General features: G+C 64.0%; 54 protein-coding genes and 1 pseudogene (2 of these 55 running past the window's edge). 29 read left to right on the top strand and 26 right to left on the bottom strand.

Annotated features, from left to right (window positions below; all coding sequences use genetic code 11):
• Positions 1-605 carry the 3' portion of a tRNA (guanosine(46)-N7)-methyltransferase TrmB gene (gene trmB / locus IB234_RS04510; RefSeq protein ID WP_225580416.1) on the top strand. The gene continues 67 nt to the left of window position 1, outside the view, so only the last 605 of its 672 coding nucleotides appear in the window; its start codon lies off the left edge, out of view; the stop codon is at positions 603-605.
• Positions 606-780: 175 nt separating this feature from the next.
• Positions 781-2,097, top strand: coding sequence for a DUF1329 domain-containing protein (locus IB234_RS04515; protein ID WP_192314503.1), 1,317 nt, complete (start codon positions 781-783; stop codon positions 2,095-2,097).
• A gap of 62 nt (positions 2,098-2,159) precedes the next feature.
• On the opposite strand, the gene yrfG is transcribed toward IB234_RS04515, so the two are convergent.
• A complete protein-coding gene (gene yrfG, locus IB234_RS04520) occupies positions 2,160-2,834 on the bottom strand; it encodes a GMP/IMP nucleotidase (protein WP_192314507.1) in 675 nt (224 codons plus the stop codon).
• A 92-nt stretch (positions 2,835-2,926) separates the two neighbouring features.
• On the opposite strand from yrfG, the gene nudE reads away from it, so the two are divergent.
• The 3 genes from nudE (at position 2,927) to IB234_RS04535 (ending at position 5,472) form a co-directional block, all read left to right on the top strand.
• Positions 2,927-3,493, top strand: a complete 567-nt coding sequence (gene nudE, locus IB234_RS04525; RefSeq protein ID WP_192314510.1) for an ADP compounds hydrolase NudE — start codon at positions 2,927-2,929, stop codon at positions 3,491-3,493.
• Positions 3,490-4,311 carry a 3'(2'),5'-bisphosphate nucleotidase CysQ gene (gene cysQ, locus IB234_RS04530; protein ID WP_192314513.1) on the top strand — a complete coding sequence of 274 codons (822 nt, stop codon included), beginning with the start codon at positions 3,490-3,492 and terminating at the stop codon, positions 4,309-4,311. Before nudE ends, cysQ begins: the two co-directional genes overlap by 4 nt.
• Positions 4,312-4,758: 447 nt before the next feature.
• Entirely contained in the window at positions 4,759-5,472 is a 714-nt protein-coding gene (locus IB234_RS04535; RefSeq protein ID WP_192314516.1) for a class I SAM-dependent methyltransferase, read from the top strand.
• Here the strand turns inward: IB234_RS04535 and IB234_RS04540 are convergent.
• From IB234_RS04540 to IB234_RS04630, 19 genes are all read right to left on the bottom strand, one after another.
• Entirely contained in the window at positions 5,469-7,355 is a 1,887-nt protein-coding gene (locus IB234_RS04540) for a beta-ketoacyl synthase (protein ID WP_192314519.1), read from the bottom strand. The genes IB234_RS04535 and IB234_RS04540 overlap by 4 nt on opposite strands.
• Positions 7,356-7,556: 201 nt before the next feature.
• A complete protein-coding gene (arcC, locus tag IB234_RS04545) occupies positions 7,557-8,483 on the bottom strand; it encodes a carbamate kinase (protein WP_192314522.1) in 927 nt (308 codons plus the stop codon).
• Between the two features lie 63 nt (positions 8,484-8,546).
• Positions 8,547-9,557 (bottom strand): ornithine carbamoyltransferase, encoded by a 1,011-nt coding sequence (locus tag IB234_RS04550; RefSeq protein ID WP_192314526.1) that lies wholly within the window; start codon positions 9,555-9,557, stop codon positions 8,547-8,549.
• 63 nt (positions 9,558-9,620) lie between these two features.
• Positions 9,621-10,871, bottom strand: a complete 1,251-nt coding sequence (gene arcA / locus IB234_RS04555; RefSeq protein ID WP_192314529.1) for an arginine deiminase — start codon at positions 10,869-10,871, stop codon at positions 9,621-9,623.
• A gap of 15 nt (positions 10,872-10,886) precedes the next feature.
• Positions 10,887-12,314: an arginine-ornithine antiporter gene (gene arcD / locus IB234_RS04560; protein WP_192314532.1), complete on the bottom strand. Its 1,428-nt coding sequence runs from the start codon at positions 12,312-12,314 to the stop codon at positions 10,887-10,889.
• A 369-nt stretch (positions 12,315-12,683) separates the two neighbouring features.
• Positions 12,684-13,085: a hypothetical protein gene (locus tag IB234_RS04565; RefSeq protein WP_192314536.1), complete on the bottom strand. Its 402-nt coding sequence runs from the start codon at positions 13,083-13,085 to the stop codon at positions 12,684-12,686.
• Between the two features lie 123 nt (positions 13,086-13,208).
• Positions 13,209-13,463, bottom strand: a complete 255-nt coding sequence (locus IB234_RS04570) for a hypothetical protein (protein ID WP_076427372.1) — start codon at positions 13,461-13,463, stop codon at positions 13,209-13,211.
• Positions 13,464-13,494: 31 nt separating this feature from the next.
• Positions 13,495-13,818: a DUF3392 domain-containing protein gene (locus tag IB234_RS04575; RefSeq protein ID WP_192314539.1), complete on the bottom strand. Its 324-nt coding sequence runs from the start codon at positions 13,816-13,818 to the stop codon at positions 13,495-13,497.
• 28 nt (positions 13,819-13,846) lie between these two features.
• Positions 13,847-15,001 (bottom strand): GGDEF domain-containing protein, encoded by a 1,155-nt coding sequence (locus tag IB234_RS04580; RefSeq protein WP_192314542.1) that lies wholly within the window; start codon positions 14,999-15,001, stop codon positions 13,847-13,849.
• Positions 15,002-15,061: 60 nt separating this feature from the next.
• On the bottom strand, positions 15,062-16,222 hold the full coding sequence (gene hemW, locus IB234_RS04585) for a radical SAM family heme chaperone HemW (protein WP_192314545.1): 1,161 nt from the start codon (positions 16,220-16,222) through the stop codon (positions 15,062-15,064).
• The gene (gene rdgB, locus IB234_RS04590; protein ID WP_192314549.1) at positions 16,219-16,812 is read right to left on the bottom strand and encodes an RdgB/HAM1 family non-canonical purine NTP pyrophosphatase; all 594 of its coding nucleotides are present in this window, start codon (positions 16,810-16,812) and stop codon (positions 16,219-16,221) included. The genes hemW and rdgB overlap by 4 nt, the downstream gene beginning before the upstream one ends.
• A gap of 2 nt (positions 16,813-16,814) precedes the next feature.
• A complete protein-coding gene (locus tag IB234_RS04595; RefSeq protein WP_192314552.1) occupies positions 16,815-17,234 on the bottom strand; it encodes a DUF4426 domain-containing protein in 420 nt (139 codons plus the stop codon).
• A 26-nt stretch (positions 17,235-17,260) separates the two neighbouring features.
• Entirely contained in the window at positions 17,261-17,881 is a 621-nt protein-coding gene (metW, locus tag IB234_RS04600; protein WP_192314555.1) for a methionine biosynthesis protein MetW, read from the bottom strand.
• A gap of 1 nt (position 17,882) precedes the next feature.
• Positions 17,883-19,022: a homoserine O-succinyltransferase MetX gene (metX, locus tag IB234_RS04605; protein ID WP_192314558.1), complete on the bottom strand. Its 1,140-nt coding sequence runs from the start codon at positions 19,020-19,022 to the stop codon at positions 17,883-17,885.
• A gap of 98 nt (positions 19,023-19,120) precedes the next feature.
• On the bottom strand, positions 19,121-21,109 hold the full coding sequence (locus tag IB234_RS04610; RefSeq protein ID WP_192314561.1) for a dynamin-like GTPase family protein: 1,989 nt from the start codon (positions 21,107-21,109) through the stop codon (positions 19,121-19,123).
• Between the two features lie 139 nt (positions 21,110-21,248).
• Entirely contained in the window at positions 21,249-21,545 is a 297-nt protein-coding gene (locus IB234_RS04615) for a DUF167 domain-containing protein (protein ID WP_192314565.1), read from the bottom strand.
• A 1-nt stretch (position 21,546) separates the two neighbouring features.
• Positions 21,547-22,140, bottom strand: a complete 594-nt coding sequence (locus IB234_RS04620) for a YggT family protein (protein WP_192314568.1) — start codon at positions 22,138-22,140, stop codon at positions 21,547-21,549.
• Between the two features lie 9 nt (positions 22,141-22,149).
• Positions 22,150-22,968 (bottom strand): pyrroline-5-carboxylate reductase, encoded by an 819-nt coding sequence (proC, locus tag IB234_RS04625; RefSeq protein ID WP_192314571.1) that lies wholly within the window; start codon positions 22,966-22,968, stop codon positions 22,150-22,152.
• Between the two features lie 16 nt (positions 22,969-22,984).
• Complete coding sequence (locus IB234_RS04630; protein ID WP_192314574.1) at positions 22,985-23,689, bottom strand: YggS family pyridoxal phosphate-dependent enzyme; 705 nt, start codon at positions 23,687-23,689, stop codon at positions 22,985-22,987.
• A gap of 72 nt (positions 23,690-23,761) precedes the next feature.
• Here IB234_RS04630 and pilT point away from each other — a divergent pair, with 72 nt between their 5' ends.
• Entirely contained in the window at positions 23,762-24,796 is a 1,035-nt protein-coding gene (gene pilT, locus IB234_RS04635) for a type IV pilus twitching motility protein PilT (RefSeq protein WP_192314577.1), read from the top strand.
• A 57-nt stretch (positions 24,797-24,853) separates the two neighbouring features.
• A complete protein-coding gene (locus IB234_RS04640) occupies positions 24,854-25,999 on the top strand; it encodes a PilT/PilU family type 4a pilus ATPase (RefSeq protein WP_192314580.1) in 1,146 nt (381 codons plus the stop codon).
• 4 nt (positions 26,000-26,003) lie between these two features.
• Here the strand turns inward: IB234_RS04640 and IB234_RS04645 are convergent, their stop codons facing one another.
• The gene (locus IB234_RS04645; protein WP_192314582.1) at positions 26,004-27,443 is read right to left on the bottom strand and encodes a TIGR03915 family putative DNA repair protein; all 1,440 of its coding nucleotides are present in this window, start codon (positions 27,441-27,443) and stop codon (positions 26,004-26,006) included.
• Entirely contained in the window at positions 27,443-28,654 is a 1,212-nt protein-coding gene (locus IB234_RS04650; protein ID WP_192314585.1) for a putative DNA modification/repair radical SAM protein, read from the bottom strand. The genes IB234_RS04645 and IB234_RS04650 overlap by 1 nt, the downstream gene beginning before the upstream one ends.
• Positions 28,655-28,766: 112 nt before the next feature.
• Between IB234_RS04650 and IB234_RS04655 the strand changes: the two genes are divergently transcribed.
• Entirely contained in the window at positions 28,767-29,165 is a 399-nt protein-coding gene (locus IB234_RS04655; protein WP_192314587.1) for an NINE protein, read from the top strand.
• Between the two features lie 16 nt (positions 29,166-29,181).
• Here IB234_RS04655 and IB234_RS04660 read toward each other — a convergent pair whose 3' ends face one another.
• A complete protein-coding gene (locus tag IB234_RS04660) occupies positions 29,182-30,156 on the bottom strand; it encodes a serine/threonine protein kinase (RefSeq protein ID WP_192314597.1) in 975 nt (324 codons plus the stop codon).
• 58 nt (positions 30,157-30,214) lie between these two features.
• The gene (locus IB234_RS04665) at positions 30,215-30,949 is read right to left on the bottom strand and encodes a ComF family protein (protein WP_192314600.1); all 735 of its coding nucleotides are present in this window, start codon (positions 30,947-30,949) and stop codon (positions 30,215-30,217) included.
• Between the two features lie 62 nt (positions 30,950-31,011).
• Here IB234_RS04665 and bioB point away from each other — a divergent pair, with 62 nt between their 5' ends.
• The 17 genes and pseudogenes from bioB (at position 31,012) to IB234_RS04750 (ending at position 51,793) form a co-directional block, all read left to right on the top strand.
• Complete coding sequence (gene bioB / locus IB234_RS04670) at positions 31,012-32,070, top strand: biotin synthase BioB (RefSeq protein WP_192314602.1); 1,059 nt, start codon at positions 31,012-31,014, stop codon at positions 32,068-32,070.
• A gap of 99 nt (positions 32,071-32,169) precedes the next feature.
• Positions 32,170-33,339 carry an 8-amino-7-oxononanoate synthase gene (gene bioF / locus IB234_RS04675; protein WP_192314604.1) on the top strand — a complete coding sequence of 390 codons (1,170 nt, stop codon included), beginning with the start codon at positions 32,170-32,172 and terminating at the stop codon, positions 33,337-33,339.
• Positions 33,332-34,063, top strand: coding sequence for an alpha/beta fold hydrolase (locus tag IB234_RS04680; RefSeq protein WP_192314606.1), 732 nt, complete (start codon positions 33,332-33,334; stop codon positions 34,061-34,063). Before bioF ends, IB234_RS04680 begins: the two co-directional genes overlap by 8 nt.
• Positions 34,056-34,853, top strand: coding sequence for a malonyl-ACP O-methyltransferase BioC (gene bioC / locus IB234_RS04685; protein WP_192314608.1), 798 nt, complete (start codon positions 34,056-34,058; stop codon positions 34,851-34,853). Before IB234_RS04680 ends, bioC begins: the two co-directional genes overlap by 8 nt.
• 1 nt (position 34,854) lies before the next feature.
• Entirely contained in the window at positions 34,855-35,544 is a 690-nt protein-coding gene (gene bioD, locus IB234_RS04690) for a dethiobiotin synthase (protein WP_192314610.1), read from the top strand.
• Between the two features lie 96 nt (positions 35,545-35,640).
• Complete coding sequence (locus IB234_RS04695; RefSeq protein WP_192314612.1) at positions 35,641-35,937, top strand: hypothetical protein; 297 nt, start codon at positions 35,641-35,643, stop codon at positions 35,935-35,937.
• A gap of 60 nt (positions 35,938-35,997) precedes the next feature.
• Positions 35,998-36,741, top strand: a complete 744-nt coding sequence (locus tag IB234_RS04700; protein WP_192314615.1) for a putative metalloprotease CJM1_0395 family protein — start codon at positions 35,998-36,000, stop codon at positions 36,739-36,741.
• Between the two features lie 167 nt (positions 36,742-36,908).
• Positions 36,909-38,714: a phenylacyl-CoA dehydrogenase gene (locus tag IB234_RS04705; protein WP_192314618.1), complete on the top strand. Its 1,806-nt coding sequence runs from the start codon at positions 36,909-36,911 to the stop codon at positions 38,712-38,714.
• A gap of 128 nt (positions 38,715-38,842) precedes the next feature.
• Positions 38,843-39,835: pseudogene (locus IB234_RS04710) on the top strand (diguanylate cyclase); the annotation flags it as partial.
• 350 nt (positions 39,836-40,185) lie between these two features.
• Positions 40,186-41,964 carry an acyl-CoA dehydrogenase C-terminal domain-containing protein gene (locus tag IB234_RS04715; RefSeq protein WP_192314621.1) on the top strand — a complete coding sequence of 593 codons (1,779 nt, stop codon included), beginning with the start codon at positions 40,186-40,188 and terminating at the stop codon, positions 41,962-41,964.
• A 196-nt stretch (positions 41,965-42,160) separates the two neighbouring features.
• Positions 42,161-45,766, top strand: coding sequence for a DUF2339 domain-containing protein (locus IB234_RS04720; RefSeq protein ID WP_192314624.1), 3,606 nt, complete (start codon positions 42,161-42,163; stop codon positions 45,764-45,766).
• Entirely contained in the window at positions 45,763-47,106 is a 1,344-nt protein-coding gene (locus IB234_RS04725) for a DUF3999 domain-containing protein (RefSeq protein ID WP_192314627.1), read from the top strand. The genes IB234_RS04720 and IB234_RS04725 overlap by 4 nt, the downstream gene beginning before the upstream one ends.
• Before the next feature lie 93 nt (positions 47,107-47,199).
• Positions 47,200-49,047: an autotransporter domain-containing SGNH/GDSL hydrolase family protein gene (locus IB234_RS04730; RefSeq protein ID WP_192314644.1), complete on the top strand. Its 1,848-nt coding sequence runs from the start codon at positions 47,200-47,202 to the stop codon at positions 49,045-49,047.
• 148 nt (positions 49,048-49,195) lie between these two features.
• Positions 49,196-50,206: a class 1 fructose-bisphosphatase gene (locus IB234_RS04735; RefSeq protein WP_192314647.1), complete on the top strand. Its 1,011-nt coding sequence runs from the start codon at positions 49,196-49,198 to the stop codon at positions 50,204-50,206.
• 3 nt (positions 50,207-50,209) lie between these two features.
• Positions 50,210-50,812: a DUF924 family protein gene (locus IB234_RS04740; protein ID WP_192314650.1), complete on the top strand. Its 603-nt coding sequence runs from the start codon at positions 50,210-50,212 to the stop codon at positions 50,810-50,812.
• 111 nt (positions 50,813-50,923) lie between these two features.
• Positions 50,924-51,178, top strand: coding sequence for an outer membrane protein assembly factor BamE (gene bamE, locus IB234_RS04745; RefSeq protein WP_192314652.1), 255 nt, complete (start codon positions 50,924-50,926; stop codon positions 51,176-51,178).
• A gap of 75 nt (positions 51,179-51,253) precedes the next feature.
• Positions 51,254-51,793 carry a lipocalin family protein gene (locus IB234_RS04750; RefSeq protein WP_192314655.1) on the top strand — a complete coding sequence of 180 codons (540 nt, stop codon included), beginning with the start codon at positions 51,254-51,256 and terminating at the stop codon, positions 51,791-51,793.
• On the opposite strand, the gene IB234_RS04755 is transcribed toward IB234_RS04750, so the two are convergent.
• Complete coding sequence (locus IB234_RS04755; protein WP_225580234.1) at positions 51,790-52,173, bottom strand: DUF2141 domain-containing protein; 384 nt, start codon at positions 52,171-52,173, stop codon at positions 51,790-51,792. The genes IB234_RS04750 and IB234_RS04755 overlap by 4 nt on opposite strands.
• 80 nt (positions 52,174-52,253) lie before the next feature.
• Between IB234_RS04755 and IB234_RS04760 the strand changes: the two genes are divergently transcribed.
• Genes IB234_RS04760 through IB234_RS04775 form a run of 4 tightly spaced genes read left to right on the top strand, consistent with a single transcriptional unit; the run spans position 52,254 to position 55,755 of the window.
• Positions 52,254-53,171, top strand: a complete 918-nt coding sequence (locus tag IB234_RS04760; protein ID WP_192314661.1) for a dialkylrecorsinol condensing enzyme — start codon at positions 52,254-52,256, stop codon at positions 53,169-53,171.
• Between the two features lie 19 nt (positions 53,172-53,190).
• Positions 53,191-54,348 carry a beta-ketoacyl-ACP synthase III gene (locus tag IB234_RS04765; protein ID WP_192314664.1) on the top strand — a complete coding sequence of 386 codons (1,158 nt, stop codon included), beginning with the start codon at positions 53,191-53,193 and terminating at the stop codon, positions 54,346-54,348.
• A complete protein-coding gene (locus tag IB234_RS04770; RefSeq protein ID WP_192314667.1) occupies positions 54,338-54,745 on the top strand; it encodes a hypothetical protein in 408 nt (135 codons plus the stop codon). The genes IB234_RS04765 and IB234_RS04770 overlap by 11 nt, the downstream gene beginning before the upstream one ends.
• Entirely contained in the window at positions 54,742-55,755 is a 1,014-nt protein-coding gene (locus IB234_RS04775; protein ID WP_192314670.1) for a BtrH N-terminal domain-containing protein, read from the top strand. The genes IB234_RS04770 and IB234_RS04775 overlap by 4 nt, the downstream gene beginning before the upstream one ends.
• A 98-nt stretch (positions 55,756-55,853) precedes the next feature.
• Here IB234_RS04775 and IB234_RS04780 read toward each other — a convergent pair whose 3' ends face one another.
• Positions 55,854-56,070 carry the 3' end of an amidase gene (locus tag IB234_RS04780; RefSeq protein ID WP_192314682.1) on the bottom strand. Its footprint extends 1,493 nt past the window's final position, so 217 of the gene's 1,710 nt are visible here — the last part of the coding sequence; its start codon lies beyond the right edge, outside the window; it ends in the stop codon at positions 55,854-55,856.

The raw sequence follows: 56,070 nt of genomic DNA on the forward strand, positions 1-56,070 counted from the left end.
ATCAAGGCTGGCCGCAGTTCGGCCTGGATCTGGCCGATGGTCTGCGGGACTTCGACCAGGTATTCGGCCGCAGCGCGCCGCGCACCTTCGAGATTGGCTTCGGCATGGGCCACGCCACCCTGGAGATGGCCGCTGCCGCGCCGGACCAAGACTTCATCGGCGTGGAAGTGCACAAGCCGGGCGTAGGAGCCCTGCTCAACGGCATGCTCACGCAGAACCTCAGCAACATCCGCGTGTACAGCTGCGATGCACTGGAAGTGCTGCGCGACTGCGTGGCCGACGCCAGCCTCGACCGCGTCCTGCTGTTCTTCCCCGATCCGTGGCACAAAGCCCGCCACCACAAGCGCCGCATCGTCCAGCTGAGCTTCGCCGAACTGGTGCGCAGCAAGCTCAAGGTCGGCGGCGTGCTGCACATGGCTACCGATTGGCAGCCATACGCGGAACATATGTTGGAGGTAATGTCGCTGGCACCGGGCTACCATAATGTGGCGGGAGCCGCCGGTTATGTGGAGCGCCCCAGCGAAAGGCCGGTGACCAAGTTCGAGAAGCGTGGCGAGCGCCTCGGCCACGGAGTCTGGGACCTCAAGTTCCAGCGCTGCGAATAAGCATGCAATGCCCTGCGGGACGCGGGGCCATACGACCGGGATCACCCGGCGCCAGGAAGGCTGACCTCACAACGGCAATCTGTAAGCGTGACCTTTCGGTCTTGTTAATAGGAAAAGCGGCGTCCGAGTGCGCCGCGAGGAGAACGCTGTGCTGAGAACTTTTGCAGTCCTGTCTATGGCCGTCGCTTTCGCGCTGCCGGCCCATGCGCGTGTGGATGCTGCCCAGGCCTCTCGTATCGGGCAGGACCTGACCCCGTTGGGCGGAGAGCGCGCTGGCAACGCTGCCGGTACCATTCCGTCATGGGAGGGAGGTGTTACCCCACCAGCCAGCTACCAGCCCGGCATGCATCATCCTGACCCCTTTGCCGCGGATGCCGAGCTGTATCGCGTCGACAAGAACAACATCGCCCAGTACAAGGCGCTGCTGACGCCTGGGTACCAGAAGCTTCTTGAACTCAGTCCGGACTACTACCTGCGTGTGTTCCCGACTCGCCGCAGCGCCGCGTCGCCGCAGCGTATCTACGATGCCACGCGCTACAACGCAACCAACGCATCGCTGATCGCCGGTGGCAACGGTATCGAAGGAGCTGCTGCCGGTATTCCGTTTCCAATTCCGCAGAGTGGGTTGGAAGTGATATGGAACCATATTACCCGCTACCGCGGTGAGCAGACCCGTATGATCACCAACCATGCGGCAGTACTCGCGGGTGGTGACTACACGCTGGTCAAACGTGAGCGCGACATTCTGTTCGTCTACGGCCGTGATGGTGTGACTCCTGCCGACCTGGACAACACTCTGTTCTTCTACAAGTACGTGGTCACTGCGCCGAGCAAACTGGCCGGCTCGGCGCTTGTGGTGCAGGAAACTCTGGATCAAGTGCTTGCGATCCGTAAGGCATGGCGTTTCAGTCGTGGTGAGCGTCGCGTGCGCCGCCTGCCGATGCTGGCCTATGAGGCCATGCAGCCGGATACCAGTGGCATGGCCACTTCCGATGTGGTCGACGCCTACAACGGTGCTCCTGACCGCTACGAGTGGACGCTGGAAGGCAAGCGGGAGATGCTGGTGCCGTACAACAGCTACGCCGTGCATCAGAAGGGCATTGCCTACGAGAAGATTCTGCAGAAGAAACACGTCAATCCCGAACTATTGCGCCACGAGCTGCACCGCGTATGGGTCGTGGACGCCAAACTACGCAAGGGGCATAGCCACCCTTATGCCGAACGTCGTTTCTACATCGACGAGGACAGCTGGCAGATTCTCGCCGTTGATCTGTATGGCAAGGACGGTAACCTCATTGGTCTGCAGGAGGCGCACCCGATCAACTACTACGACGTGCCCATGTTCGCCAGTACCCTGGAAACCATCTACGACTTCAAGGGCAGCCGCTACTTTGTCGATGGGCTGGATAACAACGAGCCGATGTACAACTTCGGCGTGCAACTTAAGAAGAACGACTTCAGCGCCGCAGCGCTGCGCCGCGAAGGTATCTGATACTCGCTGCGTCTTCGGAAGCACAGCAAGGCCCGCCTCGGCGGGCCTTGTCGTTTTCCACCTCAGGCTGGCAGCGAGAGCTGGGCGCTGAGCTGGCGGTAGTCCTCGACGGCAGCGAACTCCTCGGTGTCCTTGGCCTGGCCACGGCTGTCCGGCTGGCGGACAGCCAGCAAGTGGGCGACGCCGTAGCGCCCGGCGCTGCGCAGGATCGGCAGGCTGTCGTCGATGAACAGGCTACGGTCTGGCTCGAAGGGGAAGTCCTGTTGCAGGGCGAACCAGAATTGCTGGTCCTCCTTGGGGAAACCATAGTCGTGGGAGCTGATCAGCCGGTCGAAGTAGGGCGCCAGTTCAACTCTCTCGAGCTTCAGCGACAGCGAATCACGATGCGCGTTGGTGATCAGCACCACGCGCTTGCCGGCGGTGCGCAAGGTGGCGAGGAAGGTATCGGCATCCGGACGCAGGGCGATCAGGTCGGCAACCTCGCGTTTGAGATCGCGAACCGAGAGATTCAGTTCGCGGCTCCAGAAGTCGGTGCAGTACCAAGGCAGCGTACCGGCATGATTGCGGAACAGCGGCAGCAACTCGGCATTGGCGGCTTCGCGGCTGATGCCGTGAAGCTCTGCGTAACGCTTCGGTAGATGCTCCAGCCAGAAGTGATTGTCGAAATGCAGGTCGAGCAGGGTGCCGTCCATGTCGAGCAGGACGGTATCGATGGCGGCCCAGGGCAAATGGGGCATGGCAAAGTCCGGAAACAGACGGAGGATGAATATCCGGCGCGGATATTTCGAGGTGGCGGGGTATGATACCCGTTCGAATCAAGGAGCGAATGATGCGTGAGAAACCCCAGGTGCTGGCCCGCGAGATAGTCGCCAGCAGCCGCCTGTTCCGCGTCGAAGAGTTGCAGCTGCGCTTCGCCAATGGCGTTGAGCGCACCTACGAGCGCCTGGTGGGCAAGGGCTCGGGCTACGGTGCGGTGATGGTAGTGGCCATGCTCGATGCCGAGCATGCCGTGCTGGTAGAGGAGTATTGTGCTGGTACCGACGACTATCAGCTGTCGTTGACCAAGGGGCTGATCGAGCCCGGCGAGGACGTGCTGGTAGCCGCCAACCGCGAACTCAAGGAAGAGGCCGGCTTCGGCGCCGAGCGCCTGGAACTGATCGCCGAGCTGAGCTTGTCGCCCGGCTACATGAGCCAGAAGATCCAGGTGGTATTGGCCCGCGATCTCTACGAAGAGAGCCTGCCGGGCGATGAGCCCGAGCCGTTGCGCGTCGATAAGGTCAGCCTGCGCGAGCTCAGTGTCCTGGCCCAACACCCCCAGTTTACCGAGGGCCGTGCCCTGGCCGCCCTGTACCTGGTCCGCGATCTGCTGACCCAACGTGGAGAGTTCAAGCCGTGAGCCATCCCTACCTGCCAGCCGTGATCGCTCTGGTTCAGCGCGCCGGTCAGGCCATTCTGCCGCACTGGCGCAACGATGTGGCCGTCACCGAAAAAGCTGACGCCTCGCCTGTCACCGCTGCCGACCTGGCTGCTCACGAGATTCTCGCCGCTGGACTGCGCGAGCTAGCGCCAAGCGTGCCGGTGCTGTCCGAAGAAGACGCCATCATCCCCTTTGCCGAGCGTGCCGAATGGCAGCGCTGGTGGCTGGTCGATCCGCTGGATGGCACCAAGGAGTTTATTTCCGGCAGCGAGGAGTTCACCGTCAACGTCGCGCTGATTGAGCATGGCCGCGTGGTGTTCGGCGTGGTCGGCGTACCGGCCAACGGCCGCTGCTACTTTGGTGGCGCCGGCCTGGGCGCCTGGCGTCAGGAGCCGGGCGGGGAGCCCGCTAGCATCGCCGTGCGCCTGGCGCCGGCCGAGGTCTTCACTCTTGTGGCCAGCAAGCGCCATTCAAGTCCGGCTCAGGAGAGTCTGCTGGCCGGGCTGTCCGAACGCTTCGGCGACCTGCAGTTGGCCAATATCGGTAGCTCGCTGAAGTTCTGCCTGCTGGCCGAAGGCAATGCCGACTGTTATCCGCGCCTGGCCCCTACTTCGCAGTGGGACACCGCCGCGGCGCAAGGCGTGCTGGAAGGCGCCGGTGGTGAGGTGCTTGATCTCAGAGGCGAGGTGCTGACCTATGAAGCCCGTGAGAGCTACCTCAACCCGTCCTTCCTCGGCCTGCCGCAGGCGGCCGAATGGCGCGCCGAACTGATTCAGCTGGCACGTGCCCTCGACTAGGGGGCGGATTTATAGAGCTGCTGGGGGCTCGGCTATGATTCGTGTCTATTGGGGCGACGGAGCTGAGAGTGAGTGTGATCACCGGTGAGGCCAGCGTCATCAGAAATCCAGCACACTGACGGCAGATGTCAGTGGTGAGCTGGTGCTGATGGGTGTGTCCAAATGGCCATTGTTTTTGGTTCAATCCAGTTGCTAGCAATATCCGGAAGCGCCTCTCGTTAGAAGTATTGCGCCCGCCGCCGGCGGGCGATTGCGACGCTGATATCAATGTAGTTCGCCAGGGTGTCATGAAGCCGCTTGAGATAAGTTTGTGAGCCGGGAGCTTTCCCAATGGTGGTTTAGGTTGAGGAAGCTCGTGCTCCATGTGGACAAGGTCATGGGTCTGATGCCGGCCTCTAGAGGGACGTTTCCGTTCCGCAGGCTCTCGGGGAAAGCAGGGTGAGCGGGATGTCCCGATTACGAACGCTGCTGGAATGGACGCGTTCCGTGGTGCACGTCCTGTGCGGCGGTGATCGGCGGCGCACCGTTCTGTTGATGTGGCGACGCCCACGAGGCTTGTTTCAGCCCTACGGTACAACGCAGGAGAATCGTTACCCCGGGCTGTTCCGCTTGCTTCGGCAAGGGCTCGACGATGTGCCGCAAACACGCGTTCTGTCTTTCGGCTGCTCCACGGGGGAGGAGGTCTTCAGTCTGGCCCGCTATTTCCAGCTGGCCAGGATTCACGGGGTCGATGTCGATGCCAACCGCATTGGCGCATGTATGAGACGTTGGCGACGAGAGGGGCATGATCCTCGTCTCAGTTTTGCATGTGCCGGCGACGTATCGCAGGAGGTTGCCGGAAGCTACGATCTAGTGGTGGCGATGTCGGTTTTCCGTCATGGCGCGTTGAGCCGAACGCCCATTAACTGTTCGACCTGGATTCGCTTTGCCGATTTTGATCGCGCGATTGACGACCTGGCCAGGGTGCTCAAGCCAGGTGGACTGCTGGTGATCCTTCACTCGAACTTCCGTTTTGGTGATACCGGTACTGCTAGCCAGTTTGATTGCGTGCGCCTCAGGTCCGTGCAGATATCCCCCATCTACGGATGCGACGATCGATTGATACCCGGTATGCCAGGCGACGATGGGGTCTACCGCAAGCGGCAGGCTCCCACCGCCTAGTCGAGCATGTCGCTGTAACGCTCGTCCTTGCGAAATGTCAGTGGCTGCTGGAAGCCTGGAACCACTACCCCATTTGTTGTGATGCTGAGGGCTTGATCATCGATCAGGCCATGGCCAAAGTTGTAGATGATATCCAGTTGGCCGCGCAGCGCGCGCTGGTCATATTGCGCCGCAGCGGCGCGAGTGGTTTCGCGCCTGATCTGCCAGTTGGCCATGGCGGGGTCTCCGTGGCGTTTGCGCAACATGCGCTCGACCACCTGCGGAGCCAGCACCACGCCGGTGGCGTTGTTGCCGCCGAAGCCCTTGGAATTGATGAAGCACACTTCCATATCTCTGGCCTGGCGATCGTATGTTTCCAGGCTCAGATGCTGGCGGTGCACGTCGTCGGCCACCTTGTCGATGGTCTTCAGGCCAGGCAGCAGGCCATGGCGGAAGGTCCCGAGGGCGGCGATCACCTGGTCGCCGCTGGCGGTGGCCAGCGAGTGACCGAGGAAGGCCTTCACTGCCGTGATCGGCCAGCTTTCGATACCGAAGGCTGCGGCGACCCGATCGAGCAGTTGGGACTCGGTGGTGCGGTTGGCCGGGGTGCTGGAACCGTGGGCGTGGACGAAGCTTCGCTGGCGAACGCCGTCCTCGCCGACCAGCTGCATGGCACTGGCCACGGCCTTGGCCAGAGTCAGGTAGTTGCCTGGGCCGGGGGCGGAGATGGATTTTTTGAAGCCGTCGGCGTTGATGAATACGTCCGGCACTGCGCCGTGAATATCGGCGCCCAGCTCCAGGGCCAGTTCGTCGTCCATCAACACTAGGAATTGGCAGGACTCGGACAGGGTAAAGCCGCAGTTGTCGCCGAACGGGCGGCTGGCACGCTGGAAGTCGACCGCGTCCTTGCCTTCGATCTTACGCAGACCTTCTTCGGTGGCCAGGGCGCCCATGGCGCCATAGCCATCGATGATCTCGGTAGTGATCGGCGCCTCGGCATTGCCGACCAGGGCGACGCGGGCCTTGCCGCTGGCGATCTGCTCGATGGCTTTCTGCAGGTTGTAGAGGAAAGTGGCGCAGGCGCCGGTGACGCTACCGGTGGTGCCGACACTGCCTAGTACATAGGCATTGATGAAGTCGGCAGGCATGGAATTGAGGCCCAGTGGGCATTGCTTGGCAGTGACGCGGCCGCCCTTGAGTCGTGACTGCAGCATGCCGCCGAAACCGTATTCGTCGAGTTGGCTCATGATGCTGCCAGCGAACACTGCTACTTCGTCCGGCTGCACATGGTCCTGGATGGTGCGCCAGTCCAGGCCGGTGGAGCGCAGCGCGTCGGTGGCGCCGGTCACTGCCAGTTGCAGGCCGCGTGGGTGGAAGTGCGAGTGGTACAACTCGCCGGGTTCGAAGCCGGTGGGCAACTGACCGGCGGACTTCACCGGCAGGGCGCGATAGCTGTCGACCTTGAACTCGCCACAGTCGGATAAGGTGACTCGGACCTGCTGTTCATCCACATCCTCCACCTGCCAACTGGCCGGTAGTGGCTCGGGCAGATGCTTGCGCAGAGTGGTGAACTGGGCGGCGCTGACGGCAAGGTTCTTCTGCCAGTGGGCAGCGTCGACATCCAGATGGCGCTTGTCGATGCGCCGTACCAGGGTACCTGCGAGGATTTCCGCGCCATGCTGCGCCTCGATCTCGGCCGGGCTCAGGGGCTGGCCATCGAGGCTGTGGAGCTGGCCATCGACCACCTGTACCAGCTTCATCATCACGGCCAGACCGGCCAGGGTTTCCTGGCGAGTAGTAGCGTCCAGAGACTCCTGCACGATACGGCGGAAGCTGTGGTGGAACGAGCTTCTACCCGCGGCGTTGTAGCCGCCGAAGCCGACGATGACGGGAAGACGAGACATCACGCAGAACTCCTGAGGGTCGCTTCGGGCCGAGCATGGATGGCCGGCTGGCAATACAGCGGCAACGGTGATCCAGCCAGGGGGCAGTACCGGATGGCGACTCAAAATGAATCGGAATGACTGAATGACGCGATCCGTGACCAAGAGGTCACGTTCGCGCTGTTATCTCGAGGGGAAGAAGGGCATCCATGCCCAGAAGCTTCAGCGGTAGCTGAGGCCGGGTTCGGCGGTGCTGATGCGGGTACCGGAAGTGCCCTGGACGATGGCCTCGATGTTGGCCAGGGAGCCGATCACCGCGACCTTGCCCGTGTTGCGGGCGAACTCGCAGGCCGCTTGGACCTTCGGCCCCATGGAGCCTGCGGCGAAGCCGAGGCGCTCCAGTTCGTCCGGGTGAGCCTGGGCTATGGACTTCTGGGTCGGTTTGCCCCAGTCGATGTAGGTGGCGTCCACGTCGGTAGCGATCACCAGCAGGTCGCTGGCCAACTGTTCGGCCAGCAGTGCCGAGCAGAGGTCCTTGTCGATCACCGCTTCCACGCCATGCAGCCTGCCGTTCTCATACATGGTCGGGATTCCGCCGCCGCCGGCACAGATCACCACACTGCCTTTTTCCAGCAGCCATTTCACCGGACGGATCTCGAAGATACGCTGTGGTCGTGGGCTGGCCACCACGCGGCGGAACTTGTCGCCGTCCGGAGCGATGCTCCAGCCTTTTTCGGCGGCCAGGCGCTCGGCGTCTTCCTTGCTGTAGACCGGGCCGATCGGCTTGGTCGGTGTTCTGAACGCCGGGTCGCCGCTGTCTACCTCGACCTGGGTAAGGATGGTTGCAAAGGGCACTTCGAATGGCAGCAGGTTGCCCAGCTCCTGTTCGATCATGTAGCCGATCATGCCTTCGGTTTCGGCACCGAGGACGTCAAGCGGGTAGGGGTTGGCCGCATCGTAGGCGTTGCCCTGCAGGGCCAGCAGGCCGACCTGAGGGCCGTTGCCGTGGGCGATCACCAGTTCGTTGCCGGGCGCTACCTTGGCGATCTGTTCGCAGGCGATGCGCACATTGACGCGCTGGTTCTCCGCGGTCATTGCCTCGCCACGCCGCAGCAGGGCGTTGCCGCCCAGGGCGATGACTAGTCGCATGGTTGTTCTCCTTATTCGTTCTCCCCTCTCCCGGAGGGAGAGGGGACTGTCCGTGCTGCCTGGTTAGACATCGGCCAGGGTCGAGACCAGGATTGCCTTGATGGTGTGCATGCGGTTTTCCGCCTGCTCGAAGGCGATGCACCAGGGCGACTCGAACACGTCGTCGGCCACTTCGATGCCGTTCTTCAGGTGCGGATACTGCTCGGCGATCTGCTTGCCGACCTTGGTCTCGCTGTTGTGGAAGGCCGGCAGGCAGTGCATGAACTTCACGCGCGGATTGCCGACGGCCTTCATCAGCTCGACGTTGACCTGATAAGGCATCAGTTCCTTGATGCGTTCGCCCCAGGCCTCCACCGGCTCGCCCATGGATACCCAGACATCGGTGTGGACGAAGTCGACGCCCTTGACCGCTGCCTTGGCGTCTTCGGTAAGGGTGATGCGTGCACCGCTCTCTTCCGCGAATTTCTGGCACGCGGCAACGTGCTCGTCGCTTGGCCAGAGGGCCTTGGGGGCGGCGATGCGCACGTCCATGCCGAGCTTGGCGCCGATCAGCAGCAGCGAGTTACCCATGTTGTTGCGGGCGTCGCCCAGGTAGGCGTAGCTGATCTCGTGCAGCGGCTTGTCGCTGTGTTCGCGCATGGTCAGCACGTCGGCGAGCATCTGGGTCGGGTGGTATTCGTCGGTCAGGCCGTTGAACACCGGGACGCCGGCGTACTGGGCCAGGTCCTCGACGATCTCCTGCTTGAAGCCGCGGTATTCGATGGCGTCGTACATACGGCCGAGCACGCGGGCGGTGTCTTTCATGCTCTCCTTGTGGCCGATCTGCGAGGAGCCCGGGTCGATGTAAGTAACGTTGGCACCCTGGTCATAGGCGGCCACTTCGAAGGCGCAGCGGGTGCGGGTGGAGGTTTTTTCGAAGATCAGCGCGATGTTCTTGCGCAGCAGGTGCGGCTGTTCGGTGCCGGTGTACTTGGCGCGTTTCAGGTCGCGCGACAGGTCCAGCAGGTAGCGCAGCTCGCGAGTGCTGTGGTGCATCAGGCTGAGCAGGTTGCGGTTGTGCATGTTGAAAGCCATGGTTCTTCTCCTTGTGGGTATGGAAACCGCGTCCGGCGGCGGATAGCCGCCGGGGTGGCTTTATCAGTAGTCGATCGGGTCGCGGATGATCGGGCAGGTCATGCAGTGGCCGCCGCCGCGGCCGCGGCCCAGTTCGCTGGCGCTGATGGTGATGACCTCGACGCCGGCCTTGCGCAGCAGGGTGTTGGTGTAGGTGTTGCGGTCATAGCCGACCACTACGCCGGGCTCCAGGCAGACCACGTTGTTGCCGTCGTCCCACTGTTCGCGCTCGGCTTCGAAGCTGTCGCCGCCGGTCTCCACTACACGCAGTTTTTTCAGATTGAGGGACTCGGCGACCACGTCGAGGAATGACTTGTCCTCGCGGCGCACATCGATGCCGCCTGGCTTGCTTTCGTCCGGGCGCAGTACGAACGGTACGATCTGATGGGCAACTTCCGGGAAGATGGTCACCAGGTCGCGGTCGCAGAAGCTGAACACGGTGTCCAGATGCATCGCTGCGCGAGACTTGCCGAGGCCTGCAACCACAACGCGTTCGGCGGCGCCGGCCTTGAACAGGGCCTGGGCGACCTGGCCGATAGCCTGGTGCGAGGAGCGCTCGCCCATGCCGATCAGCACGGTTCCGTTGCCGATCGGCATCACGTCACCACCTTCAAGGGTAGCGGCACCGTGGTCAATGTCCGGGTCGCCGTACCAGACCTGGAAGTCGGCGTTGGCGAAGTCCGGGTGGAACTTGTAGATGGCGCTGGCCAGCAGGGTTTCCTGGCGTCGGGCCGGCCAGTACATCGGGTTGAGGGTGACGCCGCCATAGATCCAGCAGGTGGTATCGCGGGTGAACTGGGTGTTGGGCAGCGGCGGGAAGACGAAGCTGGATTCGCCCAGATAGGCGTTGAACATCTTCGCAACGTCGGAATTCTTGTGCTTGGCCAGGTCGGCACCGGACACACCGCCGATCAGGAACTCGGCGATGCGCCGAGGCTCCAGGCCCTCGATGAAGGAACGCACCTCGTTCTGCAGGCCGAGGCCAACGCTGTTGGGGGTGATCTTGCGGTCGAGGATCCAGGCCAGTGCGGCCTTGTCGTGTACGGTCTCCTCCAGCAGGTTGTGCATCTCCACGACGTCGATGCCGCGTTCGCGCATCTTGGTCATGAAATCGAAGTGGTCGCGCTTGGCCTGGCTGACCCAGATCACATCGTCGAACAGCAGTTCGTCGCAGTTGTTCGGGGTAAGGCGCAAGTGGGCGAGGCCGGGTGAACAGACCATTACCTTGTGCAGTTTGCCGGCTTCGGAATGAACGCCTAAGGCTTTCTTGGACATGTCGAACTCCTTCTCTTACAGACTCAGGAAGCCGTCATACAGCCCGTAGGCGGCGATGGCGGCACCGATCAGCACGACGCCGAAGATCAGCTTCTCGACGCCGGTGAAAATGGGTTGATTGAGCTCGTGCTTGGCCTTGGCGAACAGGATGACGCCGGGCGCATAGAGCAGGGCAGAGAGCAGCAGGTACTGGATGCCGGCCGCGTATATCAACCAGATGGCATACAGGCTCGATACCGCTGCGATGAACAGGTCCTTGTTGCGCTCGTTGCTGGCGTTCTCGTAAGTCTCGCCGCGGACTGCCAGCAGCAGCGCGTAGGCGCTGGACCAGAAGTAAGGCACCAGGATCATCGAGGTGGCCAGGTACAGCAGGCTCAGGTAGGTGGAGCTGTTGAACAGGGTGATGATCAGGAACAGCTGGATCAGCCCGTTGGACAGCCACAGGGCGTTGGCCGGGACGTGGTTGGCGTTCTCCTTGCGCAGGAACTCCGGCATGGTGTGGTCACTGGCGCTGGCGAAGAGAATCTCGGCGCAGAGCAGGGTCCAGGACAACAGAGCTCCGGCCAGAGAGACGATCAGGCCGATGGAGATCAACTGGGCGCCCCAGGGGCCTACCACGTGTTCCAGTACGCCCGCCATCGAGGGGTTCTTCAGCCCGGCCAGTTCAGCCTGGGCCATGATGCCCTGGGACAGCACGTTGACCAGAACCAGCAGCAGGAGCACGCCGACGAAACCGATGACAGTGGCCTTGCCGACATCACTGCGTTTCTCTGCACGGGCGGAGAAGATGCTGGCGCCCTCGATGCCGATGAACACCCAGACGGTGACCAGCATCATGTTGCGCACCTGGTCCATCACGCTGCCCAGTTCGGTGTTGCCGCTGCCCCAGAAGTCCGAGGTGAATACGTCCATCTTGAAGGCGATGGCGGCGATCACGATGAACAGCGCCAGCGGTAGCATCTTGGCGATGGTGGTGATGGTGTTGATAAAGGCCGCTTCCTTGATGCCGCGCAGCACCAGGAAGTGCAGCAGCCAGAGCAGCACAGAGGCACAGATAACAGCGGGAAGGGTGTTGCCCTCGCCGAACACCGGGAAGAAGTAACCGAGAGTTGAGAACAGCAGCACCATGTAGCTGACGTTGCCGATCCAGGCGCTGATCCAGTAGCCCCAGGCCGAGGAAAAGCCCATGTAGTCACCGAACCCGGCCTTGGCGTAGGCGTAGACCCCGCCGTCGAGGTTGGGTTTGCGATTGGCCAGCGTCTGGAACACGAAAGCCAGGGTCAGCATGCCCACGCCGGTGATCAACCAACCGATCAGAGTGGCACCGGCGCCAGCACTGTTAGCGATGTTTTGCGGCAGTGAGAAAATCCCCCCGCCGACCATCGAGCCTACTACCAGGGCAACGAGTGCCCCCAATCGAAGTTTTTGCGCTGAAGAGGACATCGCACACCTCCAATCGTGGAGAGAAGTTATGTCTTATTGGGCGCGCCATTGAGGGGGGTAGTATTGACCTCGATCAATAGCGAGCTATCCATTTTCCTAGGCTTTCCCTGCAAGCTCCTAACTGATCGACCATCTGGCATTTGGCCAGCAGAACTGGCCCTGAACATCGCCTCTAAGCGAGGCGTGGGACTTAAGTTAGTTGAGGTTCGGCTATGCGCAAGTTTCGCGATGGGTGTGAGGCTAAGTATTGTGCTAGAGGGGCTGCGGGATTATTAATTGACCAGTCGATCAGTAAATTTCCTGCTTTGCGCCGGGATAATAGAAAAGCCGCCCGAGGGCGGCTTTTCATATGTCTGTCCGCCTGGCGGCTCAGGCATAGGTTGCAGCGTAGGGTTCCGGCCTGGCCGGATCGGTCTCGGGCCGCTCAGGGCGGCTGGCAATATCTGCGATGTTCTGTGCCCGGTCGTTGCGTTCCTGTGCATCGCGTAGCTCCACGGCGGTCTCCAACGGGCTTGGCGGGCTCTCGACTTCGCCTTCGCTGGCGACTGCCAGATAGGTTTCGATCTGCCTCTGCTGAGTGTTGGCGCTGTAGATCTGCGTGGTTGCACCGCGCTTGGATGCCTGGTCCAGTTCGCGGCTCTCCTGGCGCTCATTGACCCGGTCGGAAGCAGCGTCCACAGCCTTGTTCACCTGTTCGGGATTGGCTGGGCCGTACTTGTTGATGACCTGGGTCGAGGGCGGCAGATTACCGCTGTAGCCGTTGATCTGCATAAGGAGTCCATCTCCCTGTAGTTGCCTGGTTTCACTCTAATCCTCCAAAGGGGGAAGGGATTAGATTGATTGGCGATAGCCGTACCGCTTCAAAGCAGGCGGCCACGGGGCGGGAGGTTCGGCTCAGTCGATCACCTCCGCCCCCTGGATGGTCAATTCGGGCAGGGCGGCTGGCATCGGGCAGATCTGCAGGTACTTGATGCTCTCGCGTGGGATCATCAGTAGGTCGCCGTCCACTTCGATGCTCAGAAAGGGCGACTCCAGCTGCTTGCGCAGAGCACGCGCGACGGCCGCCGGATCCTCGCTCTGGCGCGGGAAACGCAGAGCCAGACGCTGACCGTCCTGGAAGTACAGATATAGATGCTTGAGTGGCTTCATGGGGCTCCCTCCGGGCGCCCCGCGGGCGACCCTAGCTGCGATCAGCCAATACGCCGATCAGGAAGAAGACTAGTAGCAGTACTGGCGACAGCGTGAAGTTGTTGAAGTAGCCCAGACCCTTGGCCAGCCAGGGGGTGAGGAAAACGATGGCCAGGCCATAACCGATGGCGCAGACCAGCACGAAGATCAGGGTGCGCAGGACGAAATTGAGGCCACCGATGGACTTCTGTACCCAGGCGTTGATGCCCGGTCCGAACAGGACGAAGAGGGTGGCCATGATCGCCAGCGAGATGTCGTACAGGTTGCCGCGACACCAGCGTGAGAGGGTGGCGATCATGTCGAGTAGCAGGTCCATCTGAAGTCCTTGTGTCGGTCGGAAAGGGTCAGCCCTGTTGTACCTGGTTGCGCCCGGCGCGTTTGGCCCGATACAGCGCGGCATCTGCGCGGTGTAGCAGTTGCTCCAGATTTTCGTCGGGCGTGGCGGTAGCGCAGCCGATGCTCAGGGTGATGGTGCGTGCCTCACCGTTGGGGTTGAACACCGTATCGGCCACTCGCTGGCGCAGGCGCTCCGCCACCAGCATCGCCTGCTCGGGGTTGGCATCACGCAATAGCAGGAGAAATTCCTCACCGCCATAGCGGCCTAGCGGCTCGTCCGGGCGCAGTGTGGCGCCCAGCGTGACCACCACGTGCTGCAGCACCGCATCGCCGACCTGGTGACCGAGGGTGTCGTTGACGCTCTTGAAGTGGTCGATATCCAGTAGCAGCAGCGAGACAGGGCGGCGGCCACTGGCCAGGGCGCGTTTGGCCATGTCGATGACGATGTTGCGGGTGTAGGCGTTGGTCAGCGCGTCGTGGCTCAACTGGTGTTCGAGCATGGCGTGCAGGCGTTCGTTGAGCATCAGGATGAAGCCGACGGAGATGCAGATTGCCAACAGGCTGTGGGTGGAGAAATACAGCACATTCATCGGCGTCGGGGCGAAGAAGTTCTCGCTGCCGGCCGTAGGCGAGAGCACCGCATTGATAATGCGCAGGAAGGACGCCAGCACATCGACGAACACGGTGACCGAGGTGAATAGGTAGGGGAAGCGCGCACTGCCATGATGACGGGGGCGGCGACGTGAAACGTCCAGGCCGTAGAGGAGCAGCAGTCCGCCGGACACCAGGGAGAAAACGATGACCCGTACCGAGAACAGGTCCTGTACATAGGTGCAGGCAATCATTACCAGGCAGGCAACGATGACCGTGAAGGCCAGCAGACCGTTGCGTGGTGTGAGACCGAAGAAGGCGCGACCGCCGGCGTAGATCATCGCTACCGAGGTCAGACTGGCGGCATTGGCCACCGTCACCGAGAGCAGGTCCGGGACGATGTCGCGCAGGCCGTAGAGCACCGAGGCACCCGCCAGTACCAGCATGGACAGGCTCCAGTGGCGTGCGCCACCGAGGCGCTGGCGGATCGACGCCGGCATCGCGAACAACACCACCGCCATCAGTAGGCTGAGTGCTGCCAGGATGAAGATGATGCTGCGTGGATCAAGCACTCGGAGCGAGCCTGCGGTGATGGATTGGCCGCATAGCCTAACGGATCGGGGTTGGCTCTGTCAGGGCAGGAAGTGCTGCAGCAGGTCGTTGAGAAACAGCTGGCCTTCGCGTGTGGCAACCAGGCGTGCTGGATCGGTCTGCAACAGCTGACGCGTCTCGGCCTCGCGCCGTGCCGCATCCAGGCTGGCCAATGGCTGGCCGGTGCGTTGCTCGAACAGTACGGCTGGCGCGCCCTCGGTCAGTCGCAGCACGTTCATCAGGAACTCGAAGGGCAGTTCATCGGCGTCCAGCAAGCGCTCGCCTGCCTGGAAGGTCTTGGTTGCGTCCAGGTAGTCCTTGGGTAGGCGGGTCTTCCAGGTGCGCACGATGCGTCCGTCCGGCGCGCTCAGCTTGGCGTGGGCGCCGGCGCCGATGCCGAGAAAGTCGCCGAAGGTCCAGTAGTTGAGGTTGTGCCGCGCCGCGCGCCCGGCCTGGGCATAGGCGGAAACCTCGTACTGCGCGTAGCCCTCGGCGGCCAGCAGGGCCTGGCCGGCTTCCTGGATGTCCCACAGCAGATCATCTTCGGGCAGCTCGGGCGGCTGGCTCCAGAACACCGTGTTGGGTTCCATGGTCAGCTGGTACCAGGACAGGTGCGTCGGGCCCTGGGCGATGGCGGTGCGCAGGTCGAACAGGGCGTCCTCGATGCTCTGCTCGGGCAGGCCGTGCATCAGGTCCAGGTTGAAGTTGTCGAAGCCGGCAGCGCGCGCCATGTCGGCGGCGCGGATCGCCTCGCCACCATCGTGGATACGGCCCAGAGCCTTGAGCTTGGCCTCCTGGAAGCTCTGCACGCCGATCGACAGGCGATTGATGCCGAGGCTGCGGTAGTCGCGGAACTTGGCCTGTTCGAAGGTGCCCGGATTGGCCTCCAGGGTGATCTCGATATCGCTGGCGAACGGCACGCGGTGCTGCACGCCTTCCAGCAGGCGGCCCAGGGCCTTGGCCGAGAACAGGCTGGGCGTACCGCCGCCGAAGAAGATCGAAGTCAGCTCACGGCCGTGGGCGTGTGCCTGGTCGGCATCGAGGTCGGCGAGCAGGGCGTCGACGTACTCCTCTTCCGGCAGGCTCGGACCGGCGGCATGGGAGTTGAAGTCGCAGTAGGGGCATTTGCGTACGCACCACGGGATGTGGATGTACAGCGCGAGTGGCGGCAGCTGGAAGCCACCGCCGGGCGAGGTGTTCATTGCAGGCCCAGGCGCTGCTTGAGCAGGGCCATGGCGCGGGCGCGATGGCTGATGCGGTTCTTCTCGTCGCTGGCCAGTTCGGCGCTGGAGCATTCGCGCTCCGGCACCCAGAACAGCGGGTCGTAGCCAAAGCCCTCGGCGCCACGGGCTTCGCGCAGGATGCTGCCGTGCCACAGGCCTTCGCAGAGGATCGGCAGCGGGTCGTCGGCATGCCGCACCAGGGCCAGGGCGCAGACGAACTGGGCGCCGCGCTCGGCGTCCGCCACGTCCTTCAGCGCATCGAGCAGCTTGGCGTTGTTGGCCGCGTCACCCTGGCCATCGGCATAGCGCGCCGAATAGATGCCCGGGGCGCCGCCGAGGAAGTCCACGGCCAGACCGGAGTCGTCGGCCAGTGCCGGCAGACCGGACACGCGTGCGGCGTTGCGCGCCTTGAGGATGGCGTTCTCGACGAAGGACAGGCCGGTCTCTTCCGGCTCGATGCTGGAGAATTCGCCGACCGAACGCACCCGCACATGCTCGCCGAGCATGGCCTGGAGTTCCTTGAGCTTGCCGGCATTATGGCTGGCCAGTACCAGTTCTTTTAAGGGCATGGTCATTCGTCCGGGAACACTTCCTGGTTGAAGGTAAGGGTGTGCGGCGCGCCTTCGCCGATCTGCACGTTAATGCTGAAGGTCAGCATCTCGCGCTCACGCAGCGGGAACTCGGCCAGGTAGTACACGGCGCCGCTCTCCAACACTTGCTTGAACTGCAGTTCGACGGTTTGCCCGAGCAGGTTCTTCAGGCTGCCACCGACCTTGGCCGGTTGGCCCTTGCCACCTTTGAGCGCGGCGATGTTGAGCACGCCGACGGTCTTGCTGCGGGTCAGGCTGGCGGCAGCGGCAATGTCTGGCTGCAGGAAGCTGGAGTTGAACACGCTGTAGTGCACGTCCAGTTCGCCGAAGGTCTGCTTGCGTTCGGCGGTGGCCGGCAGGGCAAGTAGCAGGCAGATAATGAGGGATGCTAAGCGGCGCATAAGAAGTTCTCCGGAGCGTCGAGGGGTTAGACGGCTACGCGGTGATCGGCCAGGCCGGACCCGCTGACGCGATAGATGCCGATCTCACCCAACAGGTTAGGCCAAAGCCGGCTACCCAGGTTGTGGCGATGTTCGTGGTCGACGGCCAGGCGTTCTTCCACCTTCGCACCCTGGGCATGGCACAGGCGTTCGAAGTCCTCGAAGGTGCAGAAGTGGATGTTCGGCGTGTTGTACCAGGTGTACGGCAGGAAGTCCGACACCGGCATGCGGCCCTTGGTGGTCAGGTACCAGCGGCAGCGCCAGTGGCCGAAGTTGGGGAAGGTGATGATGCAGGTCTTGCCGACCCGCAGCATTTCCGCCAGGACCTTGTCCGGGTACTTCAGGGCTTGCAGTGATTGGGTCATGACCACCACGTCGAAGCTGTTGTCGGCGAAGTTGCCCAAGCCTTCGTCGAGGTTCTGTTCGATGACGTTGACTCCGCGCTCGATGCACTTGGCGATCTTCTCGGGGTCGATCTCCAGGCCGTAGCCGCCGACCTGCTTGTGGTCGCGCAGGTGGGCCAGCAGTTCGCCGTCGCCACAGCCGAGGTCGAGCACGCGGCTGCCCGCGGCGATCCATTCCTGGATGATTTCCAGATCCGCTCGCATATCAGACCTCAATCCGGTTCATGTAGGCGCTGAAGCCCTGCAGGTAGCGCGGGATCGGCATGAGGAAGGCGTCGTGGCCCTGCGGTGCGTCGATCTCCAGGTAACAGACGTTCTTCTTCGCCGCCAGCAGGGCATCGACGATCTCCCGCGAGCGCGCCGGCGAGAAGCGCCAGTCGGTGGTGAAGGACATCAGGCAGAAGTCGGCCTTGGCCACGCTCAGAGTCCTGGCCAGATCGCCGTCATGGGCGGCGGCCGGGTCGAAGTAGTCCAGTGCCTTGGTCATCAGCAGGTAGGTGTTGGCGTCGAAGCGCCCGGAGAACTCCTCGCCCTGGTAGCGCAGGTAGCTCTCGACCTGGAATTCCACGCTGTGGAAGTCGTAGTTGAGCTTGTCGGTCTTCAGCTCGCGGCCGAATTTCTCGCCCATGGCGTCGTCCGACAGGTAGGTGATGTGGCCGACCATGCGCGCCAGCATCAGGCCGCGCTTGGGGATCACCCCCTGTTCCTGGAAATGGCCTCCGTGGAACTCCGGGTCGGTGAGGATGGCCTGGCGCGCGACTTCGTTGAAGGCGATGTTCTGCGCCGACAGCTTGGGCGCCGAGGCGATGCACAGGCAGTGGCGCACGCGCTCGGGGTAGCTGATGGTCCACTGCAGGGCCTGCATGCCACCGAGGCTGCCGCCGATGGTCGCGGCCCACTGGTGGATGCCCAACTGGTCGGCCAGGCGCGCCTGGCTGTTGACCCAGTCTTCCACCGTCATCACCGGGAAGTCGGCGCCGTAGGGCTTGCCGTTGGCCGGGTTGAGGCTGGAGGGTCCGGTCGAACCGTTGCAGCCGCCGAGGTTGTTCAGGCTGACGACGAAGAACTTGTTGGTGTCGATCGGCTTGCCGGGGCCGATGCAGCTGTCCCACCAGCCGGGCTTGCGCTCGTCGGCGCTGTGGAAGCCGGCGGCGTGGTGATGGCCGGAGAGTGCGTGGCAGATCAGCACGGCGTTGCTGGCCGCGGCATTGAGTGTGCCGTAGGTCTCGTAGACCAGCTGGTAGTCGGCCAGGCTGCGACCGCAGACCAGCGCCAGCGGCTCGCTGAAATGGGCGGTCTGGGGGGTGACCAGGCCGACGGAGTCTGCGGGGAAAACGGTCGGCATCGCGCCAGCTCTCGCTCCAGGAAAGTGCAGCAGTCTAAAGAGCACGGCCCCCGGCAGCAAGCGCGGGGGCCGTGGCTAAGCCGCTGATTTGACGGGGCTTAGGCAGGGTCGGCAGCGCTTTGTTGGCGGATCGCCGAGGGCAGCGTGACGACTTTTCCTTGTCGCTGGATCGGTGCCGGGCGGCGCAATGCACGGAGCATCTCGTTGGCCTGAGCCAGTTGGCCTTCCAGCTGGGTGCAATATCCCGCCAGCTGCTGGCCACGCTGGCGCGCCTGCTGGGTTTCCTGGGCTAGGGCCTTGAGGCGCAGCATGTGGGTTTCCAGCATCTGCTTGTGCTCGAGGGTGTGCTGCATCAGTGGCATCAGCGCGTCGTTGGCCCACTGTTCGGCCTCGTGGCGCAGTCGCCGATGCAGGCCGATCACCTCCTGCACCAGTGTGGCGAAGAAGCGGCGGCTGAGGCTGCGCTGCTCTGTCATCAGCGTCTTAAGATGCAGGCGGAACTGATCTGCCTTGGCTCGTAGCTGCTGCAGTTCGCGCTGGTGGGTCCGGCTGTTGAACTGTGGCGCATCGACGCCATGCAGGGGATTCTCGTCGTTGTGCCGGCGATAGATGGCGGCGACCATCTTGTTGGCCATTTCAGCCTCGTGCAGCAGATTGCCCAGATCGTGCTCCACGCTCTTGAAGAACTGGACAATGGCCTGGTTAATGCCGACGGTGGTCCAGCTGCCGTTCAGTCCTTGACGGACCTGCGTCAGGTGTTCCTCCAGCCGCTCCGGGCGCACCGCGGCACGAAGCAGATCACCCTGGCGTTTGAGCAGGCGCTGATTGGTCTTGAGGCCGAGCAGGCGCTTGTGGTGTTGGCTGTGATCGTCCTTGGTCTTGGCTGTCAGTTCGAATAGCAGCTGGCCGTTGTCGTTCTGGTGCGTCTGTAGCAGCGCCTGTTGCTCCCGCACCTTCTCGAGGCGTAACCCGAGTACGTGCTGGCTATTGTTGAGCAGGGCCAGTACCTGATTGACCACCCGATCCTCGAGCAGGCGCTCCTTCTGGGCGACGATGCGTTCACAGAGCAGGTTTTCCAGATCTGCCAGTTGGCTGCGTTCGAGCAGTTCCTTGTCCTGGCGTACCTTGGCGATCAGCGCTTGTTTGGCCGAGAGCGGCAGCACGCTGGCAGTCGAGATCCCCAGTTGCCTGGCGGTTGCGTCCTGCATGGTGCCGATCGCCTTGGCGACATGCTCGTCACCGGCGAGGTCGTCCCACAGCACGTCGATCTTGTTGAGGACGGCGAACAGGCTGGCCTGGCTGTCTCCGTCCAGCTGGCGGATATGCTCGTTCCAGATCGCCATGTCACTCGAGGTGACGCCCGTGTCGGCAGCCAGCAGGAACAGGATCGCCTGCGCGCTCGGTAACATCGACAGAGTCAGCTCGGGTTCGCTGCCCAGCGCGTTGAGACCGGGAGTGTCGAGGATGCGCAGGCCCTGGCGTAGCAGCGGGTGGTCGAAGTTGACCATGGCGTGGCGCCAGGCAGGTACCAGCACCTGGTCGGGTCGGCCAGTGGTCTCGAGCATGTCCGGGAGGAAACCAAGCTGAATGGCCTGCTCGACCGGCATCGGCTTGGTCTTCGCCACCTGGGCGAACGCCAGAGCCATGTTGTCGGGATCGCTCGGGTCGAGCGGAATGTTGACCCAGTGCCGAGGGATGCGCTTGAACTGCGCCACGCTGGCATCGGCCATGCGGGTTTCGATCGGCAGCAGGCGAATGTAGGGACGTTCGGAGCGGGGGTCGAAGAACAGCTCGGTGGGGCACATGGTGGTGCGCCCTGCATGCGACGGCAGCATGCGCTGGCCGTATTCAGAGAAGAAAAGGCTGTTGATCAGCTCGGTCTTGCCGCGGGAAAACTCGCCGACGAAGGCCAGGGTGATGTGGTCGGTGCGCAGCAGCTTGAGCGCGCGCTCCAGACGGGCATCCATCGCTTCCGAGCCGAGACGGTGCTCCGCCAGCCAGCTGCGATAGCGGGTGATCTCGCGCATCAGTTCGCGCTTCCACGCGACATAGGCGTCCACTTGCTGGCTGAGACGTTCCATGCTCATCCGGACACTCCTGGTTCGACGGTCGATTGGCTGGCACGCAGCCACGGAATAACTGCGGCTTTGCCGGAGATGGCCGCATTATGCGTGGGTGCGAACGCGCGTCAATCGGCCCGCTTCACAACTTCGGCTCGAAGGTCGCTCAGGGCGACCCGGCGGTCATGCCTGGCAAGTCCGGCAACTGACGCGGGGAGCGGACGCGGACGCGTTTCTGTCGGTTGAGTTCGCCACTTTCCAGGATGACCTGGCTCTTGGCGACGCCGAAGGCGGCCGCGAGGAAGGCCATCAGATGGGCATTGGCCTTGCCCTCCACCGGCGGGGCGGTGAGGCGGATCTTCAGGCGTTCGCCATGCAGCCCGGCGAACTCGTCGCGGCTCGCCTTGGGCTGCAGATGGCAGTCGAGGATCAGGTCGTCACCGTCCCAGCGATACCAGCTCACGTCAGATGAATGGGCTGAGCATCGCCGGCATTCCGCTCATGGCGGCCAAGTTGCCGATCACGAAGCGATCCAGCAGGTTCAGTGCGATGAAGGCGAAAATCGGCGAGATGTCCAGGCCGCCGAGATTCGGCAGCAGCTTGCGGAAGGGCGCCAGTAGCGGCTCGCAGATCTGATTGACCAACTGAGCGCCGGGGTTGTAGCTGCCGGGGGCGACCCAGGAGAGGATCACGCTGATGATCATGGCGAAGAAGAATATCTTCAGGAACAGCGAGGTCACCGCGATGATCGCCCAGACCAGTAGCTGCAGGCCGACGGCGACGGGGTTGTAACCAGCGATCAGGACGACGATGACCATCAACAACAGCTGTACCAAGACGGCCAGCACTAGCGAGGCCAGGTCGACGCCGCCAAAGCCGGGGATGATCCGACGCAGTGGCTTGAGCAGCGGCTGGGTGGCTTTCACGGTGAACTGGCTGAGAGGGTTATAGAAGTCGGCGCGCACCAGTTGCAGGATGAAACGCAGCAGGACGATCAGCAGATACAGGCTGCCGAGCGTCTGGATGATATAGATGAGGGCTTCTGCGAATCCGGACATGTACGTTCCTTATTGACCCAGTTGTTCGGCGAGTTCGGCGGAGCGCCTGGCGGCGGCGTCCAGTGCCTGTTGCACCAGTGCCTCGAAGCCGCCGGCCTGGAAGGTCTTGATCGCCGCCTCGGTAGTGCCGTTGGGTGAAGTGACGCGGCGGCGCAGCTCGGCTGCCTCGACGTCGCTCTCGGTGGCCATGCGCGCGGCGCCGAGGGCGGTGTGCAGGGTAAGTTGAGCGGCAGTGTCGCGCGGCAGGCCAAGCTTCTCGCCGGCGGCGGTCATCGCCTCGATCAGCAGGAAGAAATAGGCTGGCCCGCTGCCGGACACGGCGGTGACGGCATCGATCTGCTGTTCCTCTTCCAGCCACAGCGCCAGGCCGACGGCGGATAACAGTTGCTCGGCCAGCTGGCGTTGCATCGAGTTCACCCGTGCGTTGGCATACAGGCCGCTGACCCCTTGGCGCAGCAGTGCCGGAGTATTGGGCATGCAGCGTACCAGAGCCACATCGCCGAGCCAGGCACTCAGGCTGGCGCAGGTGATGCCGGCAGCGATGGAGACGATCAGCTGGCTTGACTGCAGGCTGGGCGCGAGAGTCTGGCACACGCCCTTGAGCACCTGAGGCTTGGTCGCCAGGACCACCACATCGGCATTGATGACCGCTTCGGCGTTGCTCTCGAACAGTTCGATGCCGTACTCGTGGGCAACCTTGGCGCGCTGTTCGGCTCCCGGATCGCTGGCACGGATGTGGGTAGCCGGGACGCCTTGGGCGAGCAGGCCGCCGATCAGGCTGGTCGCCATGTTGCCGGCGCCGATGAAGGCGATGCGGGGGTGGCTCATGTACGTGCTTCCTTAATTAGTGTGGCGAACCATCGTTGGGCGAGCCGTAGTTGCGGGCGCCGAACAGGGCGGTGCCGATACGCACCCAGGTGGCACCTTCGGCGACAGCTGCTTCCAGATCCTGACTCATGCCCATGGACAGGGTGTCGAGGCCAGGGTTCAGCGTGTCGCGTAGCTGGCGCAGGCGAGCCAGAGGCTCGCGCTGAGTCTGAGGATCGTCGCTTGGTTCGGGGATTGTCATCAACCCCCGAAGGCGTAGTCGCGGCAGTTGTGTAACCGCCTGTGCCAGCTCGGCAAGCTCTTCGGGCGTGCAGCCCGACTTGCTGACCTCGCCGCTGACGTTGACCTGCAGGCAGACATTCAGTGGCGGCAAGTGGGTGGGGCGTTGTTCGGACAGGCGCTGAGCGATCTTCAGGCGGTCCACCGAGTGCACCCAGTGAAAGTGCTCGGCGATGGCCTTGGTCTTGTTCGACTGTATGGGGCCGATGAAATGCCAGATCAGAGCGAGGTCTGCCAGCTCGGTCTGCTTGTTCAACGCTTCCTGCAGGTAGTTCTCGCCAAAGTCGATCTGGCCTGCCTGATGCGCTTCCCGTATGGCCTGGGCCGGTTTGGTCTTGCTCACGGCGAGCAGGCCGACTGTCTCTGGCTCACGCTGCGAGGCTTGCGCCGCCTCACGGATACGCTCGCGAACCTTTGCAATATTCTCTGCTATCGTGGACATTACTCGCGCTCTATAGCCCGCCCGTCAGGGGTCTGCGGCATTCTACCTGCTTGCATGTGATTGGGGAGTCCCATGGATATTACCGAGCTGCTCGCCTTCAGCGCCAAGCAAGGCGCGTCGGACCTGCACCTCTCGGCGGGTCTGCCGCCGATGATTCGTGTCGATGGCGATGTACGGCGGATCAACCTGCCGCCGATGGACCACAAACAGGTCCACGCGCTGATCTACGACATCATGAACGACAAGCAGCGCAAGGATTACGAGGAGTTCCTCGAGACCGACTTCTCCTTCGAAGTGCCTGGTGTCGCACGTTTCCGGGTCAACGCCTTCAACCAGAACCGCGGCGCGGGCGCCGTGTTCCGGACCATTCCCTCCAAGGTCCTGAGCATGGAAGACTTGGGCATGGGCGAGGTGTTCAAGAAGATCACCGACGTACCGCGCGGCCTCGTGCTGGTCACCGGCCCGACCGGTTCGGGCAAGTCGACCACCCTGGCGGCCATGCTCGACTACCTGAACAACAACAAGTACCACCACATCCTCACCATCGAGGACCCGATCGAATTCGTTCACGAGTCGAAGAAGTGCCTGGTCAACCAGCGTGAAGTACACCGCGATACCCACGGCTTCTCCGAAGCTCTGCGCTCCGCACTGCGGGAAGACCCGGACATCATCCTCGTCGGTGAGATGCGTGACCTGGAGACCATCCGTCTGGCGCTGACCGCCGCGGAAACCGGTCACCTGGTGTTCGGCACCCTGCACACCACCTCCGCGGCCAAGACCATCGACCGCGTGGTCGACGTGTTTCCGGCCGAGGAGAAATCCATGGTTCGCTCCATGCTCTCCGAATCCCTGCAGGCGGTAATCTCGCAGACCCTGCTGAAGAAGATCGGCGGCGGCCGGGTGGCGGCCCACGAGATCATGATCGGTACGCCGGCCATCCGTAACCTGATTCGCGAGGACAAGGTGGCGCAGATGTACTCGGCGATCCAGACCGGCGGTGCGCTCGGCATGCAGACGCTCGACAATTGCCTGAAGGGCTTGGTGGCCAAAGGGTTGGTCGGTCGCGAGGCGGCACGCGAGAAGGCGAAAACGCCGGAAAATTTCTGATAACGAGCGGGTAGCCGGTCACCCGGCGGCAATGCGCAAGACTCATGGGCGGTAAAAATGGAATTTGAAAAACTGTTGCGTTTGATGGTCGAGAAAGGAGGGTCCGACCTGTTCATCACGGCTGGTGTCCCACCTTCCATGAAGGTCAACGGCAAGATCATGCCAGTGACCAAGACCCCTATGTCTCCCGAGCAGACCCGCGAGACCGTGCACTCGGTGATGAACGAGCAGCAGCGCCGCGAGTTCGCCGAGAACCATGAGTGCAATTTCGCCATCAGTGCTCGTGGTATCGGCCGGTTCCGGGTCAGCGCGTTCTACCAGCGCAACCTGGCTGGTATGGTGCTGCGTCGCATCGAGACCAACATCCCGACCCTCGATGACCTCAAGCTGCCCGAAGTGCTGAAGAAACTGGCACTGACCAAGCGCGGCCTGGTGCTGTTCGTGGGGGCCACCGGTACCGGCAAGTCCACTTCGCTGGCGGCGATGATCGGCTACCGCAACAAGAACACCAGCGGTCACATCATCTCCATCGAAGACCCGATCGAGTATATCCACCAGCACCAGAGCTGCATCGTCACCCAGCGCGAGGTCGGTATTGATACCGAGTCCTTCGAGGTGGCGTTGAAGAACACCCTGCGCCAGGCGCCGGACGTGATCCTGATTGGTGAGATCCGTACCCGCGAGACCATGGATTACGGCGTGGCCTTTGCCGAGACGGGGCACCTTTGCCTCGCCACATTGCACGCCAACAACGCCAACCAGGCTCTGGACCGGATCATCAACTTCTTCCCGCCGGATCGACACAACCAGGTGTGGATGGACCTGTCGCTCAACCTCAAGGCCATTGTCGCGCAGCAGCTGGTGCCCACTCCCGACGGCAAGGGGCGTCGCGCGGTAATCGAGGTGCTGATCAATACCCCGCTGGCCGCGGACCTGATTCGCAAGGGCGAGGTGCATGAGCTCAAGGCGCTGATGAAGCGCTCTACCGAGCTTGGCATGCAGACCTTCGACCAGGCGCTCTACGCCCTCTACATACAGGGCGAGATCACCTACGAAGATGCCCTGCTTTACGCCGACTCTGCGAACGATCTGCGCCTGATGATCAAGCTCGGCTCGGAAACCGATGGCGACCACCTGACCAGCATGAGCCAGGGCCTGAGCCTGGAAGTCAGCGAAGAAGATCCGGGTCGCCGCTTCCGCTGATCCTTCAGGCCGCCAGCTGGCTTGCCTGACACAGGGCGGTAATCAACTCGTTGAAGCGTTGATTGCCGCCGTCTTCATTGAGCGCTGCTGCTGGATGAGGCGCCACCACCACCCAGAGCTCTTCGTGCCGGAATGGGCGACCTAGCAGGTCGTCCATATTCATGTACGGCAGTTCGTAGGTTTTCAGCAGCGATGCCAAAGCTGTTTTGCCAAGGGCCACGATGACTCGCGGCGCAAGCTGCTCCAGCTCCTGAACCAGCCAGCGACGGCAGGCCTCCATCTCTCCTTGGGTGGCTGCCACGCCCAAACGGTCGGAAGATCGGTCGAGTGGACCGCTGCCGGGTTGCCACTTGAAGTGTTTTACGGCATGGGTCAGGTACAGCGTATCGCGCGAAAGCTTGGCGTGATCCAGCGCCCTTTGCAGCACCTGGCCTACGGTACCGATGAAGGGCCGCCCGGCCAGGTCCTCCTGATCACCGGGCTGATCCCCAATCAGCATGATGCGCGCGCCGTTCGGGCCTTCGCCCGGAACGGCGCAGGTGGCGTCGCGCCAGAGCGTGCAGGCGCGGCAGTTGTCCAGCAACGTGCTTGAAGAGCGCTGCGGCTGCGCCCTGTCGCTGGCGATCAGCACCTCCTTGCCCGTCAGTTCCCCGACACTGGCGGTTTGCGCCAGACGCTGCTGGCCGGCACGCGCCTGGCTCATCAGCTGCGGAATCAGCGGCCCTTCGGGAAGATCTTTCCAGAAGCGTACCGGCATGTTGCTCTCCAGCACATCCTGGTTAAGTCGCGCAGGGTTGAACGTACTGCCGTAGTAGGCCAGCCACAGTTCGGCGCCCGGATCTTCGGCGCCCCTCGCCAGCTGGCTCAGCTCTGCAGGGCAGGGGCGCAGGATTTGCATTTTCGCACCATCCCACAGTGCCGCGGCGTCGGGAGTGGCGATCAGCCAACTGGCGCGGCCCAGACGTTCGGCGAAGTGTCCGGCAGCCATGTCGAGAATATCGTGGGCCGGCTCGTGCCAGGCGACAAAGTTCGGTGTCCCGTCTTCTGGCGTTCGCTCCCTGAAACGCAGGAACGCGTGCATGTGGTGGGCCTCGCGATGCACGCTCTTGATGCGACGCTGCAGGACGTTGCCATCGCGGTCGCCGGCAAGCATGGCCGTGCGGTCGCCATGGGCGACACGCCAGAGAATGCGGTAGAGCAGCGCCCAGCGATCATCGGCCCGAAAGCGAGCCGCGGTTTCGAGCAGTTCCGGCAGTTCGCGGGGGATTCGCGGTGGAGCTGCCGCCGAAATCCGTGGTGGTTCGGTGGCGAGTTCGGTGAGCAGGTCTGCGCCCGTCTCGCCTGCCTGCCAGCTCACTTCATGGGGTTCAGCGCCCGCCAGCAGCAGCCGGCGGGCCTCGCTGCGCCAGCCCGCGAAGCTGCCATTGAAATGAGCGACGAGCATTACCAGAGAGCCATCTGCGACGGCGCATCGCTGAGCTGGCGGCGCAGTACGGCGGACTCCAACGTGGCCTGCTGCGGGCGGTAATCCTGGGTGACGATAAATGGCTTGGCCTTGTCCATCGAGCAGCGCAGGCGTGCTACATCGGCATAGCGGATGCGGCGCTGGCGGCGCAATTCGACCAGTCGCCTGGCGCTGAGTACGCCGATGCCCGGTACGCGGGCGATCATCGCCGGTTCCGCGCGATTCAGATCCAGCGGGAAGTGCGCGCGATTGGCCAGAGCCCAGGCCAGTTTGGGATCGACGTCCAGTGCCAGGTTGCCTGGAGTGGCGATCAGCTCCTGGACATTGAAGCCGTAGCCGCGCAGGAGAAAGTCCGCCTGGTACAGGCGGTGCTCGCGCAGCAGCGGCGGCGCCTGGAACGGCACGCTCTTCGGGCTGTGTGGAATCGGGCTGAACGCCGAGTAGTACACGCGCTTGAGGCGGTAGGCGCCGTACAGGGTCTGTGCGGTGTCGAGGATGGTGCGGTCGTCGGTGTCGTCGGCGCCGACGATCATCTGCGTGCTCTGCCCGGCGGGGGCGAAGGCCGGTGCGCGGGTCTCCTCGCGGGCCTCGTCGACGCCGAGGCGGATCGAGCCCATCGCTTGCTTGATGGTGCCGACGCTCTTCTCCGGTGCCAGACGGATCAGGCTGGCCTCGCTGGGCAGTTCGATATTGACGCTGAGACGGTCGGCATAGCGGCCGGCCTCAGTGATCAGCTCGGGTGAAGCGTCGGGAATGGTCTTGAGGTGGATATAGCCGCGAAACTCGTGTTCCTCGCGCAGCAGGCGGGCAACGCGCACCAACTGCTCCATGGTGTAATCCGCCGACCGAATGATCCCGGAGCTGAGGAACAGGCCGCTGATGCAATTGCGCCGGTAGAAGTCCAGGGTCAGGCGTACCACTTCCTCGGGAGTGAAGCGTGCGCGTGGCACATCGCTGGAGCGGCGGTTTACGCAATACTGGCAGTCGTACAGACAGAAGTTGGTCAGCAGTACCTTCAGCAGCGCCACGCAGCGGCCATCCGGAGTGAAGCTGTGACAGATGCCCATGCCATTGGTGGCACCCAGGCCGGATTTGCCGCGAGAGTCGCGCTTGGGGGCACCGCTGCTGGCGCAGGACACGTCGTACTTGGCCGCGTCGGCCAATACGGTTAGCTTGTCTATAAGTTCCATGAGTAGCCAAATACTGTATTTGCATACAGTATTTGTGTAGTCGATTGTCGACGCAAGCGGTCGCATCGGCCGATCGTCGGTTCTGCGACCCATTCCGTTCCAGGGAGATCACATGCAACGTCAGGACACGCACAGCAAGGTCATCGGCTATCTGCTGTGGATATTCGGCTTCCTCGGTGCGCACCGTTTTTACTACGGCAAGCCGGTGACCGGGACCATCTGGTTCTTCACCTTCGGCCTGTTCTTTATTGGCTGGATCATCGACCTGTTCCTGATCCCGGCGATGGATCGTGAGGCCGACCTGCGCTTCACCGCCGGCGACACCGATTACAACGTGGCCTGGATCCTGCTGACCTTCCTCGGTGTGTTTGGCGTTCACCGCATGTATCAGGGCAAGTGGATCACCGGGGTCATCTACCTGCTCACCGGCGGCCTGTTCCTAGTAGGTGTTCTCTACGACTTCTGGACGCTTAACACGCAGGTATCCATACGCAACGCCTCGCGCAGTTGACCCGCTTCCGGACTGCTCAGTACAGCCGAAGCGGTTCTTCGTCGAGGGCGGCGATCTGTTCGCGCAATGCCAGAATCTGGTCTCCCCAATAACGCTCGTTGGCGAACCAGGGAAAGGCCAGGGGGAAGGCGGGGTCGTCCCAGCGGCGGGCGATCCAGGCGCTGTGATGAAGCAGACGTAGCGCCCGTAGCCCCTCGATCAGCGGCAGCTCTCGCGGGTCGAAGTCGCCGAACTCCTGGTAGCCGTCGATCAATTCGGCCAGCTGGCTCAATCGCTCATGGCGATCTCCGGCGAGCATCATCCACAGATCCTGCACCGCAGGCCCCATGCGGCAGTCGTCAAGGTCCACCACGTGGAACGCGTTGTCGCGATGAAGGAGGTTGCCTGGGTGACAGTCTCCGTGCAGTCGGATGGCGCTGTATCGGACTCGACCGAAGAGCTCATCCAGTTTGGCGAGCAGATCCCTCGCTACCGACTGATAGGCTGGTAGCAGTCTTGGTGGAACGAAGCCTCCCTGGAGAAGGGCCTCCATCGAAGCATGGCCGAAGCTGTCAACGGATAGGGTTTCCCTTTCGATGAACGGGCGGGTTGCCCCTATCGAATGCATGCGACCGAGAAGCTGCCCCAGGCGATACAGCTGCTCCAGGTTTCCCGGCTCCGGAGCTCGCCCTCCCCGGCGAGGGAACACCGAGAAGCGGAAGCCGGCATGTTCGAACAAGGTTTCTCCCTGAAGCTCAAGAGCCGCTACGACTGGGACTTCATGTTCGGCCAGCTCTCGAGTGAATGTGTGCTCTTCGCGAATTGCCGCATCGCTCCAGCGCTCCGGTCGATAGAACTTGGCGATGATCGGCTCGGCTGCTTCGATGCCGATCTGATAGACGCGGTTCTCGTAGCTGTTCAAGGCCAGCACTCTGGCATCGCTCAGGTAGCCGAGGCTCTCCACTGCATCGAGGACCAGATCGGGAGTGAGGGTGGCGAAGGGGTGGCTCATGTTGTGCTCCAGTCGGGGGCGCCAGTGTGCCACGGCCAGGAAAGCTGCGTGCTCAGGATCAGTCTCCCGGCTTGGGTGTGCGGGCCAGGCAATAGACGTCGACTCGCTTCGCACCTGCCTTCAGCAGCAGGCGGGAAAGCGCTTCGGCGGTGGCTCCCGTGGTGAGCACGTCGTCGATCACCGCGACATGGCGATCACGCACGGCGGCAGTCGGGGTGAGGGCGAAGGCCTGGCGCAGATTGCGTTTGCGCGCAGCCGCGTCCAGCTCCTGCTGGCGCGCCCCTTCCTGCGGACGCAGCAGCCAGCGGTCCTGCACCGGCAGCTGCAGGCTGTTGCCCAGCCAGTCCGCGAGCATCCCGGCCTGGTTGAAGCCGCGGCTGCGCAGACGCTTGCGCCCCAGCGGCACGGGCAGCAGCAAGTCGGGGCGTGGCAGGCCTTCGGCGAAGGCGTGTTGCAGATGATGTGACAGAAGCTCGACCAGCAGACGTCCCATTGGCCACTGCGCCTGGTGCTTGAAGCGGGTGATCAGGCTGTCGACCGGGAAGGCGTAGCGCCAGGCTGCTTCCACTCGGGTGAAGTTCGGTGGCCGCTTAAGGCAGGCGCCGCAGGTCAGGCCGGTGGCCGGCAGGGGCAGGGCGCAGACATTGCAGTGGCCGCCCAGCCAAGGTAGTTCGCCCTCGCAGGCGCTGCACAGCGGGTGCGCGGTGTCCGCCATTTCGGCGCACAACAAGCACGATTGTTTAATTTTCGTCCAGTTGTAAACCTGGCTATCGGTGAATGGTTGACAGCGCATGGTCCTTCCTTTGACTATGCCTCGCAGCCGTGTTGCACAGCCTAGAACAAGGAATATCGCCCATGAGCGCCAGTATCGCCTCCGTCACCCGTCACGATTGGTCCCTCGCCGAGGTGAAGGCGCTGTTCGAGCAGCCGTTCAACGACCTGTTGTTCCAGGCTCAGATCGTTCACCGGGCGCACTTCGACCCGAACCGCGTGCAGGTCTCCACCCTGCTGTCGATCAAGACCGGTGCCTGCCCGGAAGACTGCAAATATTGCCCGCAGTCCGGCCACTACAACACCGGCCTGGACAAGCAGAAGCTGATGGAAGTGCAGAAGGTGCTGGAGGCGGCCGCCGAGGCCAAGGCCATCGGCTCGACCCGCTTCTGCATGGGCGCGGCGTGGAAGCACCCGTCGGCCAAGGACATGCCCTATGTGCTGAAGATGGTCGAGGGCGTGAAGAAGCTCGGCCTGGAAACCTGCATGACCCTCGGCAAGCTCGACCAGGAGCAGACCCGCGCCTTGGCCGAGGCCGGCCTCGACTACTACAACCACAACCTGGATACCTCGCCGGAGTTCTACGGCAACATCATCACCACCCGCACCTACAGCGAGCGCCTGCAGACCCTGGCCTACGTGCGCGATGCGGGAATGAAGATCTGCTCCGGCGGCATCCTCGGCATGGGCGAGTCGCTGGACGACCGCGCCGGCCTGCTGATCCAACTGGCCAACCTGCCCGAGCATCCGGAGTCGGTGCCGATCAACATGCTGGTCAAGGTCGAGGGCACACCGCTGGCCGGCGAGAAGGACGTCGATCCGTTCGACTTCATCCGCATGCTTGCCGTGGCACGGATCATGATGCCGCAGTCCCATGTGCGCCTGTCCGCCGGCCGCGAGGCGATGAATGAGCAGATGCAGGCCCTGGCCTTTATGGCCGGCGCCAATTCGATCTTCTACGGCGAGAAGCTGCTGACCACCGCCAACCCGCAGGCCGACAAGGACATGCAGCTGTTCGCCCGCCTCGGCATTAAGCCGGAGGAGCGCGAAGAGCACGCCGACGAGGTGCACCAGGCCGCCATCGAGCAGGCCCTGGTCGAGCAGCGCGACGGCAAGCTGTTCTATAACGCCGCTTCGGCCTGATGTTCTGTTGGCTGGATGAGCAAGCCTCGTCCAGCCGACACTCCCCGTAGGGTGGATAACCCGCTTGCGGTTACCCACCAACTGCCGGTACCTGCGCCCATGACCTTTGATCTTGCCGCCCGCCTCGCCGAGCGCCGCACAGCCCACCTCTATCGCCAGCGCCCCTTGTTGGAGGGCCCGCAAGGGCCTGAGGTGGTGGTTGATGGCCAGGCGCTGCTGGCTTTCTGTTCCAACGACTACCTGGGCCTGGCCAATCACCCCGAGGTGATCGCGGCCATGCGTGCTGGCGCCGAGCGATGGGGCGTGGGTGGTGGTGCCTCACATCTGGTGATCGGCCACAGCGCGCCACACCATGAGTTGGAGGACGCGTTGGCCGAGTTCACCGGCCGCCCGCGCGCACTGCTGTTCTCCACCGGCTATATGGCCAATCTCGCCGCCGTCACCGCGCTGGTGGGGCAGGGCGACACGGTGCTGGAAGATCGCCTCAACCACGCTTCGCTGCTGGATGCCGGGTTGCTCAGCGGCGCGCGCTTCTCGCGTTACCTGCACAACGATGCGGTGAGCCTGAGCAATCGCCTGCGCAAGGCCGAGGGCAATACTCTGGTGGTCACTGATGGCGTGTTCAGTATGGACGGCGACCTGGCCGATCTGCCGGCGCTGTGTGCCGAGGCGCGGCGCGCGAACGCCTGGGTGATGGTCGATGACGCCCACGGCTTCGGCCCGCTGGGCGCCACCGGCGGCGGTATCGTCGAGCACTTCGGCCTGGGCCTGGAGGATGTGCCGGTGCTGGTCGGCACCCTGGGTAAGGCCTTCGGCACCGCCGGCGCCTTTGTGGCCGGCAGCGAAGAGCTGATCGAAACGCTGATCCAGTTCGCCCGCCCCTACATCTATACCACCAGCCAGCCACCCGCCGTGGCTTGCGCCAGCCTCAGGAGCCTGCAGCTGCTGCGTGACGAGAGCTGGCGCCGCGAAGACCTGAACCGGCTGATCGCGCGCTTCCGCGCCGGTGCCGCCGAGATCGGCCTGAGCCTGATGGACAGCCCGACGCCGATCCAGCCGATCCTGATCGGCGACAGCGAGCGCGCCCTGCAGCTCTCTGCCCTATTGAAAGAACGCGGCCTGCTGGTCGGCGCCATTCGCCCTCCCACTGTACCGGCCGGCAGTGCGCGCCTGCGCGTGACCCTCTCCGCGCTGCACAGCGAGGCGCAGCTGGAGCGCTTGTTCGACGCCCTGGCCGAATGCTGGCCGTTGGTGAACCGCGATGCGTGATCATCTGATCCTGCTGCCAGGCTGGGGCCTGGGCAGCCTGCCGCTGGAAGTGTTGGCTGAGGCCCTGCGTGGTCTTGCTCCGACGCTCAAGGTAGAAATCGAACCGCTGCCCGAGCTGACTCGTGGCGAGCCGCGCGACTGGCTGCTGGAGCTGGACGAACGCCTGCCGGGGCATACCTGGCTGGGTGGCTGGTCGTTGGGAGGCATGCTTGCCAGCGAGCTGGCGGCACTGCGCGGCGAACGCTGTCGTGGCCTGCTGACCCTGGCCAGCAACCCTTGTTTCGTTGCCGGGCCAGACTGGCCGTACGGCATGGACGAGGGCACCTTCAATGCCTTCGTCGACGGCTGCCGCGTCGATCCCGCCGCCACCCTCAAGCGCTTCAGCCTGCTCTGCACCCAGGGCTCGGGCGAGGCACGTGGCCTGGCGCGCCAGCTGCAGGCTGCGGCGCCGTATGCTGCGGCCGACGTGCTGCTGGCCGGGCTGGAGGTGCTGGGCAGCTTCGACGGGCGCAGCGCCTTGCAGCGTTTCGCCGGGCCGCAATTGCACCTGCTGGCCGGCGCCGACGCGCTGGTGCCGGCCGAAGTGGCCGGCGAGTTGCTGATGCTGCAGCCGGATATCGAGGTGGGGTTGATCGAGGATGTCAGCCACGCCTTCCCGCTGGAACGTCCGCACGAGATAGCGGCGGCGATACTGGCCTTCCTTGGCGAGGGTGGCGATGTCTGAGCGACTGCAGCAGGGCGACCTGCCGGACAAGCGCCAGGTCGCGGCGTCCTTCTCGCGTGCGGCGCAGAGCTATGACGGCGTCGCCGCGCTGCAGCGCGATGTCGGCAACGAGCTGCTGGCGCGCCTGCCGGCGCTGACCCCGGCCCGCTGGCTGGACCTGGGCTGTGGCACCGGGCACTTCACTCGCGGCCTGGCCGAACGCTATCCGCAGGGTAGCGGGCTGGCCCTGGACTTGGCCGAAGGCATGCTGCTTCATGCGCGGCCGCAGGGTGGTGCCCGCCATTTTGTCGCCGGTGATGCCGAGCGCCTGCCGCTGCGCGATGGCAGCTTCGACCTGATCTATTCCAGCCTGGCCGTACAGTGGTGTGGTGACTTCGCCGCCGTGCTGGCCGAGGCGCGCCGGGCGATGCGTCCGGGTGGTGTGCTGGCCTTCAGCAGCCTGTGCGTCGGCACCCTGCAGGAGCTGCGCGACAGCTGGCAGGCGGTGGACGGCTTCGTCCACGTCAACCGCTTTCGCCGTTTCGAGGACTACCAGGCGCTGTGCGCGGCCAGCGGTCTTGAACTGCTGACGCTGGAGCGCCAGGCCAGAACGCTGCACTTCCCCGATCTGCGCGCCCTGACCCACGAGCTCAAGGCCCTCGGCGCGCACAACCTCAACCCCGGGCGCCCGGGCGGCCTCACCGGGCGGGCGCGGGTTCGCGCCCTGGTCGAGACCTACGAACTTTTCCGCCAGCCCCAGGGGCTGCCGTCCACCTACCAGGTGGTCTACGGCGTGCTGTGCAAGGACTGATATGAGCCAGGCTTACTTCATCACTGGTACTGACACGGAAGTCGGCAAGACCACCATCGCCGCCGGCCTTCTGCACGCGGCGCGCCTGGCTAGTCTGAGCACCGCGGCGGCCAAGCCAGTGGCTTCCGGCTGCGAGGTGACGGTCGACGGGCTGCGCAACGGCGACGCCCTGGCCCTGCTCGGTGAGTGCTCGCTGGCGCTGGGTTATGACGAGGTCAATCCATTTGCCTTCGAGCCCGCCATCGCCCCACATCTGGCGGCTCGTGAGGCGAGCGTCGAACTGAGTGTGGCTCGGCTGCTGCCGGCAGTGCGCCGGGTGCTGGACAAAGGTGCGGACTTCTCCCTGGTAGAGGGCGCGGGTGGCTGGCGAGTGCCGCTGGCGGGGCGCGAGAATTTGTCAGACTTGGCCGTTGCGCTCGGCCTGCCGGTGATCTTGGTGGTCGGCGTGCGCCTGGGTTGCATCAACCATGCGCTGCTCAGCGCCGAAACGATCGAGTGTGACGGTTTGCGCCTGGCGGGATGGGTCGCCAATATCGTCGACCCACAGACCTCTCGCCTCGAAGAGAACCTGGCAACGCTGGCGGAGCGCCTCTCTGCGCCCTGCCTGGGGCGTGTTCCGCGCCTGGCTGTGGCAACGCCTGCAGCGGTGGCTGGGTGCCTCTCTCTGCGACCGTTGGAGACTTCGCTATAAGCCGTTGATCGGTCATAGTGGATTGCTTGTACGTTTTTTGAGCATTTTCTGCTTCAATTGTCCGCACGAGTCTGTCCCCGTCAGGGAGTCATCAGCATGCAAATTTCTGGTAGCGCGTTCAGCGCAGGTCTCAGCGGTATTCAAGCCGGGCAGCGCCGTGTCGAACAGGCAGCCGGCGAGATTGCCAGCAATACCCTGCCGGCCCAGCAGCCGACAGCCGTTCAGCAAGCTCAGTCGGTGGAGCCCAGTACGCAGGTGCGCGGCGCGAATGAGCCTGACCTGGCGCAAAGCCTGGTGGGTTTGACCCAAGGGCGCAACGAGGTGCAGGCCAGTGCTCGTGTGGTGGAAACCGCCGACGAGGTGCTCGGCACCCTGATTGATACCCGCGCCTGACAGGGGTTGTCGGCGCTGCAGTAACCACAGGGCTCGCCCGGTTGGGCGAGGAGGGGTGAGATGCAGATCGGTGGCGCCATTTCCTATGCTGCGCCCCTGCCGTCCTCCCAGGCGGCTCGCCCGCCTTCGTCCGATCTATCCCCCTCCGGCGATCTTGGTTCCAGGCCAGTGGAGCCTGGTAGTGATTCAAGCAAGCTGCGAGATGAAGACGATAGCTCCCGGCGTGCCGATGCCCAAGGTGAAGAGCAATCTCCACGTGAAGCCCAAGTGCTCCGTCAAGAGCAGCTCGAGATCGCCGAGCTGGTCAGCAGGGATCGCGAAGTCCGCACTCACGAGCAGGCACATGCCTCCGTCGGCGGTGCCTACGCCGGTGCTCCTACCTACACGTTCAAACGCGGCCCGGACGGCAAGAGCTATGCCGTGGGTGGCGAAGTCAGCATCGACACCAGTCCGGTTCCCAATGACCCCGAAGCCACCCTGCGCAAGATGGAGCTGGTGCAGCGCGCGGCTCTGGCCCCAGCCGAGCCCTCGGCGCAGGATCTGAGTGTCGCCGCCGAAGCGGCCGCCCAGGCGACCCAAGCCCGCGGCGAGCTAGCCCAGATGCGTCGTGAAGAGGCAGTCACCGCTGCCGAAGAGCGTGCACAGCTGCGCGAGGAGCGCCTGGCCGAAGAGGAAGAGCAGCGAGCAGCCGAGGAGGAGCCGCCGATGCAGCAGCAACCCGCCTCCGAGCCGCCTAAACTGGACCTGTACCTGCGCCTGTCCCAGCTGCAGGCCCCCGCATCGGCGGTCGACCTGATGGTCTGATGGGTGGCGGTCAGGTGCTTGACAAGGGTGGGGCGTAAACGTATGTTTCAAACGCCTGTTTGATTGCCGGGCCGGTTCGCGCCTGCCGGGCGCTGGGAGAAATCCCGCGAACGACCGCTCTAGACGGTCACCCAATACCAAGGAATCCACCGTAGAGGTTTACCGCTATGCCTGAGTACAAGGCCCCCTTGCGTGATATCCGTTTCGTTCGCGACGAACTGCTCGGCTACGAAGCGCACTATCAGAGCCTGCCTGGCTGCCAAGACGCCACCCCGGACATGGTCAGCGCCATTCTGGAAGAAGGCGCCAAGTTCTGTGAGCAAGTCATCGCTCCGCTGAACCGCGTTGGTGACCTCGAGGGCTGCACCTGGTCCGAGTCCGGTGTGAAGACCCCCACCGGCTTCAAAGAAGCCTATCAGCAGTTCGTCGAAGGCGGCTGGCCGAGCCTGGCGCACAACGTTGACCACGGTGGCCAAGGCCTGCCGGAATCCCTGGGCTTGGCCCTGAGCGAAATGGTCGGCGAAGCCAACTGGTCCTGGGGCATGTACCCGGGCCTGTCCCACGGCGCGATGAACACCATCGAAGCCCATGGCACCGACGAGCAGAAGCACACCTACCTGACCAAGCTGGTATCCGGCGAGTGGACTGGCACCATGTGCCTGACCGAACCGCACTGCGGTACCGACCTGGGCATGCTGCGCACCAAGGCCGAGCCGCAGGCTGACGGCTCCTACAAAGTGTCCGGCACCAAGATCTTCATCTCCGCTGGCGAACACGACATGGTCGATAACATCGTCCACATCGTGCTGGCCCGCCTGCCCGACGCTCCGCAAGGCACCAAGGGTATTTCCCTGTTCATCGTGCCGAAGTTCAACGTCAATGCCGACGGCAGCGTAGGTTCGCGCAACGCCGTTTCCTGTGGCTCCCTGGAGCACAAGATGGGCATCCACGGTAACGCTACCTGCGTGATGAACTTCGACGGCGCTACCGGCTACCTGATCGGCCCGGCCAACAAAGGCCTGAACTGCATGTTCACCTTCATGAACACTGCTCGCCTGGGTACTGCTCTGCAGGGCCTGGCTCACGCCGAAATCGGTTTCCAGGGCGGCCTGAAGTACGCTCGCGAGCGTCTGCAGATGCGTTCCCTGACCGGCCCGAAAGCGCCGGACAAAGCCGCTGACCCGATCATCGTCCACCCGGACGTGCGTCGCATGCTGCTGACCATGAAGGCCTTCGCCGAAGGTAACCGCGCGATGGTGTACTTCACCGCCAAGCAGGTCGACATCGTCAAGTACAGCCAGGACGAAGAAGAGAAGAAAGCCGCTGACGCGATGCTGGCCTTCCTGACTCCGATCGCCAAGGCCTTCATGACCGAAGTCGGTTTCGAAGCTGCCAACCACGGCGTACAGATCTATGGCGGCCACGGCTTCATCGCCGAGTGGGGCATGGAGCAGAACGTTCGTGACAGCCGTATCTCCATGCTGTACGAAGGCACCACCGGCGTTCAGGCCCTCGACCTGCTGGGTCGTAAAGTGCTGATGACCCAAGGCGAAGCCCTGAAAGGCTTCACCAAGATCGTGCACAAGTTCTGCCAGAACAACGAAGGCAACGAAGCCATCAAAGGCCTGGTTGCACCGCTGGCCCAACTGAACAAAGAGTGGGGCGACCTGACCATGAAAGTGGGCATGGCCGCGATGAAAGACCGTGAAGAAGTCGGCGCCGCTTCGGTGGACTACCTGATGTACTCCGGTTACGCCTGCCTGGCCTACTTCTGGGCCGACATCGCTCGCCTGGCTGCCGAGAAACTGGCTGCTGGTACCGACGACGAAGCCTTCTACAAGGCCAAGCTGCAGACCGCGCGCTTCTACTTCGAGCGCATCCTGCCGCGTACCCGCACCCACGCAGCGACCATGCTGTCCGGTGCCAGCAACCTGATGGACATGGACGAAGAGCACTTCGCTCTGGGCTACTAAGTCCGGTCCGACCTCAGGTCAGAGAAAGCCGCGACCTCTCGGGTCGCGGCTTTTTCATGGGCGTGTGAAAACGGTTGATTGACGGAATACGAACGTTTTCGCTGCCCTTTGTGTGCGATACAGGCAAAATGCCGCATCCCGCTCCAGCTTCGCGGGATGGAGAATCCGTAGTGCCTGGTCTTGCAGCCTATCGCCCCGCCCATCTGTTGACCGCCCTGCCGTTGCTGGTTGCCGGGTTGCTGATTGCTCGGATGGATCAGCTCAACGAGTTCTTCCTTTCTCTCTTCAACGTCTTGCCGACTCTGCTTCTGTTGCTCGGTGGAGCGTTCTGCATTGCATACGGGCGCCAACGCGAGCTATCGCTGCTGCTGGTCGTCTATCTCGCGTATTTCCTGCTGGATGACCAGACCGACCATTTCCGCGAGCACGGTAAGGTGCGTGATGATGCGGCGCTGGTGTTCCATCTATGCAGCCTGCTTTTGCCTGCGCTGTATGGCCTGTACGGTGCTTGGCGCGAGCGCAGTCACCTCGTGCAGGACCTGATCGCCCGTGCCGCCGTGTTGCTGGCTGTGGGCGGTACCTTCCTGGCTCTGGCACGGCGTTTCCCTCAAGGCCTGCAGACCTGGTTGGCGGAGATCCACTGGCCGCTCTGGCATGGCCAGTGGATGAGCCTGATCCAGCTTGCCTATCCGATGTTCCTGATCGCCGCTGTACTCCTGCTCGTCCAGTACCTGCGCCAGCCCCGGCCGGTGCATGCGGCCCTGCTCTGTGGCCTGCTGGGCCTGATATGGATGCTGCCCAATACCTTTATCCTGCCGCACGCGCTTCAGGTAATGAGCAGCCTGGTAATGCTGATGCTGGTGGCGGCCGTGGTGCATGAGGCATATCAGATGGCTTACCGCGACGAGCTCACTGGCTTGCCCGGCCGCCGTGCCCTGAACGACCGACTCGATCGGCTGGGGCGCAATTATGTGATCGCGATGGCCGATGTCGATCACTTCAAGAAGTTCAACGATACCCATGGCCACGACGTCGGCGACCAGGTGCTGCGTCTGGTTGCCAGTCAGCTACGCAGGATCGGTGGCGGCGGTAAGGCATATCGCTTCGGTGGCGAGGAGTTCACCAGCGAGGCGGACCTTTCGGTTGTCATCGACTCCGCCAGCGAGGCGCATGGCGACGGTTCCGCCGCGTTGCCGCTGGAGACTGTCGGTTGGGGATATCCGAGAGGCCTTGCGGGGATCGGTTCACTGCGACTTGAACGGTCAAGCAGCAGGCAGCTCAGATGGGGGCGCTCGACAGGCACTGTCGAGCGGATAGCACTTTCGAGTGCGGCTTCTGTTTTTTGGTCTAAAAGCGTCCTATTGGTCATAACTTGAATCTATGTCCTAAATCGGTGTTCTTATAGACTCGGCTCGTACTATCCACAGCCGACTCCTTTCGGCTGTTCGCTGCTCCGTCTGAGGAACGTTTCATGGCCGACTACAAAGCCCCCCTGCGCGATATGCGCTTCGTACTCAATGAAGTCTTCGAAGTCTCCAAGCTGTGGGCAGAGCTCCCCGGCCTGGCCGAAGTAGTCGACGCCGATACTGCCTCCGCGATTCTCGAAGAAGCCGGCAAGGTCACCGGTGGCACCATCGCCCCGCTGAACCGCAGCGGCGACGAGGAAGGCTGCTCCTGGACCGACGGCGTGGTGAAGACCCCGGCCGGTTTCCCGGAGGCCTATCAGACTTACGCCGAGGGCGGTTGGGTTGGCGTGGGTGGTTCGCCGGAATTCGGCGGCATGGGCATGCCGAAAGTGATCGGTGCCCAGGTCGAGGAGATGGTCAACTCGGCCAACCTGTCCTTCGGTCTATATCCGATGCTCACTGCCGGCGCCTGCCTGTCGATCCTCAACCACGCTAGCGAAGAGCTGAAGCAGCAGTACCTGCCGAACATGTATTCCGGTGTATGGGCCGGCTCCATGTGCCTGACCGAGCCGCATGCCGGCACCGATCTGGGCATCATCCGCACCAAGGCCGAGCCGCAGGCCGACGGCAGCTACAAGATCACCGGCACCAAGATATTCATCACCGGCGGTGAGCACGACCTGACCGAGAACATCATCCATCTGGTGCTGGCCAAGCTACCGGACGCTCCGGCCGGCCCGAAAGGCATCTCGCTGTTCCTGGTGCCGAAGGTCATGGTCAATGCCGATGGCTCTCTGGGTGAGAAAAACAGCCTGGGTTGTGGCTCGATCGAGCACAAGATGGGCATCAAGGCCTCGGCCACCTGCGTGATGAATTTCGATGGCGCCACCGGCTGGATCATCGACGAGCCAAACAAGGGGCTCAACGCGATGTTCACCATGATGAACTACGAGCGCCTCGGTGTTGGCATCCAGGGTCTGGCCCTGGGTGAGCGCTCCTACCAGAGCGCCATCGAATACGCTCGTGATCGTATCCAGAGCCGTGCTCCGACCGGCCCGGTGAATAAGGACAAGGCGGCCGATCCGATCATCGTGCATCCGGACGTGCGTCGCATGCTGCTGACCATGAAGGCGCTGAACGAAGGCGGCCGCGCTTTCTCCAGCTACGTCGCCATGCAGCTGGATACCGCCAAATACAGCGAAGATGCGATTGTCCGCAAGCGCGCAGAAGAGCTGGTGGCGCTGCTGACTCCGGTGGCCAAGGCTTTCCTCACCGACATGGGCCTGGAAACCACCGTGCATGGCCAGCAGATCTTCGGCGGTCATGGCTTCGTCCGCGAATGGGGCCAGGAGCAACTGATCCGCGATTGCCGCATCACCCAGATCTACGAAGGCACCAACGGCATCCAGTCGCTGGACCTGATGGGCCGCAAGATCGTCGGTAGCGGCGGCAGCTACTACCGCCACTTCGCCGAGGAGATCAAGGCCTTCATCGCCAGCGCAGACGCCTCCCTTGCCGAGTTCACCGGTCCACTGCAGGCGGCGGTAGAAAATCTCGACGGGCTGACGGACTGGGTGCTGGAACGCGCCAAGGCCAACCCGAACGAGATCGGTGCCGCCTCGGTGGAGTACCTTCACGTATTTGGCTACACCTCCTACGCCTACATCTGGGCACTGATGGCGCGTGCTGCTCTGGGCAAGGAGGGGCAGGACGACTTCTATGCCAGCAAACTGGGCACTGCACGTTTCTTCTTCGCACGCCTGCTGCCGCGCATCCATTCTCTGACCGCGTCGGTCAAGGCCGGCAGCGAGTCGCTGTATCTGCTGGATGCGGCTCAATTCTGAGCTTGATTGAGCTGTAAAAAGCCCCGCTTCGGCGGGGCTTTTTCATGGGCGCCATAAACTGCGCAGAACGTGAGCAAGCGAAGCGTTGTGTCTGTGCGCCAGTTGGCCTACGTCTCTGAGAAGTGGTCCTCGGTGCGCCGATATACTCGGCCACCCCTGGGTGGGGACTTCGCCTCAACGGCTCGGGAATTACTGCATGCAATGGATCTTCATGCTGGTCGGCCTGGTGCTCGGTGCACTGGCTGGTGAATCGATAACCTCGGCCCTGCTTGGCGGGTTGCTGGGGCTGGGCCTGGGGCAGGCACTGCGCCTGCAGCAGCTGGCGGCGGACAACGAGCGGCTGCGCAAGGAGCTGAAGGGTTTCGCCGAGCGCTTCGAGCATGGCACCACAGCCTTGTACGAGCGCCTGATCAAGCTGGAGAGCTCACCATCGAGTACGGTCGCGCCGGTCGCCGAGCCGCTCGCTCCCGAGACGGCCGCTGCTGCCGCTGCGGCACCCGACGTTAACCCGATTGCTGAACCCGGAGTCGAGCCCGAGTCTGCCGAGCTGGTCTGGGAGCTGCCGGAGCAGCTCAGTCCCGCCCCCCTGGTGGCCGTCGAAGCGCCGCGCCCGATTCCAGCACCGGTCACGCCCTTGCCGCAGATCCCTCCGCGCCCCAGCGAGCCACGTCGCCCGGTCGCGCCGCGCGAGCCGTCACCGATCGAGCGGGGCTTCGCCCTGGCCAAGGCCTGGCTGCTGGGGGGCAATACCGTTCTGCGGGTCGGCGTGGTGCTGCTGTTCCTCGGCCTGGCCTTCCTCCTGCGCTACGCCACCGAGGGCATGGTGGTGCCGGTAGAGCTGCGCTACGCCGGCGTGGCGGCCAGCGCCATCGCTCTGCTCGGGCTGGGCTGGTGGCTGCGCCGGCGCAACCCCAGCTACGGCCTGATGCTGCAGGGTACCGGTATCGCCGTGCTGTACCTGACGGTGTTCGCCGCCATGCGCCTGCACCCGCTGCTCGACCCCAAGCTGGCCCTCGGCCTGCTGGTGCTGGTGACCGCCTTCTCGGCCATCCTCGCCGTGGCGCAGAACGCCCTGGGCCTAGCCGTGGCCGCGGCGCTCGGCGGCTTCGCCGCGCCGATCCTCACCTCTACCGGCAGCGGCAACCATGTGGCGCTGTTCTCCTACTTCGTCCTGCTCAACACCGGCATCTTCGCCATCGCCTGGTTCAAGGCCTGGCGCTTGCTCAACCTGGTCGGTTTCGTCGGCACCTTCGGCATCGGCTTCGCCTGGGGCATTCGCTCCTATACGCCTGAGCTGCTGTGGAGCACCGAGCCGTTCCTGCTGCTGTTCTTCCTGATGTACGTGGCCATCGGCCTGCTGTTCGCCCGGCGCAAACTGCGTGAGGCGACGGATGCCCCCGAGGGGCGCGATGAGCAGCTGCGCTGGGCCCGCGGGCGCGCCGACTATGTCGACGGTACCGTGCTGTTCGGCCCGCCGCTGGTGGGCTTCGGTTTGCAGTACGCCATCGTTCAGCATCTGGAATTCGCCGCGGCCTTCAGTGCCCTCGGCCTGGGCCTGTTTTATATGATCCTGGCGCGCCTGCTGCGCGGGCGCAACGTGCTGTTGCTGATGGAGACCTGTCTAGCCCTGGGCGTGGTGTTCGCCACCCTGGCCATCCCGCTGGGCCTGGACGCTCGCTGGACCTCCGCCGCCTGGGCGGTGGAGGGCGCCGGCATCTACTGGTTGGGCCTGCGCCAGGGGCGGCCACTGGCGCGCACCTTCGCCTTGTTCCTGCAGTTCGCGGCAGCGCTGGCCTTCCTCGGCGGGATCGATTTCTCCATCCCCAGCGACACGGTACTCGACGGTGCACCGCTGGGTGCGTTGATGCTCGGGGTGGCGCTGCTGTTCAGCTTCTGGCAACTGCGCCGGGCGCCGCAGGACGTCAGCCGGGCCTGGGAGCGCCGTGGCCTGCCGCTACTGGCGACTGCCGGTCTGGGCTTCCTCTATCTGATCGCCCCGCTGTGCCTGGGCCCGGAAGGTACGGCCATCGCCTGGGCGCTGGCCGGCCTGGCGACTCTGTTTGCCGGCCTGCGCCTGCAGTCGCGCACCTTCCTGTTCAGCGCATTCGCCATCCAGCTGCTCGGCGGCGTGCTGTTCCTCGCGCGGCTGCGCGGCGCCGATGCGGATGGTGCCGGCGTACTCGACTCCGGCTGGCGCGGCCTGATGGTCTGCTCGCTGATCGGCCTGGCGCTGGTGGCCGGCATGCTGATCGCGGTACGCGACAAGCTGGTCCGCGAGGACCGCGGCCTGATGCGTGGGCTTTCGCTGGTGATGCTGGTCGGCCTGCTGTTCGTCAATCTGGCGGTGCTGTTCGTGCTGCCCTGGCAGAGCGCCGCGGCGGTGTGGGCCGGTACGGGCCTGCTGATCATCTGGCTCAGCCTGCGCCTGCAGTTACGCGCCGGTTTCCTGTTCGGCTTGGTGCTGCAGGTAGTCGGCGGTATCGCTTTCCTCGCCGCCAGCCCGCTGCTGCTCGGCTATCTGCCCAGCGAGGGGCTGCTTCCGTTGGCGCATGCCGGTTTCTGGGCGCCGCTGGTGCTGGCCCTGGCCGCGCAGGTTGGCGCCTGGCGCTTGCGCCATGTGCTGTTGCGCCAGCAGGCGGGCAACCTGGGTAGCCTGAGCCTGCAGCGCCTGTCACAGCTGTTGCTGGCCTGGGGCGCCGCCTGGTGGGCGCTGGCCCTGAGCAGCGAGGTGCTGCGCTTCGTCGCCGTCGAGTTGCAGGGCGCCGCGTTGCTGGCGCTGGCCGCGCTCAGCGTGGCGCTGTGGAGCTGGCTGGCCGGGCGTCTACGCTGGCGTTCGCTGGCACTGCTGTGCAGCCTGCTGGTACCGGCCGGCCTGGTGATCCTGCTGCACCTGGGCGAGCGCACCTACCATCCGGCGGCCGGTTTCGGCTGGCTCGGCTGGGGCCTGCTGTTCGCCGTGCACTTGTGGTCGCTCAGGCGTCTGGCCGAGTTGCTGCCAGCCGGTGTACGCAGCGCAGTTCATGTGCTGGGTTGCTGTTTGATCCTCGGCGTATTGGCCTTGGAACTTCGCTACCTGCTGATGCTGCTGGCCGAGCACTACAACGCCTGGCGCTGGCTGGGCTGGGCCGTGTTGCCGAGCGCCTTCCTCCTGGCAATGGCCGCGCCGCGTGCCTGGCCCTGGCCGGTAGCGGCCTACCCGCGCGAATACCGGGTACTGGCCGCCGCGCCGCTGGCGCTGCTGATGCTCGGCTGGCTGTGGCTGGCCAATATCGCCAGCGACGGCAGTGCCGACCCGCTGCCCTACCTGCCGCTGCTCAACCCGCTGGAGCTGGGCATGCTGCTGGTGCTGATGGCGATCTACAGCTGGTTGCGTGCCGGCCTACCGCAGCTGGGCCTGGCGGCGCACAGCGAGCGCATCGCGCAGGTAGTCGCTGGAGCCACGCTGTTCGCCGTGCTCACCGCCACCGTATTCCGCGCCGCCCATCACTGGGGCGGCGTGCCCTACGAGCTGGATGCGCTGCTCGACTCGATGCTGGTGCAGGCCGGCCTGTCCATCGTCTGGACCCTGATCGCCCTGCCGCTGATGATCGTCGGCCATCTGCGCGGCCGCCGCGAGCTGTGGCTGCTGGGCGCGGCGCTGATCGCCGTGGTGGTGGCCAAGCTGTTCTTCGTCGAGCTGGGCAACCGCGGAGGCCTGGAACGCATCATTTCCTTTATCGGCGTCGGCGTACTGCTGCTGGTGGTGGGCTACTTCGCCCCGCTGCCGCCACGCAAACCCGAATCTGCACAGGTGAATGCATGAACAAGTGCTTGTCGATCGTCCTCGCGGCCCTGCTCGCCGCGCCGCTGGTGCAGGCCGAATACGCTACCCAGGTGCCGCTGAAGCTGGAGGGCGAGGGCCCCTGGTATCGCCTGGAACTGCCGCTGGGTGTGCAGATGGCCGCCAGCCACGCCGACCTGCGTGACCTGCGGGTGCTCAACGCCGAGGGCGAGGAGCTGGCCTATGCCCTGACCCTGGGCAGCGCCCAGCCCGAGGAAAAGCGCCAGGAGGCGGCGGTGAAGTGGTTCCCGCTGCGTGGCCCGGCCGATGCCCAGGCTGCGCCGGCCATCCGCGTGCAGCGCGGCACTAACGGCACCTTGGTGGAGGTGGCGCCGGAGCAGACGGGGCAGGGCGAACAGATACTGCGTGGCTGGCTGCTGGATGCAAGCGCATTCGATGAGCCATTACACCGTTTGCTGCTGGACTGGAGCGCCGAACAGGAAGGCTTCCAGCGCTTCACTATCGAGGCCAGCGATGACCTGCAGCACTGGCAGCGCTGGGAAGATGGACAGATCGCCCGCCTGAGCTTCGCCGACGAGCGCGTCGAACAGCGCGAAGTGGAGCTGCCGGGCGCCAAGGCGCGCTACCTGCGCCTGCTCTGGCAAGCGCCGCAGCAGGCCCCGGCACTGCTGGCCGCGCGAGTGGTGAGCATCGAGAGCCAGGACCTGGCGCCGCCGCTGGCCTGGTCCGTGCCACTGTCGCCGACTTCGAGCAAGGTTGGTGAGTACAGATGGGAGCTGCCACTGTCGCTGCCGCTGGAGAAAGTTCGCGTGCAGCTGCCACCGGGCAATGTGCTGGCGCCGGTCAGCCTGTCCTCCCGCGGTGCCGGCAAGCTGGAGTGGCAGCCGCTGACCAGCGGCCTGCTCTATCGCCTGCCGCAGGATGGCAAGGAAACGCTGCAGGACCAGATCGAGCTATGGGGCACGCCGGTGCAGCAGTTGCGCCTGCGTATCGACGCCCGTGGCGGAGGCCTCGGTAGCGAGGCGCCAGCGATCCGCGTGGCGGTACGCGGCACCCAGGTGGTGTTCCTAGCTCGCGGCTCGGCACCTTATCGGCTGGCACTGGGCGATGCCTCGGCTCGTTCCGCGGCGCTGCCGCTGGGCACGCTGATTCCAGGCTATGAACCCAAGCACCTGGCTGGCCTGGGCCGCGCCGTGGCACCGGACGAAGTGCCAGCGGCAATGCGCCAGGTTGCCGATGCAGCGCAGTCGGCGGCGGACTGGAAGCGCATCGGCTTATGGGGGGTGCTATTGGTGGGTGTCGCTTTGCTAGGCGGCATGGCTTTCAGCCTGTTGCGCAAGCCGGAGGTCAGTGAACACTAGTTCTCTGTAGCAAGCGCTTGGTGAATTGAGACGGAAATCACGCTAGAGTCAGTCGGTGCCAACCGGTCAAAAAACAACGATAAGGACTTTCCGATGAAGCGCTTACTGACTCCGCTGGCGGCAGCCTGCCTGCTGGCCGGTAATCCCCTTTCCCTGCATGCCTCTCCGTATTCCTCCCTGGTCGTGTTCGGTGACAGCCTGAGCGACGCCGGCTGGACATCCGACGCTGATGGCCCCCGTCGTTTCACCAACAGGGTCGGGCCGACCTACCAGGCGGGCGAAGCCTATGGCCCGGTCGCTCCCATGTTGCTGGGCGGTCAGCTGGGGCTCGGTGCTGAGGGGCTGGCTGCTGCGAACGCCGGTGGCAACAACTGGGCTGTGGGTGGCTACCGCACTGATCAGATTCTGGACTCAGTCAATAACGAGTATCTGGCGCCCAATGCCTTCCAGGCCGACCCCAGCGCGCTGTACTACCTCACCGGTGGTGGCAACGATTTTCTGCAGCTGAGGATCAACCCTCTTCTGCCTTACGAGCAGGCGACAGTCCAGGCTCGAGAGGCTGCGGGGCGCCTCGTCGACAGCGTAGAGGCGCTGCAGCAGGCCGGTGCTCGTTACATCATGGTCTGGTTGCTGCCGGACGTGGGCAAGACACCGGCCATCTCGAATACCCCATTGGCTGGCGGTGTTTCCCTGTTAGGGGCCGACTTCAATGATGAGCTGGTGAAGCAGTTGTCCACGGTGAATGCCGAAGTCATTCCCCTCAACGTTCCGCTGATGCTATCCGAGGTCTTGGAGAGTCCGGGCAGCTACGGGCTGGCCAGCGATCTGACGACACAGCAGCTGATCGGTACATGCTTTGACGATTGCAGCAGCGAAAATCCGGCCTATGGGCTCAATGGCACCAATCCTGACCCGACCAAGCTGCTGTTCAACGATGGTGTGCACCCGACCATCACCGGCCAGAGGCTGATCGCCGACTATGCCTATTCGCTGCTGTCCGCGCCCTGGGAAATCAGCCTGCTACCGGAGATGGCGCATGGCACCCTGCGTTCGCACCAGGACCAGCTACGTGCCCAATGGCAGGCAGACTGGGAAGCCTGGCAGGCGGTCGGTCAATTCCGCTCCTTCGTCAATGCGGGCGGGCAGCGGCAGAGCTACGACGCCTTCGGTGGTGATGCCGATGGTAATGGCTACAGCCTGAATCTGGGCGGCAGTTATCGCCTCAATGACGCTTGGCGCGTAGGCCTGGCCGCCGGCCTGTACGAGCAGGACCTGGAGGTCGACCACACCGAAAGCGACTACAACCTGCGCAGCTACCTGGCCACCGCCTTCGCTCAGTACCAGCAGAACCGCTGGTGGGGTGAGCTGGCTGCCAGCGTCGGTTATCTGGACTACGACGACCTCAAACGTCAGTTCGATCTGGGCCCGGCCACTCGCAGCGAGAAGGGCGACACCGATGGTGACCTGTGGAGTCTGAGCGGTCGCGTAGGCTATGACATCGCCCAGAGCCCGGACAGCCAGTGGCACCTGAGCCCCTTCGTCAGCGCCGACTACGCACGGGTCGAGGTGGATGGCTATGCCGAGGATGGTCAGCGCTCCTCCGCCTTGAACTATGGCGACCAGACGCGTACGTCCAAGCGCCTTGGCGTCGGCCTTCAGGGGCTGTTCGACCTGAGCCAGCAGACTCGTCTGTTCGGTGAGGTGGCGATGGAGCGCGAGTACGAGGACGATGCCACCGATGTGGATATGTCCCTGCGCAGCCTGCCGACCATTGGCTACACGCTGGAAGGTTACACGCCGGACGACAAGACCTGGCGTGCCAGCGTCGGTGTGAGTCATAGGCTCGCCGAGGGCGTGGCCGTTCGTGGTGCTTACATCTACCGCGACGCCGACGACAGCGATCAGCACGGTATCAACCTGTCCCTGTCCTGGGACCTGTAAGCGTCCACTGTCTCCACGGCCCCGCAACGGGGCCGTGGTACTGAACTTCGCCCACATCGCCAACCTCTTATCTGCTGTCCGGTTCGGCAGAGGCGCCCGCGCGCGCAAACGGTTAAACTGCCGCCTTTCCCAGTTCCTGGAGCCCTCCATGTCGCGCGTCACCCTCAGCCGCTACCTGATCGAACAGACCCGCAGTCACAACACCCCGGCCGACCTGCGTTTCCTCATCGAGGTGGTCGCGCGCGCGTGCAAGGAAATCAGCCATGCCGTGTCCAAGGGCGCCCTCGGCGGCGTGCTCGGCAGCATGGGCACCGAGAACGTCCAGGGCGAAGTGCAGAAGAAGCTCGACGTGATCTCCAACGAGATCCTGCTGGAGGCCAACGAGTGGGGCGGCCACCTGGCCGGCATGGCCTCCGAAGAGATGGACAATGCCTACCAGATCCCCGGCAAGTACCCGAAAGGCGCCTACCTGCTGGTGTTCGACCCGCTGGACGGCTCCAGCAACATCGACGTCAACGTCTCGGTCGGCACCATCTTCTCCGTGCTGCGTTGCCCGGATGAATACCTGAGCCAGAACGACAGCCTGGACGAGAAGGCCTTCCTGCAGCCGGGCACCAAACAGGTTTGCGCTGGCTACGCCATCTACGGCCCGCAGACCATGCTGATGCTGACCCTCGGTGACGGCGTCATGGGCTTCACCCTGGACCGCGAGATGGGCAGCTTCGTGCTCACCCACGACAACATTCGCGTACCGGAGAGCACCGCCGAGTTCGCCATCAACATGTCCAACCAGCGCCACTGGGAAGCCCCGGTCAAGCGTTATGTGGACGAGCTGCTGGCCGGTAAGGAAGGCCCGCTGGGCAAGAACTACAACATGCGTTGGATCGCCTCCATGGTGGCCGACGTGCACCGCATCCTCACCCGTGGCGGCCTGTTCATGTACCCGCGCGATGCCCGCGAGCCGGAGAAACCGGGCAAGCTGCGCCTGATGTACGAGGCCAACCCGATGTCGATGCTGATCGAGCAGGCCGGCGGTGCCGCCACCAACGGCACCCAGCGCATCCTCGACATCCAGCCGGAATCCCTGCACCAGCGCGTGGCGGTGTTCCTCGGCTCGAAGGAAGAAGTCGAGCGCGTTACCGGTTACCACAAGGCCTGAAGCATGAGTGCCTGGCAGCTGCTGCTGGACTGGTGGTTCGGTGATACCGAGGCCTCCGCCAGTACGGTGGCTACCAGCCGCCAAGGCCTGTGGTTTGGCTACCGCGCCGAGCAGGACGACGAGGCTCGCCGACTGTTCGGCGAACCCTGCGCTGTGGCCCTGGCTGGCGGTCTGCAGGAGTGGGCCGCGCAACCGCAGGGCTGGCTGGCGTTGATCCTGCTGCTGGACCAACTGCCACGCATGATCCATCGCGGCGCCCCGCAAGCCTTCTCCGGCGATGCCCGTGCGCAAGCGCTGGTTCGCCAGGGCCTGGAGCAGGGGGTCGATAACCGGCTACCGGCGATCTGTCGGGTCTTTCCCTATCTGGTGCTGGAGCATGCCGAAGATCTTGCCCTGCAGGACGAGGCAGTCGCGGGTTTCGCCGCATTGCGCGACCAGGTTTCCACCGACCAGCGCGCGCCGTTCGACGGCTATCTGGATTACGCCGAGCGGCACCGTCAGGTGATTCGCCGCTTCGGCCGTTTCCCGCATCGCAACGACATCCTCGGACGCACCTCCTCGGCCGAGGAGCGGGCCTTCCTCGAACAACCGGGCTCGCGGTTCTAGGCGAGGTATTCGGCTCTCGCGAACTGTGCGCCGGTTCGAGGGTCGGAGAGGCGCAATCGGGCGCGTCCTGTGCCAAGCTCTCTCGCAGTTTTCTTCCCTCTGGAGTTCCCCATGTCGCTGCGTAACGTCGCTGTCCTCGCCGCCTGTGTCCTGCTCGCCGCCTGCAGCAAGATCAACCAGGAAAACTACTCCCAGCTCAAGGCCGGCATGGCCAAGAGCGAAGTGGAGAGCCTGCTTGGCAGCCCCGCGGAATGTTCCGGCGCCATCGGCCTGACCAGCTGCACCTGGGGTGACGAGAAGACCTTCATCAGCGTTCAGTTCGCTGGTGACAAGGTAATGATGTTCTCCGGGCAGGGCCTCAAGTAACCCCGAGTCGAGATAACTCGCTCCTTCGGCCAGGTTCGCGGTCGAAAATCGCACAGGCCCGAAGGAGATTCCGCCATGCGCCCCATCCTGCTTTCCCTGCTGTTGCTCACCCTGGTCGGCTGTGCCGGTTCCGGCGAGCCGGACGACCTGCCGCAGACCGCCGGCCAGGTCGACCTGCAGCGCTACCAGGGCACCTGGTACGAGTTGGCCCGTCTACCGATGTTCTTCCAGCGTCACTGCGTCGCCTCCGAGGCGCATTACCGTCTGCAGGATGACGGTCGCGTGGCGGTGACCAACCGTTGTCGTACCGAGGATGGCGAGTGGCAGGAGGCGAACGGCGAGGCCGAACTGCAACAGGCGGGGAAGACCGACAAGCTGTGGGTGCGTTTCGACAACTGGTTCAGCAACCTTTTCCCGGGCCTGAGCAAGGGCGACTACTGGGTGCTCTATCTCGAGGATGACTACAGCGTTGCGCTGGTCGGTCATCCGAATCGCGAATACCTGTGGCTGTTGTCGCGCACGCCGCAGGTCTCTGCCGAGGTGCGCGAGCGCCTGCTGGCCGAGGCCAAAGCCCGAGGCTACGACACCAGTGAGCTGATCTGGCGTGCGGATTAGCGCTTCTTGCGGCGCAGCTTCACCGTGATGTGAGTGTCGCCGGTACCGTGTTCGAACAGGCACCGCAGCGGTGTGGGCTTGCCCTTGAACAGGCTGGGGTTACCGGAAAACCCCACCGGCTCCTGCGGTACGCCGCGCGGGCTGAGGGCCAGAGCACCGTCGCCATCGAGGTCCTGGTACAGCTGCACGGCGTAGCGGCCGGGCGGCAGGTCGTCCAGGCGCAGTTCGCCACCGCTGCCCTGGATCTGCCGCAGGGTGCGCCCGTCCCAGTCCGACTGATCGGCAGATACCAGCGCGAGGTGCACCGGTGCATCGCCCTGGCGGTCCTCGACGCTGATCACGATATCCCCGGCAAAGGCTTGTGAACTGACGAACAGCATGGCCAGAAGGCACGGCCGGGTTACGGTTTGAAGAAATCGCTGTGGCATAATTCGGCCATTTTGCAGGGAATTGGCAAGGGATGCGTCAGGTTTTAGTGGTCCACTACTCACAAACCGGCCAGCTGGACCGTCTGGTCCAGTCGGTATGCGCTCCTCTCGAGAAAAGTGCCGGTGTGCAAGTCGACTATCTGCGACTGCAGCCCGCGCAACGCTTTCCGTTCCCCTGGCCTTTCCTGGGATTCTTCCGCATCTTTCCTGAAACGGTACTGATGCAGCCTCAGCCGCTGCAACCGCTGCAGGTGGATGCCGGAAAGCGCTACGACCTGGTGATCCTCGCCTACCAGGTATGGTTCCTCTCGCCGTCGATGCCGGTGACCAGTTTCCTCGCTTCGCCGGAGGCCGCACGGCTGCTCAAGGACACCCCGGTGGTGACCCTGATCGGCTGCCGCAACATGTGGCTGATGGCCCAGGAGAAGGTCAAGGCGCGCCTTTCCCAGCTGGGTGCGCGGCTGGTCGACAATATCGCCCTGACCGATGCCTGCGGCACCGCCGCCAGCTTCCTGGCCACCCCGCTGTGGATGTTCACCGGCCGGCAGAAACCCTACTCCTGGGTGCCGCGTGCCGGCATCGAGGAAAGCGAGATCGTCGCCGCCAGCCGCTTTGGCGAGGCCATGGCGCAGCGCCTGAGCGCCGACCAACTGCCTGTTGAGCAGCCCATGCTCAAGGGCCTCGGTGCCGTGCGTATCGACGAGAAGCTGATCGGCAGCGAGAAGGTCGGCAACCGCAGCTTCCAGCTATGGAGCCGCCTGCTCTCGGCACTTGGCCCGCAGCAGAGCCGTCGCCGTGGTGCCGGACTGGTGGTCTACATCGTCTTCCTGATCTGCCTGATTATCACCGTGGTGCCACTTGGCGCCCTGCTCAAGAAACTGCTGGCTCCGCTGTCCAGGGATCGGACTCTGCGTGAAAAGGCCTACTTCGCCGGTCCCTCCGGCGAGTGAAGTGACCCGAGGATTCAACGTGGCCAACCCTGTTTTCATCAATCGTATCAGTGCCTATCTGCCGTTCGACCCAGTGGACAACGAGCAGATGGAGGAGCGCCTCGGCCTGGTCGGTGGTCAGCCGTCGAGGGCCCGTCGCCTGGTGCTCAAGCGCAATGGCATCCAGAACCGTCATTACGTGATCGACCCGGCCAGTGGCGAGCCGGCGATGAACAATGCGCAGATCAGCGCCGAGGCGATTCGCGGTCTGCAGGGGCCTGGTTTCGATCTGGAGGAGCTGGATTGCCTGGTAGCCAGTACCTCGTCGCCGGACCAGACCATGCCCGGCCACGCCGTGATGGTGCACGGCGAACTGGGCAGCCCGCCCGGCGAGGTGGTGACCACTGCCGGCATCTGCCTGTGTGGCGTCACAGCGCTGAAGTATGCCTATCTCAGCGTGGCCAGCGGCGAGAGCCGCAACGCCGTGGCCTGTGGCTCGGAAGTCGCCTCCACGCTGATGCAGGCGCGCAACTTCGATGCCGAGTACGAACGCCGTACCGAGGAGTTGGAGAGCCACCCTGAGATAGCTTTCGAGAAGGATTTCCTGCGCTGGATGCTTTCCGACGGTGCCGGCGCGGTGTGGCTGCAAGGCCAGCCCAACGCCCGTGGCCTGAGCCTGCGCATCGACTGGATCGACATCCTGTCCTTCGCCGACCAGATGCCGCCCTGCATGTACGCCGGCGCCGAGATGGAGGAGGGTGGCCTGACCGGCTGGAGCCGCTTCGACGCCGCCGAGCGCAACCATCGCTCGGTGATGGCGATCAAGCAGGACGTCAAACTGCTTAACGACAACATCGTGCGTGTCACCGTGGTCGAGGCGCTCAGGCGCATCCTGCACAAGCGTGACCTGCGCGAGGCGGACATCGACCATTTCCTGCCGCACTATTCCTCCGAGTACTTCCGCGAGCGCCTGGCCGATGGCCTGGCCGAAGCCGACCTGCCGATTCCCCAGGAGCGCTGGTTCACCAACCTGACCAGCAAGGGCAACACCGGCGCCGCCTCGATCTTCATCATCCTTGAGGAGCTGTTCAACGGCGGCCGCCTGCGCAGCGGCGAGCGCCTGCTTTGTTACGTGCCCGAAAGCGGGCGTTTCTCCAGCGCATTCATGCATCTGACGGTGGTCGGCGATGAAGCTTGACGAGGTTCCCCAGGATCACAGCTCCACCTACGGCGGCCACAGCAAGCTGGTCTATGCCGTGGATGCCGAGGGCCACTACCAGCGCGCGCAGAGCGATGGCTGGGATACCGAGGCCTACGCCACCCAGCTGGCCGTGGCCGAGCTGGAGGCCCAGGAGGCCGAGGCCGAGGCGGCCTGGCAGCGCGGCGAGCTGTCGCCGCTGAAATGCCTGATGTACCGCTACCGCCTGGACGAGCCGGCGCTGGCGCAGATCACCGGGCTGTTCCAGTGGCGCATCCGCCGGCATTTCCGCCCGGCCATCTACCGGCGCCTGAGCGCCGCCATCCTCGCCCGTTACGCCGAAGCCTTCGGCCTGCCGGTGGAACAACTGATCGGCTACCAGAAGGCACCGGCATGAGCAGCTTCGAACCGCATTTCCAGCACCGCCAGAGCGCCCACTGCGAGAGCGGGGTGATGGCCAGCCTGCTGACCCACGCCGGCCTGCCGATGAGCGAGCCGATGGCCTTCGGCCTGGCCTCGGGCCTGGCCTTCGCCTACCTGCCGATCGTCAAGCTCAGCGGCATGCCGCTGATTGCCTATCGCATGCCGCCCAAGCACCTGATCAAGACCCTGAGCAAGCGCCTCGGTGCACGTCTTAACAGCCGTACCTTCGGCAACCCCGAGCAGGGCCGCCGCGAGCTGGATGCGCTGCTTGACCAGGGTCGCCTGGCCGGCTTGCAGAGCTCGGTGTTCTGGCTGCCGTACTTCCCGCCGGAGATGCGCTTCCACTTCAATGCGCACAACCTGCTGGCCTACGGCCGTGACGGCGACGAGTACCTGATCAGCGATCCGGTGTTCGAGGAGCCGGTGCGCTGCGCCAGCGCCGACCTGCAGAAGGCGCGGTTCGCCAAGGGCGCGCTGGCGGCCAAGGGCCTGATGTACTGGCTCGACGACGTGCCGCAGGAGCAGGACTGGGAGAAGCTGATCCGCCAGGCCGTGCTCGGCACCACGCGTATCCTTGACGGCATGCCGCTGCCGTGGATCGGCATTCGCGGCATCCAGCACCTGGCCAAGCAGGTCGAAAGCCTCGATCCGGCGCAGACCAAGTACAACCGCCTGTACCTGACCCACATCGTGCGCATGCAGGAAGAGATCGGCACCGGCGGCGCCGGCTTCCGCTTCATGTACGCCAGCTTCCTGCAGGAGGCTGGCGAGAAGATCGGCGCGGCCGAGCTGGGCGAAGCCTCGGCTCGTCTGACCGCCATCGGCGACGACTGGCGCCAGTTCGCCTCGGCCTGCGTGCGCGCCAGCCGCAGCAAGGGCGAGGCGCCGGACTTCCGTCCCATCGCCGAAATGCTGCGTGGCATCGCCGGCCAGGAGCGCGCGCTGATGAAGGAACTGGGCGCCTGGAGCAAGCGCAAGGGCTGAATCACGGCCCCGTCTGCTTCGCCGGTTGCCCTGGGTGAAGCGGCCGCGCCTGAGCCGTAAGGCCGGGGTGCGGCGGCATTAGTATTCCGGCTGTCTTGTTATTTTCCAGACAAAGGTGGAGTGCGCGGCGGTACCTGTCGCTTCGAACCGGTCGCTTCATAGGCCGCCGCCAGGCGTAGCAGCGTCGAGTCGTCGTAGGCGCGCCCGGCGAAGGTCAGGCCGACCGGCATGCCGATGTCTGCCATTACGCCCATCGGCACGGTGACGGTGGGCACGCCCAGGTGGCGGATGGCGAGGTTGCCATTGGCGACCCAT

The sequence above is a fragment of the Pseudomonas sp. PDM16 genome, from assembly GCF_014851865.1.
Lineage (GTDB): Bacteria > Pseudomonadota > Gammaproteobacteria > Pseudomonadales > Pseudomonadaceae > Aquipseudomonas.

Coding starts and splice junctions, on each gene's coding strand:
- IB234_RS04515 (WP_192314503.1), top strand. CDS start 781: ATGGCCGTCGCTTTCGCGCTGCCGGCCCATGCGCGTGTGGATGCTGCC.
- yrfG (WP_192314507.1), bottom strand. CDS start 2,834: ATGCCCCATTTGCCCTGGGCCGCCATCGATACCGTCCTGCTCGACATG.
- nudE (WP_192314510.1), top strand. CDS start 2,927: ATGCGTGAGAAACCCCAGGTGCTGGCCCGCGAGATAGTCGCCAGCAGC.
- IB234_RS04535 (WP_192314516.1), top strand. CDS start 4,759: ATGTCCCGATTACGAACGCTGCTGGAATGGACGCGTTCCGTGGTGCAC.
- IB234_RS04540 (WP_192314519.1), bottom strand. CDS start 7,355: ATGTCTCGTCTTCCCGTCATCGTCGGCTTCGGCGGCTACAACGCCGCG.
- arcC (WP_192314522.1), bottom strand. CDS start 8,483: ATGCGACTAGTCATCGCCCTGGGCGGCAACGCCCTGCTGCGGCGTGGC.
- IB234_RS04550 (WP_192314526.1), bottom strand. CDS start 9,557: ATGGCTTTCAACATGCACAACCGCAACCTGCTCAGCCTGATGCACCAC.
- arcA (WP_192314529.1), bottom strand. CDS start 10,871: ATGTCCAAGAAAGCCTTAGGCGTTCATTCCGAAGCCGGCAAACTGCAC.
- arcD (WP_192314532.1), bottom strand. CDS start 12,314: ATGTCCTCTTCAGCGCAAAAACTTCGATTGGGGGCACTCGTTGCCCTG.
- IB234_RS04565 (WP_192314536.1), bottom strand. CDS start 13,085: ATGCAGATCAACGGCTACAGCGGTAATCTGCCGCCCTCGACCCAGGTC.
- IB234_RS04570 (WP_076427372.1), bottom strand. CDS start 13,463: ATGAAGCCACTCAAGCATCTATATCTGTACTTCCAGGACGGTCAGCGT.
- IB234_RS04575 (WP_192314539.1), bottom strand. CDS start 13,818: ATGGACCTGCTACTCGACATGATCGCCACCCTCTCACGCTGGTGTCGC.
- hemW (WP_192314545.1), bottom strand. CDS start 16,222: ATGAACACCTCGCCCGGCGGTGGCTTCCAGCTGCCGCCACTCGCGCTG.
- rdgB (WP_192314549.1), bottom strand. CDS start 16,812: ATGCCCTTAAAAGAACTGGTACTGGCCAGCCATAATGCCGGCAAGCTC.
- IB234_RS04595 (WP_192314552.1), bottom strand. CDS start 17,234: ATGCGCCGCTTAGCATCCCTCATTATCTGCCTGCTACTTGCCCTGCCG.
- metW (WP_192314555.1), bottom strand. CDS start 17,881: ATGCGAGCGGATCTGGAAATCATCCAGGAATGGATCGCCGCGGGCAGC.
- metX (WP_192314558.1), bottom strand. CDS start 19,022: ATGCCGACCGTTTTCCCCGCAGACTCCGTCGGCCTGGTCACCCCCCAG.
- IB234_RS04610 (WP_192314561.1), bottom strand. CDS start 21,109: ATGAGCATGGAACGTCTCAGCCAGCAAGTGGACGCCTATGTCGCGTGG.
- IB234_RS04620 (WP_192314568.1), bottom strand. CDS start 22,140: ATGTCCGGATTCGCAGAAGCCCTCATCTATATCATCCAGACGCTCGGC.
- proC (WP_192314571.1), bottom strand. CDS start 22,968: ATGAGCCACCCCCGCATCGCCTTCATCGGCGCCGGCAACATGGCGACC.
- IB234_RS04630 (WP_192314574.1), bottom strand. CDS start 23,689: ATGTCCACGATAGCAGAGAATATTGCAAAGGTTCGCGAGCGTATCCGT.
- pilT (WP_192314577.1), top strand. CDS start 23,762: ATGGATATTACCGAGCTGCTCGCCTTCAGCGCCAAGCAAGGCGCGTCG.
- IB234_RS04640 (WP_192314580.1), top strand. CDS start 24,854: ATGGAATTTGAAAAACTGTTGCGTTTGATGGTCGAGAAAGGAGGGTCC.
- IB234_RS04645 (WP_192314582.1), bottom strand. CDS start 27,443: ATGCTCGTCGCTCATTTCAATGGCAGCTTCGCGGGCTGGCGCAGCGAG.
- IB234_RS04650 (WP_192314585.1), bottom strand. CDS start 28,654: ATGGAACTTATAGACAAGCTAACCGTATTGGCCGACGCGGCCAAGTAC.
- IB234_RS04655 (WP_192314587.1), top strand. CDS start 28,767: ATGCAACGTCAGGACACGCACAGCAAGGTCATCGGCTATCTGCTGTGG.
- IB234_RS04660 (WP_192314597.1), bottom strand. CDS start 30,156: ATGAGCCACCCCTTCGCCACCCTCACTCCCGATCTGGTCCTCGATGCA.
- IB234_RS04665 (WP_192314600.1), bottom strand. CDS start 30,949: ATGCGCTGTCAACCATTCACCGATAGCCAGGTTTACAACTGGACGAAA.
- bioB (WP_192314602.1), top strand. CDS start 31,012: ATGAGCGCCAGTATCGCCTCCGTCACCCGTCACGATTGGTCCCTCGCC.
- bioF (WP_192314604.1), top strand. CDS start 32,170: ATGACCTTTGATCTTGCCGCCCGCCTCGCCGAGCGCCGCACAGCCCAC.
- IB234_RS04680 (WP_192314606.1), top strand. CDS start 33,332: ATGCGTGATCATCTGATCCTGCTGCCAGGCTGGGGCCTGGGCAGCCTG.
- bioC (WP_192314608.1), top strand. CDS start 34,056: ATGTCTGAGCGACTGCAGCAGGGCGACCTGCCGGACAAGCGCCAGGTC.
- bioD (WP_192314610.1), top strand. CDS start 34,855: ATGAGCCAGGCTTACTTCATCACTGGTACTGACACGGAAGTCGGCAAG.
- IB234_RS04695 (WP_192314612.1), top strand. CDS start 35,641: ATGCAAATTTCTGGTAGCGCGTTCAGCGCAGGTCTCAGCGGTATTCAA.
- IB234_RS04700 (WP_192314615.1), top strand. CDS start 35,998: ATGCAGATCGGTGGCGCCATTTCCTATGCTGCGCCCCTGCCGTCCTCC.
- IB234_RS04705 (WP_192314618.1), top strand. CDS start 36,909: ATGCCTGAGTACAAGGCCCCCTTGCGTGATATCCGTTTCGTTCGCGAC.
- IB234_RS04715 (WP_192314621.1), top strand. CDS start 40,186: ATGGCCGACTACAAAGCCCCCCTGCGCGATATGCGCTTCGTACTCAAT.
- IB234_RS04720 (WP_192314624.1), top strand. CDS start 42,161: ATGCAATGGATCTTCATGCTGGTCGGCCTGGTGCTCGGTGCACTGGCT.
- IB234_RS04725 (WP_192314627.1), top strand. CDS start 45,763: ATGAACAAGTGCTTGTCGATCGTCCTCGCGGCCCTGCTCGCCGCGCCG.
- IB234_RS04730 (WP_192314644.1), top strand. CDS start 47,200: ATGAAGCGCTTACTGACTCCGCTGGCGGCAGCCTGCCTGCTGGCCGGT.
- IB234_RS04735 (WP_192314647.1), top strand. CDS start 49,196: ATGTCGCGCGTCACCCTCAGCCGCTACCTGATCGAACAGACCCGCAGT.
- IB234_RS04740 (WP_192314650.1), top strand. CDS start 50,210: ATGAGTGCCTGGCAGCTGCTGCTGGACTGGTGGTTCGGTGATACCGAG.
- bamE (WP_192314652.1), top strand. CDS start 50,924: ATGTCGCTGCGTAACGTCGCTGTCCTCGCCGCCTGTGTCCTGCTCGCC.
- IB234_RS04750 (WP_192314655.1), top strand. CDS start 51,254: ATGCGCCCCATCCTGCTTTCCCTGCTGTTGCTCACCCTGGTCGGCTGT.
- IB234_RS04755 (WP_225580234.1), bottom strand. CDS start 52,173: ATGCTGTTCGTCAGTTCACAAGCCTTTGCCGGGGATATCGTGATCAGC.
- IB234_RS04760 (WP_192314661.1), top strand. CDS start 52,254: ATGCGTCAGGTTTTAGTGGTCCACTACTCACAAACCGGCCAGCTGGAC.
- IB234_RS04770 (WP_192314667.1), top strand. CDS start 54,338: ATGAAGCTTGACGAGGTTCCCCAGGATCACAGCTCCACCTACGGCGGC.
- IB234_RS04775 (WP_192314670.1), top strand. CDS start 54,742: ATGAGCAGCTTCGAACCGCATTTCCAGCACCGCCAGAGCGCCCACTGC.